Consider the following 57,671-nt stretch of genomic DNA (forward strand, 5'->3'; position numbering starts at 1 on the left):
TTCCCGTCCAGCCGGGTGGCGTCGACAGCCATGTAATTCTCCCATGGTGGAGCCATTGGTTGACCCCGTCGCCGCTGGTCATAAAGTGCGGTGCGATGGTGAGAAGACGGCACTTTTTTGTACCCTTCCAAGGGGCGCCGCCGTTGGCGGCAGCGCGATGACGGCAGAGCCGGCGGACGATCCGCGCGCACGGGCGGCCATCGCGGAACTGGCCGCCGACATGGCCGCGCACGGCACCGCGCGCGATGCGCCGGTGCGTGCGGTGATGGGGCTGCTGGGCGACCGCTGGTCCACGCTGGTGCTGCTGGTGCTCGCCACCGGGGCGTGCCGCCACGCTTCGCTGCGCCGCGTGCTTTCGGAGCTTTCGAGCGAAGGCGACGTATCGCAGCGCGTGCTGACACTGAAGCTGCGGACGCTGGAGCGCGACGGCTTCGTCGAACGGACCGCGAGCGCCGACGTGCCGCCGCGCGTGAGCTATGCGCTTACCGACCTCGGCCGCGACCTGGCTGGCCGGGCCCGGCTGATGATCGACTGGGTGAACGCCCACGAGGCGGCGATCCACGCGGCGCGCATGAACTTCGACGCGGCGGCGGGGGATTAGGGTCGATCATCGTCCTTGCGAGCGCAGCGAAGCAATCCACGGCAGCACTACGTCGCCCTGGATCGCTTCGCTGCACTCGCAAGGACGAAAGTGGTTCTCGGGCCTGTCACCGCGCCTGTTGCGGGTGATGCATGCGGTATTCCACCTCGAGCGCATCGCGGTCGATCTGCTGGCCGGCGAGCGCGATCACGTTGTCCGGCTTGTGGACCTTGCTGGCGGCGATCAGTTGCAGGCGTTCCACCACCCAGCGCAGCGCGCGGTCGTTGGTGTTCGAGATATGCCACTGCAGGGCTTCGCGGATCGGCGGGAAATCGAAGGGAATCTCGCGGATCACCAGCGGCATCGTCGTCACCAGCTGTTCGGCGAGGCGGCGGTGCATGGTCGCGATGCGGTTGGTGTTGATGACGAGGCCCGGCAGCGACAGGAAGGTCGGGGCCACCACCTCGACCCGGCGCTGCTGCTTCTGGCGGCGCACGAACCAGTCGTCGAAGGCCGGCACCCGCGCCTTGCCGAAACGCGCCGTGACGTGCCCGAGTTCGAAATAGATATCGCGGGTCATCGGGCCCTGCATCGCCGGATTGTCCTGCCATCCGACGACGACATAGTCGTCCTCGAACAGGATCAGGCTGGGGTGATCGGCCGATATCGCATAGTCGATGGTCAGCAGCAGGTCGATGTAGCCGCGCTCGATCGCCTCGATCGGGGCTTCGTGCATGGGCTGGATCTCGAAGCGCATGTTGGGGGCATCGCGCTCCAGTTCGGCCAGCGCCTCGGCAAGGAGCACCTGCGTGGAATAGTCCGAGGCCATGAAGCGCACCTGCCGGTCGGCGGTGGCCGGATCGAAGGGCGGGGCGATGGCGATCGTCGTGCGGATCTGCTCCAGCACCGCGCGCACCGGCTCGATCAGTTCCTCGGCCCGGGTGGTGAGGATCATGCTGCGCCCCTTCACCACCAGCAGGTCGTCGCCGAAGTATTCGCGCAGCCGCCCGAGTGCGCTGGACGTCGCCGACTGCGACAGGCACAGCCGGTCGGCAGCGAGCGAGACGCTCTTTTCGGTCAGCAGCGCATCGAGCGCCACGAGCAGGTTGAGATCCAGTCTACCGAAACGCATTGCCATCTCCCGGCCCCGTCTGCTCCGCTTACTGCAAAGTCGCGAGGGCGCTGGCGACGAGGGTAGCAGGATCCCGGTCGTGGGCAAAGCCTGCCCGCTCCGCCGCCGGGGTGGCGAGCGGCGGCTGGGCGGCGAACGCGGCCTCAAGCTCGGCGTCGGGGGCATACGTCACGAGATCGGTCGATACCCCGCACTGGCGCGCGACCTCGGCGGCAAGTACGCCCATCGTCACGCATTGCGCCGGCAGCGTCACCGCGCGGGTCGGCGGCAGCAGCGCGCTATCGAGGCTCAGGGCATGGACGAAGTTGCCGGCGCAGCGGGCGACCGACTGCGCCCAGATCGTCCCCTCGGCGGAGACCGGGCAAGTGAAGCCCTCGCCTGCCTTCAGCGCATGGAACAGGTTGGACATGAACGCGGATTTCATGCCCGACGGTCCTTTGGGCCGCGCCAGGATGCCGGGCAGCCGCACGGTGACGCCATCGATCATGCCGCGGTTGGAGAACATCGCGACCGCATGCTCCATCATCGCCTTGTGCGCGCCGTAGATCATCCGGGGCGAAAGCGGCGTGGCGTCGTCGACGTGGCCGGGCAGCGGATCGCCGAACACGGCGATGGAACTGGCGTAGACCACACGAAGGCCCGGCGAGAGCGCGGCGGCTTCCTGCAGCAGATCGTACATCGCATCGATATTGATCCGGCGCGAGGCGGCCGGGTCGGCCTCTGCCGCGCCGCCGGGAACCGTGGCGAGGTGGACCAGCGCGTCGCAGCCGCGGCCCAGCGCCTCGGCGCGCACGGAAGCCTCGCCGAAGTCCCCCGCCACGATGCGGGCGCCGCCGGGAATCCCGCCGGCATGGCTGTCGATCCCGACGACTTCGTGCCCGGCCTCCAGCAGGCGGCTCACGAGTTCACGGCCGACGAACCCGCCTGCTCCGGTAACGACGACTTTCAAGGCATTCTCCTTCATGGGCGACTTCATGGGCGGCGGGCGCGAACCGTGCGCCCGCCCGTTCGCTATCGGTCTTCAGAAGCTGGCCGAGATGCGCAGCCCATAAGTGCGCGGCGCGGTGTAGCGGGCGATGGCGAAGCCGATCGGCGACGACTGCGGCGTCGCGACGCGGCGCTTGTTCTCGATGTTCTGGACGTAGGCCCCGATCGAGAGGCCGCCGTCCGACTGGCGCAGGGTCAGCCCGGCATCGGACAGCCAGTAGGGGCGGATCTTCTCGAAATCGAGATATTCGAACGCACCGTACTGCGAGGAGCGCCACGAGGTGTTGAAATTGCCCACCAGTTCGAAGCTGTCGCTCACCGGCACGATCTGCTCGATGCCCAGGTTGATCGTCCACTTGGGCGAGAACAGCAGCGGGCGTCCCGAGCAGTCGAACGAGAGGATCGGTGTCGTCCCGTCGCTCAGGTAGTCGCCGGTCTGGCTCGACGAACAGTTGATGTTGTCGCGCGGGCTGGCGGTGATGAGGTTCAGCTTCTTGTATTCGGTGTCGAGGTACTGGACCTTGGCCGACAGCGTCGTGTTGTGCAGCGGCTTGGCCATCAGGTCGATGTCGAAGCCCTTGATGTCCGCCCGCCCGGCGTTGTCGATGGTGTTGATGAGGACGCTGTCGGGCGAGACGGTGAAGTAGTTGATCTGCTGATCCTTGTACTTCCACCAGAAGGCTTCGAGGTTTAGCTGGACCTTGTTGTTGAGGAAGCGGTTCTTCGATCCGACGGTATAGGCGGTGATGAACTCGGGCTTGTAGCTCGGGTTGCCTTCGGAAAGCTGGAAGCCGCCGGCGCGGTAGCCGGTCTCGACCGAGGCGTAGAGCAGCGATTGCGGCGCGAGGTCGAATTCGGCGCCGGCCTTCCAGGTGACGCGGCTGTAGCTGCCCGAATCAACCACCGGATAGTAGGTCTTGAGGATCAGGCCGGTGCCGTTCAGCAGCGGATAGACCTGGTCGCTGGCGGTGTCGGTGCTGCCCGACGCGATGTAGCCCTGGCTTATCAGCCAGTTCACCGTGTCGCCGGTCGAGGTGAAGTTCGGGAAGTTGGGAATGTTGCCCGGCGTCGCGCAGCCGGCCTCGAAGGAATCCGGCGGCGTGATGGCCGGAATGCCGCCGCAGAACGCGATGAAGTTGTTGATGAGGCCGTCGATCGATTTCTTGTCGCGGGTGTAGCGCAGGCCGCCGATCAGGCGGAACCGGTCGCTGAGGTTCGCGGTCAGCTGGCCGAAACCGGCAAGGCTCTTGGTCTGGTGGGTATAGCGCTGGATCGGCAGCACGAATTCCTGGTTGTACACGCCGACGTTGCGGATCTTCTCGTCGAAGAAGAAGCCGCCGACGACGTAGTCAAACATGCCGACGGTGCCGGCAAGGCGGGTTTCCAGGCTGAACTGGCGGTCCTGTTCATTGGTATAGGCGGTATTGAACGCGGGGCCGTAGAACACGCTTTCCGCATCGGACTTGCGATAGGCAGGCAGGACTGTGAGGGTGCCGATGCCGGTTTCCAGCGTGACTTCGGCGTTGACGCCCCAATACGTGTTGTCGCTGTACTGCTGCTCGTTCATCGCCGTCAGGAACCCGAAGCCCGGCGCGCCGAGCTGGGTCTGGCGATAGGCGTTGGCGGCGTCGGTGTTCATGCCCTCCGACGAATCCAGCCCCGAGGCCGCGAACGTGTAGCCGTCCGCCCCCGGCGTGAACGCGCCGATGTAGCTCGCGCCCGTGCCAACCCCGCCGACATGCGTGTAGTCGCCGCCGATGCGGATGCTCAAGGTGTCGGTCGGCTCGAACAGCAGCTGCGCGCGCAGGCCGCTGCGGTCGAGATCGTCGCTGTCGTCACGGTTGTAGCCGTCGTGGTACTGGCGGGTCGCGGCGACGCGCAGGGCGGCGTTGTCGCCGATCGCGAGGTTGGCGAACCCTTCGGCGCTGACCGCGTCGTAATTGCCGATCGAAAGCGTGAAGCCGCCGTGGTTGGCGCCCAGTTCCGGGCGATTGGGCAGGATATTGACGGCGCCGCCGGTGGCGTTGCGACCGTAGAGGATGCCTTGCGGCCCCTTGAGCACCTCGACGCGGGCGAGGTCGTAGAACGCGGCGCCGAATGCACCGGCGGCGCGGCCGAGGACGACGCCGTCGTAGCTTGGGGTCACCGCCGGGTCGTTGTAGCTGGAATTGGTGACGTTGCCGACGCCGCGCAGGAAGATCGAGGTGTTAGAGCCGCCGCCGTTGGTCACGGTGAGGGCCGGAACCGCCCTGTTGAGCGCATCCGCCTGGGTGATGCCCTGGCGGACCAGGCTGTCGCCGCCGACCGCGTCGATGGCGATGCCGGCGTCCTGCAGGCTCTCGGACCGCCGCTGGGCGGTGACGATGATATCGCCGAGGCCGGAATTGTCCGAAGCGTCCTGAGCCCCGGCATCCTGCGCCTGAGCGTCCTGCGCCAGCGCCGGAGCCGCGATACCGGTCATGGCGAGCGTGGCGAAGGCGATCGCGGTCGTGTCGAGAAGTCGAATGTGCATGGCGGCACCTCCCAGATGAGTTTTGTTCTTGGGTTCGAGCTAGCCAAGCAGGGGCGGCCGGTCACACCGATTGTATGGATGAAGATGCATCCACAGTTCGGATTTGTCAGTCCGCGGCGTCTCGCTACTTCATCGTGGCATGACCAGGGAGAGCATCAGCAGCATCGCCACGGCGCTTGTCGTGGGCGGAGGGATCGGCGGCATGGCGACGGCCATCAGCCTTGCGGAACGCGGCGTCAGGGTAAGCCTGATCGACCTCGATCCGGAATGGCGGGTATATGGCGCCGGCATCACCATAACCGGGCCGACCTTGCGCGCCTATCGCCGCCTTGGCCTGCTCGACGAGATCAAGCAGGCGGGGGCGATCACCAACAAGACGCGCCTGTTCCGGTTCGACGGCACTCACCTTCACGACCTTGACGAACCGGTGATCGAGGAGGGACTTCCCGCGACCGGCGGCATCATGCGTCCGGTATTGCACCGTATCATGCAGAGCCGCGTGCGGGCGCTGGACATCCCCGTCGGCCTGGGCGTCACCGTGACCGCGCTCGATGCGGACGGCGATGGCGTGGAGGCGACGCTGTCGGACGGCAGCAAGGGGCGCTATGACCTCGTCGTCGGCGCCGACAGCGTGTTTTCGGGCGTACGCGATCTCGCTTTCCCGCACATGGGGCCCTTGGCGCCGACGGGGCAGGGGTGCTGGCGCATCTCGATCCGCAAGCCGCCGGGGCTGGATGCGGGCGAATTCTTCCTCGGGCACGACAATCCCTGCGGCATCACGCCGTGCAGTCCCGACAACGTCTACATGTGGATGCTGACCCGTCACGTCGAGCGCGAAAGCTTCATGGACGAGGAGGAACTGTTCACCACGCTGCAGGGGCTGCTGGGCGACTTCGGCGGCAACGCCGGATGGATCCACGACAACATGACCCGCGCGGACTGGATCAACTATCGCCCGCTCGCCGCCGCTCTCCAGCCGCGCCCGTGGAGCAACGGGCGCGTGGTGCTGCTCGGCGATGCGGTCCATGCGACCACGCCGCACCTCGCATCGGGCGCGGGCATGGCGGTGGAGAGCGCGATCGTGCTGGCCGAGGAACTGGCCGGGGCGGAAACGGTAGAGGCCGGACTGGCCGCCTACGAGGAACGCCGGTTCGAACGGTGCCGTGATGTCATCGACAGCAGCGTCGGCATCGGCCGCCTGCAGCTGGAGCATCGCCCGCCAGAAGAACACAAGGCCTTGCTCGAAGGCGCGCTGATGCGGTTGAACGAACCCTTCTGAATAGAGGAGAGGACGCAGCCATGAGTTCGGCTGCGCCCTCTTGTCGCTGCGGGGCGCGCCGGATCAGAGGCTGGGCATCACCCGCTCGCGGATAAGGGCGGCTTCGGCTTCGCAGCCGGTGGGCCGTTCGCCGCTGGCACGCAGGACATCAAGTTCGGCGCGCGCAGCCTCGCGGTCGGCCTGGTATTCGGGCTTGGTCTGGACCAGGGCCATCGTCGCCGTCGCCGAAAGCATCCCGGCCTCCACCGCGCTTTCGTTATGCGCGCCGCACACGAAGCGACTGTCGCCATAGGCACGGCCACGTTCGAGGATCGGCTGCGCCCGGTCGGGGGCGATGCTCGACAGCACCAGCGCCCAGGTCCAGCCCCAGGTCGTGTGACCGGAGGGATAGTCGAAGCTCATCCGGTGCTTCTTTTCATCGTAGAGTTCGGATTCGGGCTGGCAGATCTTCCCCTTGTCGATGGTGAAGGGGCGGCTGCGTTCGTAGAAGGCCTTGGCCTTGCCCGACTGCGCGCTGGTATCGGCGCCGGCCCGCTCGATCAGCAGCATCAGCCTGGGCGCGTTCTGCGGCGTCAGCTTGACGCCCACGGCGCAGCTGAAATCATGCGCCAGCGCGGGGACGGTGTAGTCGGCGTCCTGCGTCGCCAGATCCCAGCGCGGGGTGCCGACCAGTTTGCGCGTGGCGCGAAAGATCTTGCGATCCGTCTCGTAGCGCGGATCCCCCCGGCGCGGCGCCGGTTCGAGGACATGCGTGACGTCGAACTCGTCCGGCGCCAGATAGCCCTTGGGCCGCTCGGTCGAGCCGGCCGAGGCGGCGATGAGGACGACGGCGGTTGCCGCGGCGGCGATCGACAGTTTGAGCTTCAAGAACGTTCTCCAATGGCCTGAAACGCTATGCCGGTCGCGGCCGCCGCGTCAATATGCCAGAGCGCCGCATCGGATCATGCCGCGCGCGGTGTCAGCGGGCGGCCCCACTGGCCCAGCCCCCTGATGAACACCAGCGAGGCGAGGACCGCGAAGACACCGGAGATCACGAAGGCGGGCGCGTAAGTGCCGGCCGTTTCGCGGATCACGCCCGCCCCGAACGCGGCCGCCGCCGCGCCGATCTGGTGCGCGACCAGTACCCAGCCGAAAATGATCGGGGCGTCCCGTTCACCGAAAGACTGATTGGCGAGCTTGACCGTCGGCGGCACCGTGGCGATCCAGTCGAGACCGTAGAAGACCGCGAAGATGGTCAGGCTCAGGCCGCCGAAATCGATGAACGGCAGCGCCACCAGCGACAGTCCGCGCAGGCCGTAGTACACCGCGAGCAGCCGCTTCGGGTCGTAGCGGTCGGTCAGCCAGCCCGATGCGGTCGTGCCGATCAGGTCGAAGAAGCCCATCAGCGAAAGCAGCCCGGCCGCCGCCACCGGGGCGATGCCGTGGTCTCCGCAGAAGGCGATCATGTGCGTGCCGACCAGGCCATTGGTCGTGAGGCCACAGACGAAGAAGCTGCCGGCCAGCAGCCAGAACACCCGCTGGCGGGCCGCGCGCCGCAGCGCCTCGATCGCCAGCCACGGGGTCGCGGCCTGTTTCAGCGGTGCGGGCGGGGGCGTGTCCGCCGCTTCGCCGAACCGGCGGACGCCGCGCTGCTCGGGGCGTTCGGGAACAAGGAAGGCGACCAGAGGGATCAGCACCGCGCAGCCCAGGCTCACTGCCAGCGCCACCGGCTTCCACGCGCCGCCCTGGGACAGCCAGGCCAGAACCGGCAGGAACACCAGCGAGCCGGTAGCGGTACTGGCGCTCAGCAGCCCCATGACGAGCCCCTGGCGCGTCGCGAACCAGCGATTCACCACCGCCGCGCCGAGCACCGAAGCGACCGCGCCCGAACCGATCCCCGACAGCACGCCCCAGCTCAGGACATAGTGCCAGGGCGCGGACATCCACTGGCTCGCGAAAGTCGATACCGCCATGAGCGCCAGCCCGGCCAGCATCGTGCGCCTGATGCCGATGCTCATCATCAGCGCCGCCGCGAAGGGCCCGACGAGGCCGTAGAGGAGGATGCCGATCGCCGCGCCGAGCGAGATCGTCGCGCGGTCCCATCCGAAGTGGAGTTCCAGCGGCAGCATCATCACGCCGGGCGCCGAACGCAGCCCGGCCGAAAACAGCAGGGCGAGGAACGTGACGGCGACGACCAGCATCGCCGGGTGATAGCGGCGGATCACGACGCCGCCCTCGTGCGCCGGCAGGGGACGGGCTGGGCGGGGCGGAGAGACATGCGGATCATCGCGCTCCCATAGGGCCATCCGGCAGGGAAGCCGAGCGAGGAAGATTGGCGGAGGTTGTGAATTTTGCTAACATCCTCGCATGTATCGTCCTCCTTCGATCCAGACCTTGCGGGCTTTCGAGGCTGCGGCCCGGCTCAACAGCTTCTCGCGCGCGGCGGAGGAACTGGGGATCACGCATGGCGCCGTCAGCCACCGCATCCGCGAGATCGAGGAGCGACTGGGCACCACGATGTTCGAACGGCGCGGGAACAGCATGGAGCCGACGGTGGCCGCACGCCAGATGCTTCCCGTAGTCCGCCAATCGCTGGAACTGATCGCCAGCGTATTTCCGCCCCCGGCGTCCGGGCGGCAGCAGATCCTGCGGATCGGTGTCCTGCCGTCCTTCGCGGCGAACTGGCTGGTTCCGCGTCTCCAGGGGTTCCACACGGCGCATCCCGGCATTGCGATCGCGCTCGACCCGCGCCTTGAAGCGAGCAGGATCGGACCGCGCGGGGTCGATGCCGCGATCCGCTACGGCAGCGGCCGGTGGCCCGGGCTGGTGGCCGAGCGGTTGATCCAGGACAGGCTCTTTCCCGCCTGTTCGCCCATGTATCGCGAGCGCATGGCGATCACCGGCATCGCTGACCTGGGCCGCTGCCATCTCCTGCGCAACAGCTGGCATCCCTGGACCCCGTGGTTCCAGAAGGCGGGACTGGCAATGGCCGAACCCGCCGACTCCGTGCCGTACGACGATGCCGGCCTGCTGATGGAAGCCGTCCTGGCGGGCCACGGGGTCGGGCTGGTGCGCAAGGTCATCGTCAACGACGCGCTTGCGAGCGGGCAGCTCATCCGTCTCTCGCCGGTCGAGGTACCGTTCGACGGCGCCTACCATTACACGACGACGCTGCACGGGACGGCAAAGGACGACGCGATCAGGCTGTTCGGCGACTGGCTGAAGGACCGGCTGCTCGAGGAGTTTCCGGCCCTCCCGTGAGGAGGGGTGCCGACTCGGGCGATCGATTTTCAGTCGCGCTTATTGCTATCGCTAATCAGTTGCTTTCGATTGGCTCAAAATCGCGGTTTTTGCGGCCATTCGGTGCCTTGCCAGTCGGCCCCACTTGGCGTACCGGGGCCGCATCAGCCACTAGGCCGGTCAACGATACCTGTCATGGTGGCTCCCGCCCACTCCATGACGTAGGGATCACGATGAGCCTATACCTAGATTACCTCGCCGAAATCGAAAGCAGGAAAAATCAGGGTCTCGCGCCCAAGCCGATCGACGACGGCGCGCTCATCGCGGAAATCATCACCCTCATCGAGGATACCGGCAGCGAATATCGCGCCGACGCTCTCAAGTTCTTCATCTACAACACGCTTCCCGGCACCACCAGCGCGGCCGGCGTGAAGGCGGCGTTCCTCAAGAAGATCATCCTCGGCGAAGCGACCGTCGCGGAAATCACCCCGGCCTTCGCGCTCGAACTGCTCTCGCACATGAAGGGCGGTCCTTCGATCTCGGTGCTGCTCGACATCGCGCTCGGCGATGACGCGGCCATCGCCGCCGAGGCGGGCGAAGTGCTCAAGACCCAGGTATTCCTCTACGACGCCGACATGTTCCGCCTGCGCGACGCGCTTCTGGCCGGCAACGCCGTGGCAAAGGGCGTGCTGGAAAGCTACGCCAAGGCCGAATTCTTCACCAAGCTGCCCGACGTCGAGGACGAGATCGAAGTCGTCACCTTCATCGCCGGTGAAGGTGACATCTCGACCGACCTGCTCTCGCCGGGCAACCAGGCGCACTCGCGTTCGGACCGCGAACTGCACGGCCAGTGCATGATCTCGCCCGAAGGCCAGCAGGCGATCGTGGCGCTCAAGGCCGCGCACCCGGGCAAGCGCGTGATGATGATCGCCGAGAAGGGCACGATGGGCGTCGGCTCCTCGCGCATGTCGGGCGTCAACAACGTGGCGCTGTGGACGGGCAAGCAGTCCAGCCCCTACGTTCCCTTCGTCAACTACGCCCCCGTCGTCGCGGGCACCAACGGCATCTCGCCGATCTTCGCGACCACCGTGGACGTGACCGGCGGCATCGGCATCAACCTCAAGAACTGGGTCAAGCAGATCGGCGAGGACGGCAAGCCGATCCTCAACAACGACGGCAACCCGGTGCTTGAAGAGAAGTTCTCGGTCGAGACCGGCACGATCCTCAAGATCGACGTCAAGAACAAGAAGCTGACCGACGAGGCCGGCAACGAACTGGTCGACGTCGCCGCCGCCTTCACCCCGCAGAAGATGGAGTTCATGAAGGCGGGCAGTTCCTACGCCATCGTCTTCGGCAAGAAACTCCAGACCTTCGCGGCTGAAACGCTGGGCGTCGAGGCACCCACCGTGTTCGCGCCGAACAAGGAACTCACCGTCGAGGGCCAGGGCCTGACCGCTGTTGAGAAGATCTTCAACCGCAACGCCGTGGGCGTCACCCCGGGCAAGGTGCTGCACGCCGGTTCGGACGTGCGCGTCAAGGTGAACATCGTCGGTTCGCAGGACACCACCGGCCTGATGACCGCGCAGGAACTGGAAGCGATGGCGGCCACCGTCATCTCGCCGCTGGTCGACGGCGCCTACCAGTCGGGCTGCCACACCGCTTCGGTGTGGGACAAGAAGGCCCAGGTGAACATCCCGAAGCTCATGTCCTTCATGAACAACTTCGGTCTGATCACCGCGCGCGACCCGAAGGGCATTTATCACGCGATGACCGACGTGATCCACAAGGTGCTCAACGACATCACCGTGGACGACTGGGCGATCATCATCGGCGGCGACAGCCACACCCGCATGTCGAAGGGCGTCGCCTTCGGTGCGGACTCGGGCACCGTCGCGCTGGCGCTGGCCACCGGTGAAGCGACCATGCCGATCCCGCAGTCGGTCAAGGTGACCTTCAAGGGCAAGATGCAGCCCCACATGGACTTCCGCGACGTCGTCCATGCTACCCAGCAGCAGATGCTGGCACAGTGCGCGGGCGAGAACGTGTTCCAGGGCCGCATCATCGAAGTCCACATCGGCACGCTGCTGGCCGACCAGGCCTTCACCTTCACCGACTGGACCGCGGAGATGAAGGCCAAGGCCTCGATCTGCATCTCGGACGACGAGACCCTGATCGGCTCGCTGGAAATCGCCAAGTCGCGCATCCAGATCATGATCGACAAGGGCATGGAGAACGCGGCCGGTACGCTGCAGGGCCTGATCGCCAAGGCCGACGCCCGCATCGCGGAGATCCGCTCGGGCGAGAAGCCGGCGCTGTCGCCGGACGCTTCGGCCAAGTACTTCGCCGAGGTGGTCGTGGACCTCGACATCATCGATGAACCGATGATCGCCGACCCGGACGTCAACAACCCCGACGTCTCCAAGCGCTACACCCACGACACGATCCGCCCGGTCTCGTACTACGGCGGCACCAAGAAGGTGGACCTCGGCTTCGTCGGCTCGTGCATGGTGCACAAGGGCGACATGAAGATCATCGCCCAGATGCTCAAGAACATCGAGAAGACCGAGGGCAAGGTCGAATTCAAGGCGCCGCTCGTCGTCGCCCCGCCGACCTACAACATCGTCGACGAACTCAAGGCCGAAGGCGACTGGGAAATCCTCCAGAAGTACTCGGGCTTCGAATTCGACGACATCAACCCGAAGACCGCCAACCGCACCGAGTACGAGAACATCCTCTATCTCGAGCGTCCGGGCTGCAACCTGTGCATGGGCAACCAGGAGAAGGCCGCGAAGGGCGACACCGTCCTCGCCACTTCGACCCGCCTGTTCCAGGGCCGCGTCGTCGAGGACACCGCAGAGAAGAAGGGCGAATCGCTGCTCGCCTCGACCCCGGTGGTCGTGCTCTCGACCATCCTGGGCCGTACGCCGAGCGCGGACGAGTACAAGGCGGCCGTCGAAGGCATCGACCTGACCAAGTTCGCTCCGCAGCAGGCGGCGTGATCCAGGGCGAAATCCGCTTCGGCTAGGATTTCGCCTCTTCATTCGGGACGGCCCGAGGTTTCCATCAGCGAAGCCTCGGGCCGTCTGATTCCGGCTCGATCCTTCTGCCGGGCCGCCGCCACCGCATTGCGCGCTTCCGCCGCATGCCGGGAACCCAGCCGCAGATGCGCATCGGCGGCGTCGCCGCGCAGTCCCGCCTGTCCTGCCAGCTTGCGATGACGGCGGCACTCGACGGGCTGCGCGTGGTCACCGCGCCGGAGGTATAACCAAATGCTATGAATGACGGTTCCGCAGGCTCTTAAAGTCGGTCGGTGCCGGGCGGATATGGGATCTACCATGTCCAGCGGAGCATTCGATGCACAATGCCATTGCCACCGTGTCGCTGCGCGGCACTCTCGAGGAGAAGCTCGTCGCCGCCGCGCAGGCCGGTTTCCGGAGCGTCGAGATATTCGAGAACGACCTGATCGGATCGGCGCTGCGGCCGCCGCAGGTTCGCACGCTGATGGAGGACATCGGGCTGTCCTGCTCGCTCTACCAGCCGTTCCGCGATTTCGAGGGCATGCCGGGCGCGCTGCGCCAGCGCGCGCTCGACCGTGCGGAGCGCAAGTTCGACGTGATGGAAGCGCTGGGCACCGATCGCATCCTGGTGTGCTCGAACTGCTCGCCCGCGTCGCTCGGCGATCGCCCGCGCATCGTCGATGACTTCCGGGAACTGGGTGAACGTGCCGCCGCGCGGGGTATCCGCGTGGGCTACGAGGCGCTTGCCTGGGGTCGGCACGTCAACGATCACCGTGACGTCTGGTCGATCGTCGAGGAGGTGGACCACCCGGCGATCGGCATCATCCTGGACAGCTTCCATTCGCTGTCGCGCGCGATCCCGAGCGACAGCATCCGTCAGATCGCCGGCGACAAGCTCGTCTATGTCCAGCTTGCCGATGCGCCGCTTCTGGACATGGACCTGCTCTACTGGAGCCGCCATTTCCGCAACCTTCCCGGCCAAGGCGGCTTCGATCTGGCCGGCTACGTGGCGGAGATCCTGCGCACGGGCTACGATGGGCCGCTTTCGCTGGAAATCTTCAACGATCGCTTCCGGTCGATCTCCTCGCGGCTGATCGCGCAGGACGGGTACCGCTCGCTCGAATATGTCCGCGACGCGGCCTTGCGGGTGCTGGGCCGGCCGGCCGCGATGCCGGCGCCGCAGCCTCCCCTTCGCGCCGAGTTCGTGGAGTTCACCGCCGGGGCCGAGGACGCGGTGCGGCTTGGCGATACGTTCGCCAGCCTTGGCTTCGCGAAAGTCGGCAACCACCGTACCAAGAAGGTGACGCGCTGGCGGCAGGGCGAGGTCAATCTGGTCGTCAATGCAGAGCCGAAGGGCTTCGCCCAGTCCTACAGGATCGTCCACGGCACCTCGATCTGCGCGATCGGCGTGCGGGTGAGCGATGCGCGGGCGGTGATGGACCGGGCCGCGGCGCTGGGCATTCGCGCCTACAAGCCCGAAGGCCGTCCCGGCCGCATGGCGATGCCGGCCCTGCGCGGCGTCGGCGGCAGCCTGGTCTATCTGGTCGAGGATGCAGGCGCCGAAGCGCTGTGGGCACGGGAGTTCGAGGCGGCCGAGAGCCCCCTCGTCACCGAGGAGAGGCCGGTGCGCGGCATCGATCACCTCGCGGCGGTCGTCCACAATGACGAGTTCCTGTCCTGGCAGCTCTACTGGCGCGCCCTGTTCGGCCTCGAGGGGCGCGATGCGCAGGATGTGATCGATCCGGCCGGTCTCGTGCACAGCCAGGCCCTGCAATCGCCTGACGGGGCATTCCGCCTGACGCTGAACGCCTCGGATGCGCGCGAGACGCTGTCGTCGCGCTTTCTGGCGCAAGGGCTCGGCGGCGGGTTCCAGCATGTCGCGATGGCCAGCGACGACCTGTTCGCGGCGGCGCAGGCGCTCGATGCCGGGGGCGCGGCGATGCTCGACATGCCGGGGAACTACTACGACGACCTCGCCGCCCGCTTCGGGCTGGACGACGACGTCATCGCCGCGATGGCGCGGGCGCGGATGCTCTACGACGAGGACGGGCAGGGCGGATCGTACCGGCAATTGTACACCCGCGCATTCGACAAGCTGTTCTTCTTCGAGTTTGTCGAGCGGGCGCCCGCCTATGCCGGGTACGGAGCGCCGAACGCCGGCGTGCGGCTCGCCGCGCAGAACCGCTATCGCGGTGCGACGGTGGGGGCGGAGTAAGCCGCCCGCACACTTTCGTCAGCAACGAGGAAACCCAGGGCTGTGCCGAGCGGCCCTGGGTTTCCTCGTGGGTTGCAGTGGCTTTTTCTACAGTTGCGCCTTGGGCAGCCGGATCATCGCGACGCACAGGCCCGCCAGCACGATCGGCACCGCGAAGATCGCGAAGATGATCGGCAGGGATACCTTCTCGGCGAGCAGGAACCCGCCCAGCATCGGGCCGATGACGGCGCCGATGCGGCCGACACCCATCGCCCAGCCAAGGCCGGTGCTGCGCGCTTGGGCGGGGTAGAGGCTGGTCGCGAGCGGGTAGCAGCCGTTGAAGCCGCCCTGCACGAACACGCCGATGAGAAACGCCGTCAGCAGCGTTGCCGCCAGCGGCATCGCGGCCGAGCCGAACACCACCAGCGCGCCTGCCGCCAGCACCATGTAGCCGAGGATGAGACGGCGCAGGTCGACCCGCATGGCGACATAGCTCAGCGATGAAATGCCGACGAAGGCACCGATGTTGTAGATCGCGCCCGCATAGATCGCGTCCTTGGCCGGCAGCCCGGCCTCGACGGCGAGCTTGGGAATCCAGCTGATGACGAAATAGAGCGTCATGAAGCTGAGCGTGATCGCCAGCCACAGCAGCAGCGTGTTCGCCGCGCGGCCCTCGCCGAGCAGGCCGCTCAGCCCGATGCGCTTATCCTGGGCTTCGCTGCGGCGGGGCAGGTGCTCCAGAGGCGCGCGGCCGATCGCGACCAGCAGCCGATTGGCGCGCCGCAGCGCGCCGGCGGGCTGGCGGGTGACCAGGAAGTCGATCGATTCCGGCAGGAAGGCAAGGACCAGCGGGATCGAGAGCGTGCACAGCGCGGCGGCGCAGAGCAGCATCGTCTGCCAGCCATGCGCGTCGATATGCTGCGCGACGAGGAAGCCGGTCAGGGTCGCCCCGACGGGGTAGCCGGCCTGCAGGAAGCCGACCGCGAAAGTACGGTGGCGTGCCGGCGCATATTCGGCGGTCAGTGCCGCCATGCTGGCGAGCACGGTGCCGATGCCGATGCCGACGACGAAGCGCGAGGCCAGAAGCTCGGTCACCGATGTCGCGATTCCCGAGCCGAACATCGCCGCCGCCATCATCACGAGCGAGGCGAGGATCAGCTTGCGCCGGCCGAATCGGTCGGCAAGCGGCGCCACCAGCAGGCCGCCGGCTGCCATGCCGGCAAGGCTGGCGCTGAACACCACGCCCAGGTTCTCGGGGCTGATCCGCCAGTCCGCCGAGAGGGCCGGCGCGATGTAGGAAAGGATGAGGACGTCCATGCCGTCCAGCATGTTCAGGAGGAAGCAGATCGCCACCACCAGGACTTGCCGGGTGGACCAGCGGTCTTCGCCCAGTTCCGGGTTCGGCGCCGTCTGCGCGTTCGCCGGCTGTCCGTTCACCGTCACGTAAGGGCGTACGGAAACCGATCCGGCGGCGGAATAACTGGCCATGGTCGCGCCTTCTCCATCCTCTGTGCGGCGCTTGCTGCGCGCCTGTATCTGTCCGGGCCTCGGACGGCGTCAATCCGGCCGGTCCTTAGCGGATCATGACGTAACGGCAACGGCTCACGAGGGGCCAGTGAGCGCAATGATGTTCGCCATGCCCTTATGTTATGGGTTGGGAAAGGGGTGTCGGACGCGGCAGTGCCGTGAGAATGTTGCGCGCGATCTCCTCGAACGTCTCGCCCACCAGGGTTCGGGCGGTATCGAGGTTGCGGCTTATGTAGACCGGAAGCGTGCCCGGGGTCTCGAATTCCAGGAAGCGGACGGTCTCGGCATGGGGCTGCATCGCCGTGAAGCTGTCCACCAGGGCGACACCCATCCCGTTGGCGACGAAGGCCACGGCGGTCTCGGCAAAGCGTACGTAAGTGGCCACCTCCAGATCCTCGCCGACATCTTCGTACATGCGCGCGATGATCTGCCCATGCGGCGTCTCGCGGCGGAAGGACTGGATGCGCTCCCCCTGAATGTCGCCCAGCGTGATGCGCGCGCGATCCGCCAGACGGTGCCCCGCCGGTACGGCGCAGACCATGCGGCCGTTGCCGATGCGGCTGGACAGCACGTTGGGATGATCGACCGGAAACACGGTCAGCGCGTAGTCGCCGCGCTGGAGGGCGAGCCAGTCGACCGCCTGCTCGACGGACAGAATGTCGAACTGGATCGTGACCTCGGGGTAATTGCCCGTCAGGCGCGCGAGCATCTGCGGCACCACCGAGTGTCCGAGCGAGGGCGAGGCACCGACGCGAAAGGTGCGGTCGACGCCCTTGGCCAGTCTCTGCACGACATATTCGAGGTCGCTGAACCCCTTGAAGACGTGCTCGACTTCCCGAAACAGCGCCTGCGCCTCCGGCGTGGGCAGCAATCGGCCCCGCGTGCGGTCGAACAGGCGGAAGCGCAGCTTGTCTTCCATGTGGCCGATCATGCGGCTCAGCCCCGGCTGCGAGGTGCCGAGCACCCGCGCCGCGCCGCTCACCGTCTTGGTGACCATGACGGCGTGAAATATCTCGATCTGGCGGATCGTCAGCATGATCCCGATTACCGGATGCGCGGGGGGCGCGGCAATAGGCATGCGGGCCAGCGAGGCCGAGCGCGGCGCGCGTTGTCATGGCAGGCCAGGTTCACACGCCCCTCTCTCGCGATTTTATCCGCACGGACGAAAAATGCGGCGAGGCCACTTCCCATCCTCATGTGTACCAGTTAGTACATAGCCATGCCGACCACAAGATCGGACGATGACACTTGCGGAGAATGAATATGCCTTTGATGCAGCGACGGCAGGCTCTTGTCCTTGGAGCCGCGGCGGGGATGCTGCCTGCCATGACCGCATCCGCCGTGGGCGCGGTCGCCCCGCCGTCCACCCCTGGCCCCGCCCGTTCGATCCGTATCCGCGACGTCGAGATCGGCGCCGGGCGGACCAGGACGATCGTGTCGCTGATCGAATCGACGCCCGATGCGGTGCTGTCCCGCGCGCGCCTTCTGGGCAGCATGCGCGAAGTGGACGTGGTGGAATATCGCCTCGATTTCCTCGACCGCGCGCTGGACCCGCAGGCGGTCGCCGCGACGATCCGTCCGGTCGCCGAAGCGATCAAGGGCAAGCCGCTGGTCGTCACCTTCCGGACCAAGGCGGAAGGCGGCCAGAAAGCGATCACGCCCGAGGAGTACGCCGCCGTCTATCGCGCGGTGCTGGATGGCGGGGCGGCGGATCTCCTCGACGTCGAAGCGGCGCTGCTGGCCCATCCGGTCGTCGCGCAAGTCAAGGCGGACGCCCAGGCGAAGGGGTGCCGGGTGATCCTGTCGCACCACGATTTCGCGGCCACCCCCTCGGTCGAGATGCTGGTCGGCCTGTTGCGCCGGCAGCAGGCGCTGGGGGCCGACATCTGCAAGGTGGCGGTGATGCCGCATGATGCCGGCGACCTGCTGCGCCTGCTCGAAGCGACCTGGATCATGCGACGCGATCATGCGGATCGGCCGCTGGTGACGATGGCGATGGGCGGGATCGGTGCGGTATCGCGGTTGGCGGGCGAAGCCTTCGGGTCCGCGCTGAGCTTCGGCGCGCTGGGCGATCCTTCCGCGCCGGGGCAGATCGAGGTCGCACGGCTGCACGCCACCCTGGCCATCGTGCATGACGCCATCGCCGGGTGACCCGGATGGCGAACCTTCAGGGATTGCAGATCAGGTAGGCGAAAACCAGCGTCAGCACTTCGAGGCCGACGGAGCAGATCAAGACGGTCCGGGTACGGTTCGATGTGTCCATGGCCTGCTCCGGTCCTCGGGTGGAACGGGCTCTCGCCCGTCCCGCCCATGCATTGCGGTGTCGTTCAGCTCAGCCCCAGCATCCCGCGCAGGCGCGAGAGATCCTCGGCGAGGATGTTGACCTTGCCGGCGAGCAGCTTGCGGTCGCGGTCGGTGAGCCTGAGGTAGGATGCAAAGCCGCCGCCCGGCAGGCGATACTTCGCGAGGGTGTCGAACACGGCCTTGAAGTTGGCCTCCGTCCTGGCGGCGAAGCCGGGATCGCGTTTGGCGACAAGCGGGCGAAGCAGCGTCACGATCTTGTAGGCGCCTTCGAAGTTCGCCTGGAAGTCGTAGAGGTCGGTGCGGCTGTAGCGGTTCTCTTCGCCCGAGATCTTGGTGGCGGCGACTTCCTCCATCAGCACGGCGGCACCCCCCACGACTTTGGCCGGCGGGAAGGTCAGCTTGAGCAGGCGGGCTTGGAGGGCCAGCACGTCGGCCATCAGCTTGTCGGCCACCCGGTTGACACCCTTGGTGCTCTTCTCCACCCACAGCGCGTATTCGATGCGATGGAAGCCGCCGAAGCGGGGATCCTTTTCCGCCTTCTCGTGATCGTCGGCGCGCGAATCGATCGCGGCATCGAGATCGCTGAAAAGCTCCGCGACCGGCTCGATCTTTTCATAGCTGGTGCGGGTGGGGGCATAGAGTTTTTGCGCCAGCGCGATGTTGCCCGCCTTCACCGCCGCCGTGAAGGCGCGGGTGTCGGCCACGAACTTGCGCACGTTCTCGTTCACGTAGAGCTTGTACTGCGCGACCGGGCCGACAAGCTGCAGCGGCGAGGGGCGGGCCTGTGCGAAAGCGGTTTCGGCGACGAGGGGCACCGATGCGAAAGGCGCCGCCGCGATCATGCCCAGCAGGCTGCGGCGCGAGGATTGGAACATGGTCATCTCCCGTGGAATGGATGGAAAGTCAGGTGCGCCGGGCGGCGGCGATCAGTGATCGGCCGATCCAGTCGGCATCGTCCCGGATGCCGGGCAGGGTGAAGAAGAAGCCGCCGCCGATCGGCTTGATGTATTCTTCCAGCGGCTCGCCATCGAGGCGCTTCTGGACGGTGATGAAGCCTGCCTCCAGGTTGGCCTGGTAGCAGATGAACAGCAGGCCCATTTCGAGCTGGCCGGACTTGGTCACGCCGTTGGAATAGTTGAATGGGCGGCGCAGGATGAGATTGGCCTCGCTTGCCGCGTCGCGCGGATTGGCCAGGCGGATGTGCGCGTCCATCGGCGTGCGGGTGCCGGCGGGATCGCGGGTATAGTCGGGGACGTCGTGCTCGGTGCCGGCGCCGTCTAGGGGGGCGCCGGTGGTCTTGAGGCGGCCCATGATCGCTTCCTGTTCGCCCAGCGGGGTACGGTCCCAGCGCTCCACGAAATTGCGGATGATGCGGACGGCCTGATAGGTGCCGCCGGTCGCCCAGTCCGGCTCTCCGGCGCCGGGGTTCACCCATACGATGCGGTCCATGAGCGCGGCGTCGTTGGAATTGGGGTTGGCCGACCCGTCCCGGAAGCCGAGGAAATTGCGGGCGCTTTCCTCCGGCTGGCCCGGCACCGAGGGGATCGGGGGAACGGTGCCTTCCTACTTCCAGTGCAGCACGAGCAGGTCGGAGGTGTTCTTGATGATGTCGCGCAGCGCGTGGATGTTGGTGTCGGGCGTGTTCGCGCAGAACTGGATCGACAGGTCGCCATGGCACAGCGCCGCGTCCAGCGCGTCGTTGGCATGCGCCTGCATCTGCTGGAGATGCACGGGCCTGAGCGCGGACAGCCCCAGTTCGTCGTTGAACAGCGATGCGCCGAGCGAGACCGTCACCGTCAGGGCATCGGGCTGGACCACCGGCCCCAGTATGCCCGATCCGGCCGGCGGCATCAGCGGGTCGTCGTCCCGCTGCAGGCCGCCGAGGGTGAGGAAGCCGATGCGCGCCGTCAGGATGCGGAACAGGCGCTCCAGATCGTCGATTGTCTCGGCGAGAACGTAGAAGCTGGCGATCATCCCCGCGCTCGGCCGGGGCGTGGTGACACCCGCCTGATGGATGCCCCGGGATGCTACGCGATCCTGCGTATGCGTGCTGCGGGGCGCATCCGCGACATTGGCGTCGCCTGCCGCGCCGTCTGCCGCAGCGACGGTGCCTGCGCGGGCCAGCGCCGAGGCAGGCGCGGCCGCCAGCAGACCGAGCCCGCCACCCAGAAGTTCGCGGCGCGACGGCGAGGGCAGTCGCAGTTTCATGCCAGCCCCAGCGCGGCATTCGCCTTCGCGGAGTCCGCGGCGATCCTTGCGAGGAGCCCCGCCACTGCGCGTCGCCGCGCGTCATCGAGCTTCACCGCGCGCATGGTCTCGCCGGAGCGCAGAGGGGCCAGCGCCTTGTCGAAGGCCGCGAGGTCCGCCTTGAACGCCTTGTCCAGCGCGGGGTCCGCCCTGGCCAGCAGCGGGGACAGCAGTTCTGCGGCCTTGCTGCCGCTTTCGTAAAGCGCCTGAAGGTCCGCCGGGCTATCCTCTCCCGAAGCCGGCCGGGCGGCGGCGAGCGATTCCGAAACGCGGCGGAACTGCTTTTCGGCAAAACCCGCGAGATGTTCGGGCTTCAGCTCGATCGTCGCCAGTCGTTCCTTCAGCGTCGCGATGTCGGCAAGCAGCTTGTCGCCGATCGGCCCCAGCGTCCGGGCATCGTCGCCGGCGGCAAGGCCGTACTCGATCCGGCGCAGGCCCTGGAAAGCGGGATCGGCCGCCTTCTTCTCGTAATAGTCGGCGCGGGCGTTGAGCCGTGCCTCAAGGTCGCCGAAGACCTGCGCGGTCGCCTCGATCCGCATGTAGCTCTGGTGGGCCGCGGGATAAAGACGCCGCGCCTCGTCGAGATGCCCGGCCTTGAGCGCGGCGACCAGTGCCCGGGCGGCAGTGTCGAGCGTCTCGGCCTCGGTCAGCAGGTAGACCTGGTATTCGGCCAGCGGCCCCACATAGGCCTCTATCGACGGCCGGGCGGCCTCGGCATCGGATTGTGCCGACGGTGTCACATGGAGCTTGCCGCGCGGGTTGTTGAGCAGGCCGCAAGTGATGTCGTAGTCGCCGGGAAGCAGCTTGACGGTCATCGTCTGGCGCAGACCCGGGGCGATGTTCTCACGCTCGTCGATCACCATGACGCCGTCCAGGATTTCCCATTCCAGCGCGCGGTCCGTCTCGTTGACGATGGTGAAGGTCGTCCTTCCGGCGGGCACGGTGATCTCGGAAGGATCGCAGGCCTTGCCGCGAATGGTCACCGTGACGGCGTTTGCCGCGCCCGGCCGGGGGCCTTTGGCCGCGCGGTTGGACGCGTACCAGAAGGCGATGGCGCCCAGCAGTACGAGCAGTGCCGAGCCGATCAGCGCCGCGCGCATCGGCAGGGAGGAAGCAGGCCTGGTCATCGATTGGCTCCGGCGGGAGAGAGTGAGGGCGCCGCGGCAGGGCGGAAGAACCAGAACAGGCTCACCACCAGGAACACGACATAGACGATGACTTCGCCGACGACGGGCACCGCCTGATAGCCCAGCAGCCCGGCCAGCACGGCGCCGACGGGGCCGTCCATGGGCAACGCCTCGCTCAGGTCGACGACGACGCCCTGCAGGCCGTTCCAGATGCCGGCCTCGTGGAACTTGCGCAGCACGCCGGCCAGCAGGCCCGCCGCGACGAGCAGGATGAACACGCCGGTAAAGCGGAAGAAGCGCCGCAGATCGAGCCGGATGCCGCCCTTGTGAAGGGCGATGCCGACGACGACCGAGACGGCGATTCCGGCCAGCGCCCCTACGGGCGCTTCCCAGCCCTGGCTCTGCTGGAAGATCGCCAGCAGGAAGAACACCGATTCCAGGCCCTCCCGCGCCACGGCGAGGAAGACCATGCCGATCAGTGCCCAGGCGGGACCGCTTTCCCGCGCGAGGGCCCGATCGAGCGAGGCATGAAGCTCGCCTTTGATCGAGCGCGCGGCGCGGCGCATCCAGAAGACCATGGAGGTGAGCATCACGACGGCCACGAGGCCGACGATGCCTTCGAACAGTTCCTGCTGCTTCTGCGGGAACTCCGCGGCGACCATCTGCAAGGCGGCTCCCGCGAACAGGGACAGGGCGCTGGCGAGCAGCACGCCGACCCAGACCGCCGGCATCATGTCCCTGCGCCGGGCGTGGTGGAGGTAGCTGGAGACGATGCCGACGATCAGCGCGGCCTCGATACCTTCGCGGACCATGACCAGGAACGGGACGAGCATTGCATATCCTTGGCGACGAAACTGAGTCCGTGCCGCGATACATGCTAATGAATCGCAAATGCAATTAATTTTCCGGGTTCGGTCGTATTTGGATCGCGTTACCGCAGTTCCCGCCTGTCCGGGGTACGCGGATCGCATCCTGAAGCGTGGCCACTGAACCCTGCCGGCGGTTCGGTCAGGCGGGCACCGGGCAGTGCGCGGTGCCGTGCAACGGCCTCCATCGGGTACGCCAGGCTCTGCGCCCGGCGTACCCGATGGCCCGGGTCAGGGCTTGGCCGCCGCCGTCGGCGCCGGGTCGGGCAGCGCGACGCCCTTCTGCGCCGCGTAGCGATCCCAGTCCGCCACCAGTTCGGCCAGCTTGTCGGCATGGCTGGCCGCCAGGTCGGTGCTCTCGGCCGGGTCGGTCGCCAGGTTGAAGAGCTGCCAGGTGCCTTCGCCGACGCCGTCGCGCGGGCGGAGATCGAGATCCATTCGGCGAGGTAACCCCCGGTGGCGAAGGTCTTGCGGCCGTTGAGGCGCCAGATGCCCTGGTCGTCCAGCGTCAGGCGGGTGCCGCCGCCCTTGCCCTTGCCTTTCCCTTCCGCCAGCGCGTTGCCGAAGCGCTTGCCGCCGAAGATGTCCGCCACCAGCCGGGCGCGGAAGGAATCGTCGGGGCGCGAGAAGACGCCCCGGATCATCACGTTGTGGATCTGCAGGATCTGCCCGACCCCGCCGTCCGCCGCCGAGATGATCCGCACCGTCTCCACCACCGTCTCGATCGAGGCGCCGAGGCCGCCGAACTCGCGGGGCACGTAGATGCTGGTCACGCCCGAGACGGAGAGGATTTCCGCAGCCTCATGCGGCACCCGGTCGTTCAGCGAGGCATCGCGGGCGAGCACGGCGATCTGCGCTGCGGCTGCATGCGCGGCGGCGATGGCTTCGGCCTCGGACGCGAGGCGGGGGGGAGTGATGGTCATCCCTTGTGGCTCCGGTCAGGCGGTCTGGAGGGCGGGAGCGCTGGCCTTCGCAGCCGCTTCCTCGCGGCGGCGCACTTCCTCGCGCACGGCGGGGATGATGTAGCGGCCGTAATCGACGGCGTCGTAAAGCGGCTCGTAGCCGCGATTGAGGAAGGTGGTGACGCCGATGTCGTAGTAGTCGAGCAATGCCTCCACGATCTGGTCGGGGGTGCCGACGAGCGAGGTGGAATCGTGCGTCGCACCGACGGCGGTGGCGGTGCCGAACCACAGGCACTTGTCATGGCGGTCGCCACGTTCGGCAGCGGCGAGGAGGCGCTTGGTGCCGGTGCCCTGGACGCCGTGGAACAGCGGGTTGGGCGCGGCGTTGCGGCGGTTGCTGGCGAGCTTCTCGGCGATTTCGTGCGCCTTTTCCCACGCCTGCGCCTCGGTCTTGCCGATGATGAGGCGGGCCGAGAGGCTGACGCGCGGCGTGGGCTTGCCGATCGCGGCGGCGGCCGCCTTCAGCTTGCCGATCTGTTCCTTCACGTCGGACAGAGGCTCGGCCCAAAGCGCATAGAGATCGCAGTGCCGCGCGGCGACATGATAGGCCGCGTCCGACGATCCACCGAACGAGACCGGCGGATGCGGCTGCTGATACGGCTTGAAGGGCGAATAGACGTTGCGCAGCTGATAGTACTTGCCGTCATGGTCGAACGGCGCGTCCGAGGTCCAGGCCTGGCGCAGCACGTCGAGGTATTCGCTGGTGCGCGCGTAGCGTTCGTCCTTGTCGGTCAGGAAATCGCCGAGGCCCGGTTCGGCGGTGATGCCGGTGATGGCATGGACGCGGATGCGGCCCTTCGTTACGTGATCCAGCGCGGCGAGCGCCTTGGCGCCGTGCAGCGGCGAGAGCGGGCCGGGCCGGAACGGGATCATGAAGCCGAGCCGTTCGGTGACCGAGGCGGCGAACCCGGTGGCGACGATCGATTCGCCGCCAGCCAGCATGAGCACCCGGTCGAAACCGGCATTCTCGTGCACCCGTGCCAGATCACGCAGGAAGTCGAGGCCGCCGCCTGCCGACGTTCAATTTGAATCAGGCCGGGTGCTCAAAACCGAACACGCAGGGGAAGGCCGAGAGGCCGGTTGCCCTCCGATCGAGAAGCGATGAATGGTCGCTTGACAGATATTCTCAATCAAATAACTTGAGAAGCTTGGAGGTCGCCGTCCCTTGCGAACGCGCTCGGTTCGTCGATCGAAAATATGCGAAAGGAAGCTAGGATGAGCCAGTCCCGGAATGATTTCCATGTTTTCCGCCGTGGTCTCGAATGGGCGGTCACGCTGCATGGAGTCGCGGTCGATGTCTTCGCCAGCCAGAAGGCAGCCCTCAATCGTGCGATCGATGCCGCGCACCAGATCGGCATGCAGGGGCGCGATGCCAAGGTTCTGCTGGTCGACGGCGATGCCGCACCTCGGCTGCAGTGGGCCTTCGGACACCACCCCTATCCGCCGACGGCCTGATCGCCGAACCGGCAGGCCCTGCACGTCGGCACCGTCGGAGGCTGACGCGGCCGCATGGCGGTTGCCGTGCGCGGTGGCGGATCGGTCGAATTGGAATGATCCGGATCACTGTCCAGATCCAAATGGCCGGCAAGGCCTTACTATCATCTGCCTCCCTTTTACAGGCAGGAGGTGCGGGCGACCGCCGCGCCAGTTGAATGACCGGCCGGCGACGCGCGTGCGATTGCGATCGGTCCCCTCCAGGATGCCTGGGGCGTTGCGCTATCCCGCGCCCTGGGGCATGCCCTTAGATGTAGATCCGAAAAAGCACATCTAGGCGGCTGCATGTGATACCTTCGAATGCCGTTTCGACTGTTGCCCGGCGTCTCCCGGTGCTGCTTGTCACGGCCGTCACGTATTTTGCCGGCTCGTCGCTGGCGTTGCACCTGACGAGGTTCGACGGGGGTATCGCCATCGTCTGGATCGCCGGAGCCATCCTGTTCTCGGCCCTTTGCGCCAGCCCCAGGCGACGGTGGAGCCAGTTGGTGCTGGCTTGCATTCCGGCGGCGATCATGGCCTCGTTCCTGTTCGGCATGCGCGGACCGGTCTCGCTGGCCCTGCCGCTGATCTGCGTGGGCGAGGCCTATGCTGCGGCATGGTGGCTCAAGCGGGCCTATCCACGCTTCGGTCGCTTCCAGTCGGTTCCCGAGGTCGCATGGTTCATATTCATCGGGGGTGTCGCGGTCCCGATGCTCACGGCCCTGCTCGCGGCCGCTTGCGCTGTCGCCGGCCGGGGAATTCCCTTCTGGGACGGCTGGCGTGACTGGTATGCCGGGCATGCCCTCGGGCTCGTCGCCTTTGCTCCGCCGCTGCTGCTCACCCTGCGCGGCCAGACTTATCGCTGGATCGGAAGCGCCCGCCGATCGAGGCAGTTCGAGGCGATCGGCCTGCTGACGCTGACCGTCATCGGTTCGCTGGCCGCGTTCGGCCAGAACACCGTGCCGCTCGTCGTGCTGCCGCTGCTGCCGATGATCGCCGCGACCCTGCGCTTCGGTCGGTTCGGTGCGGTGGCCTCTATCCTGATTCTGATCGTGGTAGGATTGTCCTGCTCGCTTGCCGGGAGCGGGCCGACGACCCTCCTGAAGGGCAGCATGAGCCTCAAGCTGCAGGTACTGCAAGTCTACTTCGCGTCGGTCGTGCTCGTCCTCCTGCCGCTTGCGGCCGAGTTGCGCGCCCGCAGGAGGCTGGTTGAGAGATTGCGCGCCGCCGAAGCCTTGCACAGGCTCGTCCTCGATCGAACCAGCGACATCATCATGCGGCTCGGCCCGGACGGTACGCTGCGATATGTGTCGCCCTCGATCGAGCATGCCTGGGGGTATCGACCGGAGGAGTTGACGGGCAAGGTCTTGTTCCGTCTCATTTCGCCCGATGATCTTCCTGCGGTGCTCGAAGCGCGTCAAAGCGCCCTGCTCAACCCGGACGCGACGATGATCGCCGAGTACAGGGCGATCCGGAACGATGGCACGACGCTGTGGATGGAAACGCACATGCGGGCGACGATCGACGAAAGCGGCAAGGTCACCGGCACGGTGAGCATCGTCCGCGAAGTGACCGGTCGGCGCCAGTTGATCGAAGACCTTACGCGGCAGTCGCTCACCGACTCGCTCACCGGGCTGCACAACCGAAGATCGTTCGATGCGACGCTGGAGGCGCTGCTGTCCTCTTCCGTCACCGAAGGGCCGCTGGGATGCGTCGCGCTTTTCGACCTCGATCATTTCAAGACGATCAACGATCGTTTCGGCCATGCGGCAGGTGATGAAGTGCTCGTCCATTTCGGAGATCTGCTGCGACAGTCTGTCCGTGAGAGCGATCTTGTCGCCCGCATCGGCGGGGAAGAGTTCGGCGCCGTGCTCGGTGGTATCGAACTGGCGACCGCCCAGCGGATCTGTGAACGGATACGCGTCAGATTGGAGCAATCCAGCGTGGATACATCCGGTGCGCCCATACGGACGACGGTGAGTGTCGGCCTTTGCCTGCTGTCTTCCGGCCAGAGCCGTGCCGATGCCTTGAAGGCCGCGGACGCAGCGCTCTATCAGGCAAAGCGAGACGGCAGAAACCGATCATCGGTCGCCGCCTGACCAGGGCGCCGGTCGATTTCACGAAGGACGCACGGCCGGCAAGGCCGATCGGGCTCGCCTCGGTGAATATTACCGATTCCGGCGGGCAAGAACCGCAGGGTAGCCGCCATCTCCGATCGGGATTTTCCAATGCGGTGCGAATGGCAAAAAATCTAATGTAATCGCATTCTTCAAAAGTAAAAATTCAGATTAAATACTTAGGTTTAGGCCACTATTATTTTTCTTCAAAGAAAAGGCTAGCACTTCTCCAGTTGAACGAATCTGCGGGGATTTGAAGGTGTTCGCGTCTCAAATGACGATGCGTGGACATGACTTTTCGGAACGACCGCCAGTCGTTCCATCTGCAGTCACACAGAGAAGGGGCGAATTGGATGCCAATCCGGAACATGCGCGCGGCCAAGCTCGGTCGAAATCCTCAACGCGACACCGCGCCTATGGCACTTCCCGCCTGTAACTCGCGTCTGACCTTGCGTCGTGCAAGATCGGCGCTGCTGGCCGCCGCAGCCGCCAGCGTCGCGATCAGTGCCTCCATGGCGAGCGCCCATACGGACGCGCTTGGCTATCTCGTCTCCGATGGTTCGGCGGACGGCCTGTTCAATGTCCAGATCGTCTACGGCAGCTGGCACGACGGGATCGTCGCGGCGGAAGGAGCGGTGCAGTTGAACCGCGCCGACAGTTCGGTGGTCGGCACGCAGGTCTTCTCGATCCTGCTGAGCAACGTTCCCGACGGTTCGCTTCCCGCAGGTCTGACGGCGGGCCAGAACTTCTTTTACGTCAGCGCGGACGGCAATTCGCTGGTGGCGACCGACTCCGCGAACAACGGCGTCTACAACTTCCAGGCGGCAACCTTCAGCGACATCACGGCCGGCACTTATACTTTTGCCTACGCCAGCACGAGCGGCCTGAGCCAGGTCTGGACTCCGGCCGGAAATGCGATCTCGTCCGGCACTTTCACGGTGACTTCCAGCGGCGGCGTCACCGTGCCGGGCCAAGCCAACGACATCGACACCGCGAATCCGAACTATGGATCGAGCAACCTCGGTTCTTCGGTGAACCCGACTTTCGCGGGAGGCACGCTGCTGATCGACGAGGCCGGCGAGACGTACTCGAACGACTTCGTGCTCGACGATACGCCCACGAACACGATCGACATGAACGGCAACACGACGGTGCTGTCCGGCACCTTTTCGGACACCGAGGCGGGCGCTGCGGGTGTCATCACTTATGCGGATTCCGGTGAGGGCGGGCAGGTCACGCTCACCGGCGCCAGCACATATACCGGAACCACCACGCTCAATTCCGGCACGCTGGTACTTTCCGGAGACGCGACTCTCGGCGCGGACAGCGCCTCGACCTTGGTGAACGGCGGTACGCTCGACCTTGGCGGGACCGGGCAGGTGCAAGCTTCGGTGATGCAGGCCGGGGGGACAATCGCGAACGGAGACTTCGCGGTGGGGACGTATACTCTGACGGGGGGCACACTGGCCGGTAACGCCGTCATCGATGCCGAGGGCTCGATCGATGTGCAGGCAGGTACGGTCGATGGAGCGCTCACCGGGGCGGCGGGGCTCGCCAAGACCGGCGGGGGCACCGTCACGCTGGCAGGGGCCAACGGCTACACCGGCGGCACCGTCGTCGATGCCGGTACGCTGGCGTTGAGCGGCTCCGGCACCCTGGGATCAAGTGCGGGGACGACGACCGTCAATGGCGGCACGCTCGACCTTGGCGGCACCAGCCAGGCGCAGGCGTCACTGAATCAGACCGGCGGATTCGTCCAGAACGGTACATTCTCGGTGGACACTTACTCCCTGACGGGGGGCACTCTTGCTGCCGATGCGATCATCGATGCCGATGATACGTTCGACGTGCAGGTGGGCCGCGTCAACGGCATACTCACAGGAACGGCCGGGCTCATCAAGACCGGCACCGGCGGTGTCGAACTGAGCGGCGCCAACAGCTACACGGGCAATACCGTCATCGAGGACGGGACGCTGGCGCTGAGCGGTGCCGGCACTCTCGGATCCGCAGAAGGTACGACGACCATCAACCGCGGAACGTTGGACCTCGGCGGCACCAGCCAGACGCAGGCATCGCTTACTCAAGGCATCGCGACCGTTCAGAACGGGACGCTGACCCTCGGTAGCTACACGATGTTCAGCGGCACTCTTTCAAGTACCGTGATCGCCGATGTGAGCGAGACCATCGACGTGCGGGCGGGGATGGTCGATGGCGTGCTCACCGGCACCGCCGGGCTGAGCAAATCCGGAAGCGCACAAGTGACGCTTACCGCCGCCAACAGTTATACCGGTGGCACGGTCGTCAATGAGGGCGTGTTGGCACTGACCGGCAACGGCAGCATCGTCTCGTCCCTGGTGGTCGACGCGCCGGGGACATTCGACTTCAGCGCCGCGAACGGAGATCGTACGCTCACGACCGCCATGGGCGCGGGCGTCATCGAACTGGGAAGCAATACGCTGACGCTTACACAGGCGAGCGGCGCGTTCGCCGGATCGATCAACGGTACGGGAGGGCTGATACTGACCGCATCGCAGGGCTATGCGCTGAATGGTCCCAGCACCTATTCCGGCGGCACCGCGCTGCTTGCCGGCACCCTGTCCCTGGGTGACGACAATGCTCTCGGCACCGGGACGCTGGCGATGAGCGAGTTCACCACGATTGATCTGACCGGGAACGGGATGACGATCGGCAATGCCATCACCGTAAGCGGCGACCCGACGATCAACGTGGCCACCGGCGTCACCGCGACCGTCGCCGGCACGATTTCCGACGGCACCGAGCCGGGCGATATCGTCAAGACCGGCGGCGGCACGCTGATCTTCACCGGAAACAACACGTATTCGGCGGGAACGACTGTCTCGGGCGGCACGCTGCAACTGGGCGACGGCGGGACCAGCGGGGCGATTCTCGGCGACGTCCTCAACAACGCGACCCTGGCCTTCGATCGTTCCGATGCGGTAGTTTTCTCCGGCACGATCTCTGGATCCGGCGTCGTCACGCAGGCCGGAACCGGCACGACGACGCTCTCCGGGGTGAACACGTATTCGGGCGGAACCACGATCTCGGGCGGCCGGCTGGCGGGTTCGGCGACGAGCTTCGGAAGCGGCGCGATCCTCGACAATGCCGCGCTGGTGTTGAACCAGGCGACCGACGCGATCTTCGCGAATGCGATCGATGGTACCGGAACTCTTACCAAGCTGGGCGCGGGCGTTCTTACGCTGACCGGAACGAGCGGCTTGTCGGGCGTGACCGGCGTGGCGCAGGGTGAACTGTCCGTCATCGGATCGCTGGCCTCGTCACGGGTGGTGCTCGCCAGCGGCACGCGGCTTTCCGGCACGGGCACGGTCGGCGGTATCACCGCTGCGGCTGGATCCACCATTGCTCCCGGAGGTGCGGCCGTCGGCACGCTGACCGTCAATGGCGACGTCGCGCAGCAGGCGGATGCGACTTACGCCGTGCAGGTGACCGCCGGAAGCACGCTGTCCGACCGGATCGCGGCTTCGGGCGCCGCGACTATCGACAGCGGCGCCATTCTGGCGGTGACCAAGACCAACACGGGAACACGCTATGGGCTTGGCACGCGCTATACGGTGCTGACGGCGGCAGATGGAGTGACCGGCACTTATACGTTGACCGGCGATACGGCGGTGTCGGCCTTTTACGATCTCGTGATCGATTACGACGCCAGCAAAGTCTATCTCGACGTTGCGCAGACGAGCAGTTTCGTTTCGGCAGCGATCACGCCGAACGAACGCAGCGTTGCCGGTGCGCTGGACGCACTCGATGCGACCGTCGGCTTGCGCGATGCCTTGGGCTATCTCCAGAGCTTCGAGGAGGCACGTATCGCGTTCGGCCAGTTGTCCGGCGAAATCCATTCCTCCGCCAAGAGCGCGTTGGTTCAGGACAGCCAGTATTTGCGCGATGCGGTCTCGTCGCGGCTGCGTTCCGGGGGCGATGGCGAGGCGGCTGGAAAACCGGGCCTGTCCATCTGGGGCAATGGCTATGGCTCGTGGGGCTCCCTGGCCGGAAACGGTAATGCCGGCGTCCTGCATCGGTCGGCGCGAGGCCTTCTGGCCGGTGCTGACGTACCCCTCGGTGCAACCGCCAGGATCGGCGTGCTGGCGGGATACAGCCGTTCGAAGTTCCATACGGCGCAGCACCGCGATTCCGGCGATAGCGATAATTACCATGTCGGCATCTATGCCGGGCACGATGTCGGCCCGCTGATCCTGCAGGTTGGTGCGGCCTATACCTGGCATAAGCTCGGCTTCGACCGTTCGGTCGGGTTCACCGGATTCAGTGATGCGCTGACGTCGAAGTATGACGGCCATACGGCGCAGGCCTTCGGTGAAGTGGGCTATCGCATCGCTGTCAACAGCGGCTACTTCGAGCCGTTCGCGCAAGTCAGCTATGTGCGCCTTCATACCGATGCCTTCGCCGAAAACGGCGGCGATGCAGCACTGGTGGGTCGGTCCAGGAATACCGAGGTGACCTTCTCGACATTGGGTCTGCGCGGCAATCTGGACGTGGCGAAACAAGGCGCACTGCGGCTGTTCTGGTCGACCGGCTGGCGGCATGCCTTCGGCAACCGGACGCCTTTCACGGACTTGCGCTTTGGTGCCGGTACGCAGGTCTTCGGGATCGCGGGCGCGCCGATCGCCGTGAACGCGGCCGCATTGCAGGCCGGGATCGAAGCGACGATGGGTTCCGGTGTCAGCCTCAGCGCATCCTATTCCGGCCAGACGGGGCGAAACGTGCAGGACCACGGCGTGAAAGGCAACCTGACGTGGCGCTTCTGACGATGGCCGAAGGCTTTGCGCATGAAGATTGAAGTCGGGAACATGTTACGCTTGGCCCGCGTCGTCGCGGGCTTGGCTGCCGCGGTTATGGGTACTGTCGCCGCCACCGCAGCCGATGGCCCCTCTCCGGCGCTGCGTGAGCGTTTCGGAGATTGGGGCGTCACCTGCGTAACGGTGGAGAAGGGCACGAAATGTTCGATCCTCCAGCAGCAGGCTGCCAGAGCCGCGCCTGGCCAAGCGCTCCAGCGCACGATCGCGATCGAACTCCTGCCCGTCCCGTATGGGGCGGTCGGCACGCTGTTGACCCCGTTCGGTGTCGACCTGGCGAAGGGTGTGACGCTGCGGCTTGGCAAGGCGGGGCCGCCACTGCCTTTCAAGACGTGCCTGCCTACCGGATGCCTGGTCCCGCTGCAGTTCGGCAAAGACGCGGTCGAAGCGCTGCGGCACCAGCCCGTGCTGCATGTCCTGTTCGAGACCGCCGGGGATGGACAGACAATCGACGTGCCGATCTCGCTTGGCGGGCTGGGGCAAGCGCTGGATCGGGCCAAGGCGATAGAAACTGGGGATGGGGCCGGATCATGAACCCGTTAGGCGCCGGGAAGAGTGCCATGGGCATCCGGCCGAGCGCTTGCTCAGGTCTCGGCGGAAATCGCGTGGATCGGCAGCAGCGCCGCGCCCAGCGTGATCGGGGATCCGCGCAAACTGGAGACGCGAACCGGCGGTCCACGCTCACCCACCGTCGCGACCAGGTCCGCCTCGAGCAGGCGCGTGCAGAGTCCCTGGAGGACGTCGTGCGGCACCGCGCCGGCCAGAACGATCGCACCGGGGTCCAGCCATGTGAACGCGGTGTTGGCCACGACTTCCAACTGGCGGGCGGCGCGGTCCATCCATCGCGCGATGATCGCATCCTGCGCAGGTGACGCGGGATCGATATCGCTGACGGACGAGACTTCGCAACCGCTGCCGCGCAGGGTGGATAGGAGGTCGAGTGGACTCGGGCGGGGGCGGTCGCCGGGAAACAGGCAGCCGACTTCACCGGCGACCCCGAACTGGCCGCGCACGAGCCGGCCATCGACGATGACCCCGGCGCCGATCCCGTAACCCAGCAGGATCACCACCACCGTCGAGAACTCGCGCAGCAGTCCGCCCATGTAGAACTCGGCGATCGCGGCGACGTTGGCGTCGTTCTCGATCCACAGCGGCCAGCCCAGTTCCGCGCTCAGGATTTCGCGCAAGGGCGTGCCGCGCCAGCCGGGCATGTCGTCGACAACGCTCCAACGGTCACCGTCGGGCGAGAGCGCCGGACCGGGCACTGCCACGCCGATGCCGAGCATCCGCTGCCCGAGCAGCCCGTGGCGATCGACGAGGTCATGCGTCAGGCGGCGCACGCGTTGGGCGAATTGCCGGGGATCGACTGGTGCGATCGTTTCGCGGTGGGTGCCGATGACAGCCCCGGCAAAGTCGACCAGGGCGATATCGAGCAGGCCCTTGTGCGCCGTGGCGCCAACGGCATAGCCCCCCTTCGCTGCAAGCCGAAGCGGGATCGCCGGCCGTCCGCGCCCTTGCGCGTTGCTTTCGGTCACTTCCTCGACAACGCCGAGCGAGAGCAGATCGCGCGAGATGCGGGTGAGGGCGGTGTTGCTCATCTCCAGCCGCTCGGCCAGCGCCGAGCGCGAAAGTGCGCCGCCCTTACGCAGTTCGTGCAGGATGCGCCGCTGGTCCTTGTCGAAACCGGGAGTAGCCATGCGCGGTTCGTAGAGTATTTATTTATTTTCACAACAATAATTAAAAACGTCACATTGCATGTCCAGAGCGCCCTCGTCGCCGCCTCCCGGGCGACCCGAATTTCATGAGGGGCCTTCATGCTCAAGACCGTTCTCGCCACCGGCGCGGCTTTCGTCGCGCTCGCCACCGCCTTCACCCCCGCCTATGCCGACGAGGCGCCCGCCGCCGCGAAGGACGCCAGCGGCGACGATATCATCGTCACCGGCTCGACCCGCGCGGAGCGCCGCTTCGACGTGTCCTATGCGGTCAACACGCTGTCGCAGGACGACGTCGAGAAGATCGCGCCGGTCAACCTGTCGGACCTCATCGGCCAGCTTCCCGGTTTCCAGACCGAGATCACCGGGGGCGAAGTGCAGAACATCTACCGCCTGCGCGGCCTGCCCAGCGACGGCAGCTTCGTGTCGTTCCAGCAGGACGGCATGACCCTGTTCCAGGAAAACGAAGGCTACTTCTGGCGCGGCGATTCGCTGATCCGCTATGACCTCATGACCGACCACATGGAGGTCGTGCGCGGCGGTCCGGCACCGATCTACTCCAGCAACTCTGGCGCCATCATCAACCAGATCACCGTTACCGGCAATGACACGCCGCGCGGCAAGGCGCAGGTCACGCTGGGTGACAGCGGACTCTACCGCGCCGATGCCTATCAGGCCGGCCCGATCAATTCGAACACCTACTACGCGATCGGGGGCTTCCTGCGGTACAACGACGGATACCGCGACAACGGCTTCCCGACCGACAAGGGCGGCCAGATCCGCGCCAACATCAAGCACGATCTGGACAACGGTTCGATCAAGTTCAGCGTCAACTACGTCAACGATCACAACGTCTTCTATCTGCCGATCCCGGTTTCCGATCCCACGGACCCCAGCGTCTCGCTGAACAAGTACATCAACTACTTCACCGGCACCCTGAACACGCCCGAACTGCGCAACGTCAACCTGCAGTACCGCGACGGCGCCGGGAACATCGTCTCGCGCAATAGCGACCTGTCGGACGGCCGCCATACCCAGATGCTCAACCTGGGGCTGCGTTATGACGCGAACTTCGGCGACTGGCTGATTTCCGCCAAGGCCGGCTATACACAAGGTAAGCTCGATTTCGCGGCGCTCTATTCCACGACCAATCCTTCCGACGGTGATACTTTCGCATCGAGCTACCTGAGTGCGGCGCAGACCGCCTTTGGCAGCAATGTCGCCTCGCTAGGCTACGTCTACGCCGGGACCAGCACGGCCTATGATCCCTATTCGGCGTCGGGCCTGGTGATGCAGGCGCAGTATCGCGATATCCATTCGAAGTACTATTCCGGCCAGGCCGACCTTTCGGCCGCCCGCACCTTCCACACCGGCCTTGGCGACCACGACCTCAAGCTTGGCCTCTACGGCAGTCTCTACGGCATGAGCCAGGACGTCATCTACCAGAACTACCTGATGGAGGTGTCCAGCAAGCCCAAGCTACTGGACCTGGTCGCCTATTCGGCCACCGGCGAAGTGCTGGGATCGGTCACCGACAACGGCGTGCTGAATTACACGACCACGCTGTCCAAGGGCGATTCCGACGCGAAGATGTGGGGTCTGTACGGCAACGACACCTGGACGGTGACGAGCGGCCTGAAGATCGACGGCGGCATCCGTTACGAGAAGTACTACTACGACGGTTGGGCGGCGCTGACCGAGCAGGTCGATCTGGGCGACGCGACGACGCTGGCCGACAACACCACGCGCGGCTTCACCGGAGCCACCGTGACCCGCCACTATGCGCCGGATTCGCTGAACTGGACGGCAGGGGTGAACTACGACCTCAGCGGCTCCTTCGGCCTCTATGGCCGCGCCTCGCACCTCGAACAGCCCTTCGGCATCAGCGCATCGATGTCGGCCAGCACGCCGACGACCATCACCACCAAGGTCAACCAGTTCGAACTGGGCCTCAAGATGCGTTCGGGCCGCTCGTATCTCTACGTGACCGGGTTCGTCTCGAACTTCGATCCGCTCAACGCCTCGTTCCTCGCCTATGACGAGGAGACCGGCCAGAACGACGTCACCGTGCCCTTCGTCGGCAAGGCGGTCATCAAGGGCATCGAGTTCGACGGGCACCTGGAGGCCGCGTTCCTGCCGGGCTTCACGATCGACGGCGCGTTGACCGTCAGCGATCCCAAGTACAAGGACTTCCAGAACTCCGACGGTGCCGATCCGGCGCTTGCCGAAGGCAACCAGATCGTGCGCGAGCCCAAGATCTACGGCAATATCCGGCCCGGCTATTCCTTTGCGGTCGGTGATAGCGACGTGTCCGTCTATGGTCGCTACACGTACATGGGCAAGCGCTACGTCGACGTCTACAACAACACCGCGCTGCCTGCATACGGCACCGTCGGTGCGGGCGTGACGGTGAAGCACGGCAGCTGGAACCTGCAGGTCGTCGGCGACAACCTGTTCAATGCGCATGGCCTGACCGAAGGCAATACCCGCACCGACTCGCTGGCCGGGCAGGGCAGCGCCGAGGCTATCTACGGGCGTCCGATCTATGGGCGCAACTTCCGCCTCGTCATCGGCAAGTCCTGGTAATGGGCAGGGCTTCGGCACGCATGGCGGTGCTCGCTGCGGCGCTTTCCTTCACGGCGGTCCCGGCTCATGCCGGGGCCGCAAGCCCTGCGATGCTTCCGGCGGCAGGAGACACCCTGGCCGAGAGCCTGTCGCGGCGGTTGTTCCCGCTGCTGGATGCGCTGGGCCGCAATCCCGCGCTGATGAACACGCTGCAGGCCCGCCCCGAAGTCGCCGCCATGCTGCGCGCCCGGTCCGACCGGCGCGTGGCCTGTGGCGGCGACCTGGGCTGCGTGGCGCAGGCGATGCTCTGGAGCGACGGCGAGGCGCAGGCGCTGGCCGCTGCCTTGTCGGCCATCGCGCCGGCTCCTGTGCCGGATGACGGACCCGCCGCACAGGCCGCGCGCGAGATCGCGGGCGTCAACGCCATCGTGCGCACTTACGGCCTCGGGCAGGTGCCCCCTTATCCGCAGATCGACGGCGCAGGCATGATCGATCCGCAGGAGATCCGCTCGCGCCTGCAGGCGGCCACATGGCTTTCGCAGACTTTGCGCGCGCATTCCCTGCAGGCGCTGGACCCCAGCGTGGAGTTCGCGCTGGCGCTGCTCGACGGCAGTGACCGCACGGACGCGGTCGGCTACGAGCCGCTGGCGGGCGGCCTCAACGCGCCCGCGACGAAGCGTGCGAAGGGCCTCGACTGGGCGCGCTACCGATATAGCGCGCTGATCGTCACCGGGGTGGGGCCGGAAGTGGAGGGGATGCCGCTCAGTCCCTTCGGCAAGTACCACCTGCGCCTGGCCGCGCAGCGTTTCGCGGCTGGAGAGGCGCCGTTCATCATCGTTACCGGCGGCCGGGCCCATCCGCGCGCCACGCGTTTCGCAGAGGCCGAGGAAATGCGCCGGGCTCTGATCGACCGCTACGGCATCCCGCCCGAAGCCATCGTTATCGAGCCCTATGCGCGCCACACCACCACCAACTTGCGCAATGCCACGCGCCTTCTCATGGCCATGGGGGCGCCGCTGGACAAGGAGGCGCTCATCGTCTGCAATCCGGGCCAGAGCGCCGCGATCGAGAGCCCGGACTTCGTGGCCCGCAACCAGCGCGAGCTGGGCTACCAGCCGGGCAAGACCGGCAAGCGGATATCACCCACGGAACTCGAATTCCTCCCCTCGCCGCAGTCGGCCAGGGTGGACCCGCGCGATCCCCTCGATCCATAATGCCCTTTCCCCGCCAAGGGGTGGAAAGCTGGAGTTTCCCATGCGCCATATCGTCTTCGCCGCCGTCGCCGCGCTGAGCCTCACCCCTGCCGCCGCGATGGCCTGGGGTGGTACCGCCCACACGGTCATCGACCGCGCCGCGATCGAGGCCATTCCCGCGGACGGCCCGGTCTTCCTGCGCAAGTACGAGGACTATATCGGTGCGTCCTCGCTGCTGCCCGATTCATGGCGGGGCAACTCGGAGAATTTCTCCAAGATCGAGGAAGACCCCAACCACGGCTGGTTCCGCGAACAGTTCGCGTTCCTGAAGCCCATTCCCCGGTCGCGCTACGAGTTCGTCATCGCGCTTTACAAGCGCTACGAGCAGATCAGGGACAGCGATCCCGAAACCGCCGCGCGTACCAACGTGCGCTGGACCGGTACGCTGCCTTATGCCGCGATCGAGGCCTATGACCGCATCGTCGTGTGCATGCGCCGCATCCGCGCGGCGAAGGCGCAAGGGCAGGACGCTTCGGTGGCCGAGCAGAACTGCGCCTTCGATGTCATCCGCCTCGGCCATTATATCGGCGACGGCGCCAACCCGATGCACGATTCGGTCAGCAGCGACGGCTGGCGCGGGCCTAACCCGCACGGCTATACCACCGATCGCACCGTTCATGGCCGCTTCGAGAGCCGCTTCGTCGATGGCATGAAGCTGACCGTCGCCGACATCGCCCCGCGCATCGGCAAGCCCGGCCATACCTCCGGCGACATGTTCGACGCCGTGCTCGCTTACCTCGATGCCTCGGGCGACAAGGTGGGCGAGGTGTTCGAACTGGAGAAGCGCGATGGCTTTTCGAACTTCGCCGACACGAAAGTGCGAGAGATGATCTACGAGCGCACCGCTGCGGGGGCATCGATGCTGCGTGACATGCTCTGCCGTGCCTGGACGGAGAGCGCGGCGCCGCCGGCGGTCGTGGATCCCTCGCCGATCGACTTCGCCAATCCCCGTTTCAACCCGGAGACCGGTTCGGCGCCGGACTGACCGGCTGCCTGCCGGGCCCGGCGATCGAGGGCGGCGCGGACACCGGCGTGGCGGGCGTGCCCGGTGTCGAAACGAGAAAGCAGGACGATGGCGCCGGCGGCTCCGGCGAACGGCAGTCCCAGCCCCAGTGCCAGCATGGCCCATTCGACGCCCGGCGTCTGGGCCTGTCCCGGGACATAGCCCAGCCAGCCCAGGGACCATCCGATCAGCGCCGCCGACCCCGCTCCGCTTGCCTTCACGGCAACGAGGTAGAAGGCGAAAAGCCCGGTCTCGAGCCGACGTCCATGGCGCAGCGCGACGAAATCGACCGCGTTGGCGAGGATGCCCCAGGGTAGCATGAACACCGATGCCAGGCCGAAGCCGATCAGGGCCGCGCAGGCGGTCAGCGCCTCGGGCTGATGGAGGCAGGCTGCGAACAGGGCAAGGCTTGCGGCGCTGACTGCGTAGCCCAGGACCAGGAGGCGGGTCTGGTCGACGCGCCCGGTCAGCGCAGTCCAGAACAGCACGCCTGCGAACTGGCCCAGCGACATCGCCAGCAGGATGGCGCGGACCAGTCCGGGCTGCTCGATCACGTAAGTGCAGATGTACAGGATCATCCGCCCGAACGTCGGCATGGCAAAGCCGGTGACGATGGCCAGCAGCCCCATGCCCAGCACCAAGGGGTCGCGCAGCGGAACGCGGATGCCGTCGCGCGCGGCGTCGTTGTCCGGGCGCGTGCTCGCGTTCGATGTCAGCGTGCAGGTCACCATGGTCACCACGAACAGGGCGGCGGCCACGGCGCCGGTCACTGCCAGCGCATCGAACGAACGGTCGCGTGCGGCCTGTTGCACCAGCGGGGTCAGGATCAGGGCGACGCACAAGGAACTGGCCGTGCTGAACAGCAGGCGATAGCCCGATACGCGGCCGCGCGTCGGGCTATCGCTGGTGATCCGTGCCATCATCGCGTTATGCGGCACGTCGATGACCGCATAGGCGCCGCGAAACGCCAGCATCGCGCCGGCCAGCAGCCAGCCCTGGCGCAAACCCGATGCCGGCATGGCATAGAGTATCGCGAAAGCCATCGCGCACGGTACTGTCCCTGCCGAGACCAGCCATCGATAGCCCTTGCCGCTGCGCCGCAACCGGATCACCAGCGCCGCCGCGACGAGGTCGAACACCAGGTCTCCGGCCAGAGCCACCAGCATCATCAGTCCCGCGGAGGTGGCGGACAGCCCAAGCAGGTCCGTCATCAGGAACAGGATCGTCACATCTGCCCCGGCAAAGACGAGCGCCTTGCCGAAGTTCCCGGAGGCATAGGCGAACAGGCGCGCCTCACGCGCCAGGATTGAGGGCCCGGCGCGGTCGCGAGAATGGCCGGGAAGATGGATGCTCATGCGTTCGCGCATCTAGCGGGCGACGATTGCACTTTTGCGACGCCGAGATATCCGGACGGGCTTGCCGGCGGTTCATCTGCCGATGGCGCTCACCGTGCGCGCCTACTCGCGCGGGCAGGTCTGCATCGTCTTTGCCGAGGCGTGGAAGTGGTTCTCGTTCTATGCGATGCAAGGCCCGCTGGTGCCTCACCGGCTACCTGTTCCAGCCCGTGCATGTCGGCTTGGTCGTCGGCATGGGGCGTATCACGCGGCTATGGAGGGCCGATTGTGCGCGAGGCCTGCATTGAACGCGGCCTGATGATCCGCGCGGCGCGCGAGAGCTTCGTCGTCAGTCCGCCGCTGGTGATGACGCTGGACGAGATTGATCGCATGGCCGCGAGTGAGCTTCGGAGTGGGATTGAGCAAGTCCGTTCTTTGAGCGTTACCTGCCAGTCCCGACATCCAGTGATTGCATCCGAAGCAAGATGGGACAATTTTCGCCGCCTAGCGCGCTGCTGCCCGTGCCTTGCGCACGGCGTCTCCGGACAGCGTCGGTCCGATCGGACGATAGGTAAAGCCCCATAGGTCGTGCATTTCCGGCCCCGGCGTCATGTGCGGGGCGGCGGCGCGGAAGGCGTCGACCGTCTTCGCCAGCGCGGGCGCGGTGATGGCGAACAGCGCCATGCGCTGGCGCGGGGCGGCGTCGGCGATCATCTGCACCGGTGCGGCGACGCCAAGCTGGTAACCGGTGAAGCCGGGCAGGGCGACCATGTCCGGCGCGTGGTGACGGGCATACCAGCGTTCCAGCGCATCCGTCTCGCCCGGCCCGGGGTTGGCCATGACGATGTGCAGCCACGAGTTGCTGCCGCCCGGCGTGGCCCAGTTGCGGCGCTGCGTGGCGCGGTACGTCACGTTCATGCCTCCGGTGCGGGCGATGGTGTCGCTCATCCGGGTGCGGCCGTTTGCTGCCCGGCGGTTCACCTCGGCGTAGACGGCGGCGAGGTCGCGCGTGGCGATCTCGTATACGACGAGGTAGCGCGGGCTGTCCGCCACATCGGGGCGCATCTGCGCGTCGCTGCGCACGTAGCGCTGGGCGTTCACGAAGCCGGGGATGGACACAACGTCGGGTGCGTGCTGCGTGTCGTACCAGCGGTTGAAGTCCTCCTCGCGGCCCGGTGCGGGATCGGTGAAGACGAGCGCGTAGTAGCGTTGCAACGGCGCCGGTCGCGCCTTGGCCGGCGTCGGCGGGAGCAGGCTCGCCGCGACCAGTGCGAGCAGCAGCGGGCGCCGCGCCAGGTTCGAGTGGTTCATGGGAAACTCCATGGCAGGCAGCCGGTGCGCGACCTTCTTTGAGGGCGCGCGCCGGCCGCAGGTTCATTCAGGGGGCTCGCCTCAGAAGCTGGCCGAAACCCGCACGCCGTAAGTGCGCGGCGGTTGCAGCGTAACCATGCGCGCGTCGGCCGGGTTGGTGGAGGGCCGGTAGAACGTGCCCGGACCCACGTTGCCGCTGCCCGTGCCGGTGCCGATGATCGCCTCGTTCGTGATGTTGTTGACGAAGGCGGAGACGCTGTAGCGATCCCCCGGCGCGTTCCACGTCAGCGAGGCGTTGAAGGTGGCGAAGGCATCGCGAAGGTCGCCGGGGCGCGAGTTCACAGGAGCGACCGGGCGCAGGTTGGCCTTCGATTCGAAGTGCATGTCGCCCGCCAGCACGAACTCGCTCGCGCCCACCGGGATGACCTGCTGCGCCTTCACCGTGCCCGACCAGTGCGGCAGGTTGATGCGCGGGTAGTCGGTCAGCCCGCCGAGCGTGCCGGTGGAGGAGACGGCGGTGGGATAGAGGTCGTACTTGCCGCGCGCGTAGAGCACGTCGAAGGTCAGCGTCGTGTTGCTCAGCGGCTGGGCGACGATGTTGGCTTCCGCCCCCTTCAGGTCACCATCGACGTTGACCGGATAGGCCGACTGGCCCGCCGGGTGCAGCGTCTGCAGCACGTTGACCTGCTGGTTCTTGTACTTCCAGTAGAACGCCTCGACGTTGAACTGCAGGCGGTTGTCGAGGAAGCGGTTCTTCGATCCGATCTGGAAGGCGGTCAGCTTCTCGGGCTTGTAGGTGTTGGGCGGCAGGGCCGGGGCGAAGCCGCCCGCCTTGAACCCGGTCGAGACGTTGGCGTAGAGCAGCGAGCGCTCGGCCGCGTCGAACTCCACGCCCGCCTTCCAGCTGACGTTGGTGAAGTGCAGCCGTCCCTCGTTGGGCACCTGGCAATAGCCGTTGGGGTAGTAGTTCCCGTAGGCCGTCGTGGCCCCTGACACGACCACCCCCGGCGAGGGGCAGGTGGTTGTCGTGAAAGTCCCGTCGAGCAGGCTGAAGCCGTCCTGCTTCTTGGTTTCCGAGGTATAGCGCACGCCGCCGGTCAGCCGCAGCCGGTCGAGCACCGAATAGGTCGCCTGCGCGAAGACGCCGACGCTCTCGTCGGTCAGGTTGGGGCTGGTGATGATCTGGAAGCCGTTGGGCTCGAAGGTCTGCTGGTTGGAATTGATGTGTTCGTAGAAGTAGATGCCGCCGACCAGCCACTTGAACGGGCCGTTGCCGTCCGAGGCGAGGCGCGCCTCGACCGAGTTCTGGTAGGTGCGGTTGCGCAGCGTGTAGGTGAGGCCGCCCGAATACGTGCGGGTGTCGGCGGCCGTGGTGACGTTGGCGGGCACCACGGTCAGCGTGCCGATGCCGGTGTGCCAGGTCAGCTCGCCCGCAAGGATGCGCTGGGTCAGGTGGACGAAGCCGTCGTCGCCGACCACCGACTGCGACTTGAAGGCGTCGTTGAAGGTCTGCCCGGCGCTGTCGCCCCAGGTCGGGCACAGCGCGGGGGTGCCGCAGCCGGCGGGGGCGAAGGCGTACCACGGGTTGCCCGGCACCGCCCATTCCTGCCCGGCCGTCTGGTAGCGCAGGACAGTACCGGGGCCGTGCGAGCGGTCGCGGTAGTAGTCGAGCCAGACGAGGGCGGAGAAGTCGCTGCCCGGTTCGAACAGCACGCTGAGGCGGCCGGCCTTGTTGTCGGCATCGTCGTAGCCGTTGCTGAGGTAGCCGTCGTGGAAGTTGGTCTGCCCGGCGGCGCGGACCGCGACGGTGTCTCCCAGCGGCACGTTTATCATCGCGTTGCTGCGGAAGGCATCGTAGTTGCCGACCTCGACCCCGGCCTTGCCCGAGAGGGTGAAGGTGGGCTTGTTGGGAATGAGGTTCACCGCGCCCACGGTCGCATTGCGGCCGTAGAGCGTGCCCTGCGGTCCCTTGAGCACTTCGACGCGGGCCAGGTCGTACATCGCCGAGGCAGCGGAGAAGGTGCGGCTGAGCGGCACTCCGCCGACGTTTAGGCCGACCACCGGGTCCGCGTACTGCGTCGATCCGCCGCCGCCGAGGCCGCGCAGCGAGATGTTGGCGTTGATGTTGGAGCGCGTGATGTCGAGCCCCGGCACGGAATCGAGCAGGGCCGAGGCGTTGGAGACGCCGCCGCGCTCCAGATCGTCGGCGCTGATGACCGAGATCGCGACGGCGCTGCGCTGCACGCTCGCTTCGCGCCGCTCGGCGGTGACGACGATGTCGGCGATGCCTTGGACGGTGTTGTCTTCCGCCTGCGCCTGCGCCGCAGGCGCGGCCAGGCTAGCGATGCATGTCGAGCATGCCAGAATCGTACGGATCATCTTCCCCTCCGGTTTTTATCTATGCCGGTGAGAATAGTGCTCTGTCCAAACCCTGATACGCGGCAGTTCGCATATCAGGCATACGGGTGCGCGGGCGCAGGTGCCCGAGGTGCCGGCCGCCATGCCTGAAATCCGCTGAAATCGGGTGGCAATTCGCGATGCATAGCGCTGCCGGTCATGACAGGAATCGCGTTCGACAGGGATCGATCGGCTCTCGCCCTCCCGCTGCTGGCCTCGGTGTTGCTGCTTCAGGCCTGCGGGCCTCACCAGGGGCTGCTGCATTCGCCGAACTCGCGGGCCGCGCAGGAACGCCGGGAGGAGAGGCAGCGACCGGCCCGGCCGGAGAAGGTGGGCGCGCCCAGGCCGAGCCGTACCGCGCTCGTCGCGGCGCAGGCGCGCAAGCTGTCGCAGGCCGAACCCTCGTCCGCGCTTGCGCGGCGCCTCGCGCAGGCTCCCGTCGTCGGGGTGGCGCCGGACCTGTCGGCGCTCGGCAGCGAGGAGCGCGAAGTGCTGCGGCTGCTGGTCAGGGCGTCGGCGCTGATGAACGAAGTCTACCTGCGACAACGTCATGCGCATAACGCCGACTTGCACAAGGCGCTGGAGGAGGACCGGTCCGCCGGCCATGCCGAACGGATCGCCCTGTTCGAGCGCGAGTTCGGCCCGTGGGACCACTTCGACGCGGACAGGCCGTTCGTCGGCACCGAGGCGATGCCGGCCGGCGCCGGGTTCTATCCCGAGGATCTGACGCGCGGCGAATTCGAGCGCTACCTTACCCTGCATCCACGGCAGAAGGCGGCGCTGCTCAGCCCCTACACGGTAGTGCGCCGGGATGGCGACAGATTGACGGCGGTGTCCTATTCGATCGCCTATCGCAAATGGCTGCGGCCCGCCGCCAAGCTGCTCGAGAAGGCGGCGAAGCACACGCAGGACCAACAACTCAGGCATTACCTGATGCTGCGCGCGGGCGCGCTGATGACGGATATCTACAGCTTCAGCGATGGCGCCTGGAGCAGGGTGCAGCACCCCCGGTTCCTGGTCGACATCGGACCCGCCGGCCGCGGCGACGATCACCTGATGGGGATCAAGGCCTCGCTGGGCGGCTTCGTAGCCGTCGCCGGCGATGACGGCAAGGCGCAGGCCGCCGGCGGCGCATGCGCAGGCGGGCAGGCGATCGCGGGGGAACTCGTCCACGCGGCGGGGGCGGATGCGACCGGCATCCGGGCCGCGCATGCGCTGAACATGGCGGGAGCGAAGCCGGCGGCCTCCACCATCGCGGTGGTGTGCCTGGACAATGTCGCGGCGCTTCGCACGGAACGGCTAATGCGCCCGGTGGCGCAGGCCGTCCTGGTCGCGCGGCAGGCAGGCAGCCTGGCCCCCGGCGTCGTCGAGCAACTGGCCTCCATGCGCGAACTCGAACGGTCGGCGCTGCCGCCGGCGGCAGGGGATGCGGCGCTGCCGGCCGAACTCCGCGCCGATATCGACGCGGCGGCGCGCGTGCTGGAAATGCAGCGGGCTTCCGGCGGCGAGGCGGCCGATGCCACGCCGCTGCTCGCCGCTTATGTGGTGAGCCTGTTCCAGGCGATGCGGGAGGGCGGGCAGGCGCCAGGCGCACGGGCGGCGCTTGTGCAGTACACGTACCTGCGCCAGTCCGGCGGCGGCCTCGGCTACGATGCGGCGAGCGGCAGGTTCGTGATCGATCCCGCCGCGATGGGTGCCGCGCTGGCGCGCGCGCGGGCACGGCTCGCCGAAGGTTCCGCGGGCCTGGGGCAGCCGTCCGATCCCGCGCTCGACGGCGAGGGGGCGCGCGCGTTGTCGGCGATGGCGGACCTGCCGCGCGATCTCGCGTTCCAGTATCCGGCACCGAACTGACCGGCTTGCCGCACAACCGTTGCCGAAGCGAAAGACCCCGGGGCATGCCGGTCCTGCCCTTGGGGAATTGCGTGCCGTTTGCGGCGGTGATTTTCCGGTAATGCATCCCGCCCCGCAAAAGTATGACAATGTATCAGGCCGGGCGTCATTTCGGGGTTGTTGCATTCCTGTCGCGACCCGCGCTGCAGAAGTGTCGTAATATTGACGAAAGACGTCCGGCGTCGCGGTAATATCTCCGCGCGGCCCGATGGCGGCGTGCCGGGTGAAATCTCATCCATAAGGACGCGGCATAACCAGCGGGAATGCCGAACGACCCTATCCCAGCAACAACCGCGCATGGACGCATTCTCGTCGTCGATCACGACGGCGACGCGCGTTCATCCCTGATCGCATTCCTTGCAGGCCATGGCTACGATGCCGTCGGGGTCGACAACCTCGCGGCGATGCATGGCAGGCTCGACCTGACGCGCTTCGACCTCGTCGTCCTCGATATCGCGATGTCGCCGACCGATGGGCTCGAGGCCCTGCGCCGGCTGGTTCCGGTCGGGCCGCCGGTGGTCGTCTACTCCGCGTTCAGCACCAGCATCGACCGCATCATCAGCCTCGAGATCGGCGCCGACGACTGCATCGTCAAGCCGTGCGACATGCGCGAGATGCTGGCACGGCTGCGCATGGTGCTGCGCCGGCGCGCCGCCAGCCCGAGCCTGCGGCGCGCGCCCCTGGCAACCGCCCGCATCGCCGAGGAGACCTCGGGCAACAGCCTGCATTTCGCCGGATGGCGCATGGACCTGGGCTTCGGCCTCCTGTTCGATCCCGCCAACGACCTGGTCGCCCTGTCGCCGGGCGAATACAGCCTCCTGCGCGCCTTCGCGGAGCACCCGCGCGCGGTGCTGTCGCGTGAGCAGCTCATGGAACTGGCGCATGTCGAGGATCCGGCCTCCGACGATCGCACGATCGACGTGCGGCTGTTCCGCCTGCGCCGCAAGCTGCAGCCGAAAGGCTCGGTCGAACTGATCCGCACCGTGAGGAACGAAGGCTACCTGTTCATGCCGAGCGTATGGGCGGAGCAGAGCGAGTGTCCGCCCGCCCCGGTGCAGGCCGACCGCCACAGGCACCCCGGCTGAGCGCTCCGGCGCGCCTCCCTTCACGAACGACCCAACGGGCATCGCGGACCCTGACCCGCCGCGGCGCTTGCCGCGTGCCATCCGAACTTACTGAAACGGGACTCTTGCAAATGCGTACTCTGCACCTTTCCACCAGCATCGGCGCCCTGTCGCTCACCCTTGCCGCCCAGCCCGCCTTCGCGGACACCACCGTGTCCAAGAGCACGACGACGGCGCTGTCCACGGCGGACGCCGGGAACGTCAAGGTGACGACCGACGGCACCATCGCGGTCGACAGCGGCGACGCGATCACGGTCAACAGCGATTCGACTGTGACGATGAACGGCGCGCTGGAGGTCGGCGATGCGGACGGCGCCACCGGCATCTACGTGGCGTCGGGCACGAACTCTACGGTATCGATCGGCGAGGACGCCACGATCGAGGTTCTGGAAGACTACACGATTGACGACGACGACAACATCGTCACGACCGGCATCGCCTCCGCCAGCAACCGCTACGGCGTCTACGTCGCGGGCGATGCCTCGGGAACGATCCTGAACGAAGGCACGATCACCGTCGAGGGACAGGACTCCGGCGGCATCGTCGTGGCCGGCGACTGGACCGGCGACATCACCAATACCGGCACGATCAAAGTCATCGGCGACAATGCGGTGGGCATTTCCACCCAGGGCGTGGATGGCGACCTGACGGTGGAAGGCAGCGTCTCGGTCGTCGGCAACAACTCCACGGCCGTGAGCGTGGCCGGGGACGTGACTGGCGCCGTCACGATCCAGGGTAGCGTCACCAAGGGTTATTCCTATACCGACGACGACGGCAACACCGAGGTGCTGTCGCGTGCCGCGCTGCGTACCGGCACTGCCGCCGTATCGATCACCGGCAACGTCGACGGCGGCATCTATGTCGCCGCGGCGCCTTCCGACGATGACGACAACGATGATGACGAGGACAACGACGGCGTCGACGATTCCGACGAAGGCACCGGCGTCATCACAAACTACGGCAACGGGCCCGCGATCCAGGTCGGCGGGACCGAGGACATCACGATCGGTGCGGTAGCCGCCAACGTCGGCACTTATTCGATCGCCATCGAAGGCTCGGTGACGTCCAACTCCTATTACAGCAACACCAACGCCTACGGCCTGGTCATCGGCGGCGAGGGCGGCAACGTGACGCTGACCGACGGCATCGGCGTTTCCGGTACCCTGAACGCGACGTCCTACGATTCGACCGCCATCGCGCTGCTCATCAACGAGGGCAGCACCGTGACCACGCTCTACAACAGCGGTACGATCAGCGCGGCGCTGAGTTCCGGGGGAGAGGGGACCACGATCGCGATCCAGGATCTCTCGGGCACGCTGACGAACATCGTCAACACCGGCTTCATCACCGCCGGTGGCACGACCACCGACACCCGCGTCGCGCTGGACCTGTCCGCGAACACCACCGGCGTCACCATCACCCAGTACCTCAACGACGACGATGCCGAGACCCGGGCGGACTACGAAGAGGAATACGACGAGGAGGACACCACCGACTACGCGACGATCGTCGGCGACATCCTGCTGGGATCGGGCAACGACACGATCACCTCCTCGACCGGCCTCATCGACGGCGACACCTATTTCGGCGCCGGCGACGACACGCTCGCGCTCTCCGATGATGCCGAATACGATGGCGACATCTACTGGGGCACCGGCACCGCGACCGCGACGCTCTCGGGCGAGTCGCTCTATTCGGGCACCATGGACTTCGCCGGGGAGACCGGCACCGTCACGATCAACGACACCGCGACGTATTCCGGCCAGCTGACGAATGCCGACAACGTGTCGATGGTCATCAACGGCGGCACCTACATTCCGGACGAGGCGACGACGGTGAGCTTCGGCAGCCTCTACGTGGGCTCCAGCGGCACCATCGGCGTCTACGTCGACGGGGACGAAAGCTCGACGATCTCGGTCGCTTCCGCCACGCTCGAGGACGGCGCCAGCGTCAGCGCGACGTTCGACAGCCTCGCCACGGCGGAAGGCTCCTATACGGTGCTGACATCGGACGACCTGACGATCGAAGGATCGCTCAATTCCTCGGCGGCGACCCCGTACATCTATAATGGCGCGGTATCGTCGGACGACAGCAACATCTACCTGACGGTGACCCGCAAGACGACCGACGAACTGGGCCTCACCAAGTCGCAGGCATCCGCCTGGGACGCGATCTACGCCACGGCGCAGAACGACGACGACATCACCGACAGCTTCCTCGACATCGCGGACGGCGCCTCGCTGCGCACGCAGGTCAGCGCCCTGCTGCCCGATCATGCCGGCGGCGTCTTCAAGGCGGTGACCATGGCCGATCGCCTGGCCGCGCGGCACCTGAGCGACGAGACCTCGATGTACGACATCTCCGACATCGACGGATGGCTGGAGCCGGTCTATTTCCGTTCGAGCAAGGAGGCCTCGGGCACCGCAAGCTACAAGGTCAGCGGCTGGGGCCTGTCCGCCGGTGTCGAGCGGCACACCGACCTCGGCTACTTCGGCGTCTCCTATGCCTGGATTCAAAGCTCGGTGAAGGACAACGGCGGCACCGGCAACCTCGATATCGGGCAGCACGACTTCGGCGCCTTCTGGCGGACCACCAAGGGGCCGCTGATGGCCTACGCCCGCCTCGGCGCGTCGCGCATCTCGATCGATTCCACCCGTACCTACACCGGCACGATCGACGATACGGACTTTACCTATGACGCGGACGGCAACTGGAACGGCTGGCTCTTTTCCGGCCTGCTGGGAGCCTCCTACAAGTACGACGTTTCGCGCCGCTTCAGCGTGAAGCCCAAGTTTGAGATCGAGCAGATGTGGCTGAAGGAAAGCGGCTACGAGGAAAGCGCCGACAGCGATGCCATGGCGCTCACGGTCGCCAGCCGCACCAGCAAGCAGCTCAGCGCCACGCCTACGGTGACTGCCGCCTATTCGCTCGGCACCCCTTCGGTGGACTGGAAGCCGCTGACCTTCACGCTCGAGGCCGGGCGCAGGCAGACCCTGAGCGGCAGCCTGGGCAGCACCACCGCCTACTTCAACGGCGGCGACAGCTACGACGCCGGTGACGCCTTCACCATCGCCGGCGAAAGCGTGAAGAGCGCCTGGATCGGCGAAGTCGGCATGCTTGCGGGCGGCTACGACTTCACCTGGAAGATCTCGACCCGGATGGAGCGCACCGCCGACAGCACGGACTTGTCCGCACGCGCCTCGCTGAGCGTCGCGTTCTGATCGCAGCCTTGCGAAGGCCCCCGCCGTCGCTCACGCGCACGGCCCGGATACCGGGAGGCGGCCGCGATCCACGCGGCCGCCTCGCCTGTTTTGCGGGGACATTGACTCTATGCGATCGCACTCCTACCGGCACAAAAGCGAGTGCGTCGCAATAGCGTGAACATCACGCAAAGGTCAGGGTCAAATTCAATGCAACTTCGTCGTTTCCGCCGTGCCCATGCGTGCCTGCAGGGCGTGTCAGCGCTGGCGCTGGCTGTCGGTGCTCCGGGCGCCGCGCTGGCGCAGGCCGCAGACAGCGAACCGGGCAAGGGTGACGACGCCATCATCGTCACCGGCTCGTATACCACCGACGACAAGCTCGGTTCGGCGACCGGCCTGCCGCTGAGCCTGCAGGAAACGCCGCAGTCGGTCACGGTGATGACCGCGCAGCGCCTGGAGGACCAGGGCATCCGTACCCTGTCCGACGTCATCAACAACGCCGCCGGCGTATCCTCGCGCGCGCTCGACAATGCCCGCAATGGCTTCTCCGCGCGCGGCTTCGACATCGACAACTACCTGGTCGACGGCGTGCCCGTGCAGTACGAAACCGCCTATAGCGCGGGCGAGACGCTGCTCGACGTCGCGCTTTACGAACGGGTGGAGATCGTGCGCGGTGCCACCGGCATGATGACCGGCGCGGGCAATCCTGCCGCCTCGATCAACCTCATCCGCAAGCATGCCGACGCGCAGGATCTGACCGGCTCGATCACCGCCACGGCAAGCCGCTGGAACACCTACTCGGTGACGGCCGAAGTCGGCACCCCGGTAACCTCGGACGGCACCATCCGCGTGCGCGGCGTCGCCAAGTACGAGGAGGGCGACAGCTTCACAGACGTGCTGCACAACAAGAAGCTGGTGCTCTACGGCGTCGTCGATGCCGATCTCACGCCCGACACCCATGTCAGCGCGGGGATCAGCTATCAGAACAACGACCCGCGCGGCACCCAGTGGGGCGGCCTGCCGGTATGGTATTCGGACGGCACCCGCACCGACTGGTCGCGTTCGACGACGATCGGCGCGGACTGGACGACGTGGAAGTCCACGAACCAGACGATGTTTGCCCGCCTCCAGCAGGATCTCGGCGCCGACTGGCAGGTGACGGTCTACGGCAACCGCACGCTCAACAAGAGCGACATGAAGCTGCTCTACCTTTCGGGCACGGTGGACAAGGAAACCGGTGAGGGCCTGAACGCCTTCGCCGCCAACTACGAAGGCCGCGCCGCACAGAACGACGTGGGCGTGCGCGTCACCGGCAAGTACCAGCTGTTCGGGCGCGAGCACGACCTGATCGCCGGCGCCAGCTTCGCCTCGCAGGACTTCGCGTTCTACAGCCGCAGCGCGCTCGATACCGAGGCGCCGGGCAATTTCTTCGAGTGGGACGGCTCCTATGCCGAACCGACCTGGGGCACGCGCAGCCAGGTGGTGGATACCCGCACCAAGCAGTGGGGCTACTACGCCGCCACGCGCCTGTCGCTGGCCGATCCCCTCAAGGTCATCGTCGGCGGCCGCCTCGCCTCGTGGGAGCGCAGCGGCACCTCGTACGGCAGCGCGGCCGACTATGGCGACAAGAACCGCTTTCTGCCCTACGCGGGCGTGCTGTTCGACGTGACGCCGAACCACACGATCTATGCCAGCTACACCAAGATCTTCACGCCGCAGAACTATCAAGACGTGGACGGCAACTTCCTTCCCGCCGTCACCGGCTCCAACTACGAGGGCGGCCTCAAGAGCACCTTCTTCGGCGGCAGGCTGAACACGGCGATCTCGGTGTTCCGCATCGAGCAGGACAACCTGGGCCAGTACGCGGGCATTGATGCGGACACGCTGATGACCTACTACCGCGCCGCCAAGGGGGCGCACAGCACCGGCTTCGAAATCGAGGCCAACGGCGAGATCCTGCCCGGCTGGCAGGTCTCCACCAACTATACCGAGTTCAAGGCCAAGGACTCCAGCGGTGCGCGCGTGAACTCGCTCTATCCGCAGAAGCTGCTGCGCCTGTTCACGACTTATGCGCTGACGGGCAACCTCGACGGCCTGACTGTGGGCGGCGGCGTCAACTGGGAGGGGCTGAGCTACACCGACACGACCAATGCGGTCACCGGCGTGGCCGAGCGGCTGAAGGTCAAGCCCTACGCTCTGGTGAACCTGATGACGCGTTACCAGTTGCAGAACGGCCTGTCGGCGCAGGTCAACGTCGAGAACCTGTTCGACAAGAAGTACTATTCGCAGATCGGCTTCTACAACCAGTTGGCCTACGGCGAGCCGCGCAATGTCACGCTGACGCTGCGCTACCAGTTTTGACCTGACCGATCGATGCCCCGGAGACGCTGGCGTGCTCCGGGGCACATCCCATGCCCGCCCGTTCGCGGGCCAACGTCGCTCTCCCTTCCCGACCTTCCCTTGCGGCGCGCCTGCGACGGCGCGAACCCAAATGATGGATGGGCATGATCCCTGGTTTTGGATTCGACACGCGGCGCGGCCGGATGCGAAGACGCGACAAAGCGTAAAACCATAGAGAGAGGCGAGAACCTGATGGCCGTGCATTCGTGGACGAAGTGGGAGCGGTCGCGGGGGCGCTGCGGGCAAGGATGGACCGGCCTGTGACACCGCGCGGTTCCATTTCGGCGATGACCGGCATTTCGCTGCTCCTGCCGATCACCCTGACCACCATGGCCATCGTCCTGCTGACGCCGATCGTCCCGGACATGATGGTGCAGTTCTCGGGCGTTCCCGATCACGAGTACTGGGTGCCGATGATCCTGACGCTGCCGTCGCTCTGCGTGGCGCTGCTCTGTCCGGTCGCGGGGATGCTGGGCGACTACTTCGGACGGCGGCGGCTGCTGCTGTTCTCGTTCCTGCTCTACGCGGTCGTCGGCGTCGCTCCGCTGTTCCTCAGCGATCTCACGCACATCCTGATCTCGCGCATCGGCGTCGGCATTGCCGAAGCGCTGATCTACGTCCTTTCGACGACGATGATCGGCGACTACTACCGCGGTGCCGCGCGCGACCGATGGCTGGCGGCGCAGACCGCCTTCGCCTCGATGTCGGCGCTGCTGTTCTTCAACCTGGGCGGCGTGCTGGGCGAGGGCGGCTGGCGGACGCCGTTCTGGGCCTATGCCTCGGCGCTGGTGATGTTTGCGCTCGTGTGGAAGTTCACCTGGGAGCCTTCGCGGCGCGCGCCCGAGGAGGAGGCCGTTTCCGCGCCGCATGCGCTGTCCTGGGCGGGCTTCCCCTGGGCGAAGATCGCAATGATCGTGGTCGTCACCCTTTACGGTTCGATCTTCTTCTATACCGTGCAGATCCAGGCGCCCAGCGGGCTTGCCGAACTGGGCCTGACCAGCCCGGCGGAGCGCGGCTTCCTGACATCCATCGCCTCGATCGGCGTGCCCCTGGGCACGTTCCTCTATTCGCGGTTGGGATCGCGGTGGCCGGTCGGGCGGTTGCTGCTGCTGGAGTTCGCGCTACTTTCGCTCGGCTTCATGCTGATGGCGCGGGCGGGCAGCGTTCCTGGGTTCCTGGCCGGCTGCTTCGTCAACCAGCTCGGTGCCGGGCTGCTGCTGCCGACGCTGCTGGTCTGGTCGATGTCGATCCTGTCGTTTGAGAACCGGGGACGCGGCACCGGCTTCTGGCAGTCGGCCTTCGCGCTGGGGCAGTTCCTGTCTCCGGTGGTGGTGACGTACGCCAGCCAGCGCAGCGGCGGCTTGCTGGGGGCGTTCATGATGCTTTCGATCGGCGCGGCGGGGGGCGTGATCCTGGCCCTGGTCGCCGCGCTGGCGGTGCGCGGCCGCAAGCTGGAGGCCGCCAGTGCCTGATCGGCTCAAGGGCCGCATCGCGGTCGTCACCGGCGCGGCCAACGGCATCGGCGAGGGCTGCGCGGCGATGTTCCGCGAGCAGGGCGCGCATGTCATCGGCGTCGACCTCGCCGGTACGGACGAGAGCTGCGACCTTACGGACGAGGCAGCGACGCAGGCGCTCTTCGCCGCGATCGGCGCCCGGCATGGCCGGATCGACGTGCTGGTCAATGCCGCCGCCTTCGCCGTCTTCGCGTGGCTCGAGGAGATGTCCTATGCCGACTGGAAGCGCACGCTGACGGGGGAACTGGACATCGTCTATCTCGCCACGCGGGCGGCCTGGCCCTGGCTCAGGGCGAGCGGATCGGCGAGCATCGTGAACTTTGCCTCGGCCAATGCCCGGCACGCGCTGGAGGGATCGCCGGCGCTGGCGCATTGCGCGGGCAAAGGCGGGGTCCAGGCGATGACCCGGCAACTGGCGATGGAGGGCGCGCCGCACGGGATCCGCGCCAACACGATCGCGCCGGGCTTCATCCGCACCGCCGCCACCGCGCGCCATCTGGCGGACGATCCAGCTTTCGAGGCGCAGGTTCTGGCGAAGAACATGCTCAAGCGCCTGGGCGAGCCCGAGGACATCGCCTGGTGCGCGACCTGGCTGGCGAGCCATGAGGCCCGCTACGTCACCGGCGCCGACATCCCGATCGACGCGGGCGCGACGGCATGGTGAGAGCGGCCTGATGAGATGAGACCGGCGCGGTGAGATGAGACCGGCAGGACCATCGACCGACGATGTCGGTCGCTGCCCTGCCGGTCCCGGCTCGGTCAGTTGTCGTCGTAGGAGGAATCGACCTGCTCGGGCTTGCGCTCGTCGAGCGGTGCGCCGTCGTGGAGATAGGCGGGCGCCTCGATCAGGATGAAGGCGATGCGGCAGGGCTCGTCGGTGATGTTGCGCCACAGATGGTTGGTGCCGCGCTGGACGATGATGCCGCCTTCGCGCACCGTCAGCTTGTGGCCGTCCTCCAGTTCCAGCTCGATCTCGCCTTTCAGGACGATGCCGTAGTCGATCGAGTTGGTGCGGTGCATCGGGCTTTGCGCGCGGGGAAGCATGTCGACGATGCGGATCACCGAGCCGCCGTTGAGGGTGGTGCCGGTGGGCCGTTCGCGGCCTTCGGTCTCGTCGTTGTTGTCGGCGGGGACGGTGGCGGTGGTCCAGATCGTCAGCATCGCCGCATCGCCCGAAGGTATCAGTCGCGGTGCGCTCACGTCTTCGGAGCGGAACACCGCCCGGCCGTTTCCGTCATGACCGGTGACGACGCGCTGGATACCGGGCAGGCCGGAATCGGAAACGACTGCATTCATGCTTTCACCACCTTCTGCTCGATGACGCCGAACGGCGCGCTGCCGTCGGCCAGGGTGCCCTGCATGCGCACGGTATCGCCGAAGCGCATGAATTCGGTCCGGGGTTCGCCGAGATCGACCAGTTCGATGCCGCGCCGTTCGGCGATGCAGGAGGAGCCGATCTCGCGGTAGTTGGCGTTGGAGACGGTGCCCGATCCGATCACCGTGCCCGCCACCAGATCGCGCGTGGCGCAGGCGTGGGCGACGAGTTCATGGAAGCCGTGGCCCATCGGCTCGCCGTTGGCGGCGCCGAAGCGCCTGCCGTTCCAGTCGACCAGCAGGTCCGCGCAGACCCGGCCTTCGCGCCACTGGTTGCCGATCTCGTCCGGCGTCACCGCGAAGGGGGCCATCGAGCAGGGCGGCTTGGCCTGGACCCAGCCGAAGCCGGTCTTCATCTCCGGCCCGGCCAGCTTGCGCAGCGACCAGTCGTTGATCTGCACGATCAGGCGGATATGCCCAAGGCAGTCCTGCGCGGACGTGCCCATCGGCACCGCATCGACGATCACGCCGAACTCGCCCTCGAAGTCGATGCCGAAGTCTTCGGCGGGGAAGCGGACATCCTCGGCGGGGCCGTAGAACCTGTCGGAAGTTCCCTGGTACATCAGCGGCTTGCCGGTCTTCACCGGAACCACGCCGAGGGCCTTGTCCATCAGTTCGCCATGGCAGGCGAAGGCCGAACCGTCGAGCCACTGCCAAGCGCGGGGCAGGGGGGCACGCAGGGTGGGGGGATCCAGCGGCTCGGCGAACGAGGATATCGCCCGCAATTGCGGCTGCGCGATCTCCCAGTCCTCGAGCGCTTCCTGCAGGGTGCGGAAAGGTGCGGCGGCGTAATGGCCGCCATCGGCCGATACGACGACGAGGCGTCCGTCGCGCGTTCCGTCGTCGAGGGTTGCGAGGCGCATGGTCGGCTATTCTCCCGGATAAGCTGGTAGTTTGTCCGAGGGGCTAGCGAAGCGCGGCGGCGCCAGCAAAGGCATAGGATCGATACCGTGGCATCGATCCTATGCGATGGTCAGCCCGCGCGCCCGCGCGGTAGGTCCGGTGACGATTTCAGCACAGGAAGATCCATGTTCGAACCGTTTCCCGGAAACTACGTGTGGAACCTCGCGACCAACCTCGCGCTGGTATGCGGAGGCAACCACGGCGAGATCGACGAGGCCAACCGGCCGATCCAGGAAGCCTCGCGCGCGGGGGCGGACGCGGGCTCGGCACAGATGTTCGACAGCTGGATCCGCGTCGCCGACCAGGTCGCCGCCAATGCCGCGGCCGACGAGGCGGAAGGCTTCCGGCTCTCGGCGGGGACCAAGTACTTGCGCGCCTCGGGCTACTACCTTGCCGCCGAGCGCATGCAGAGCCGCGACTACGCGCCGCGCTGGGCGGCCTATGACAAGGGCCTGGAACTGTTCCACATGGGGGCGGCCCTGCGCGGCATCCATGTCGACAAGGTGGAGATACCCTACGAAGGCGGCAGCTATACCGCGATCTTCCACCACGACGGTTCGGGCACGCCGCGCCCGACGCTGGTTTCGGTGAACGGCCTCGATTCCATGAAGGAGCAGGTTTTCATGGCCGGCCACGGCCAGTCGAACCTGGAGCGCGGCATGAACACCCTGTTCGTGGACCAGCCCGGCACCGGCGAGGCGATCCGCAAGCGCGGCCTGCCCGCCGTGTTCGACGGGGAGCGCTGGGGCACGCCGGCGCTGGAATACCTGCTGACCCGCAGCGACGTCGACCCCGCGCGGATCGGCATCTTCGGCCTCTCGTTCGGCGGCTACCACGCCCCGCGCATCGCCGCCAACGAGCCGCGCTACGCACTCTGCGCGGTGATGGGCGCCAACCACGTCTGGGGCCGGCGCCAGCGCGAGCGCGTGGCCAACGAGGGCGAGAATCCGGTGCCGCACTACTGGGACCACGTGAAGTGGGTGTTCGGCTTCGACGATCGCGATGCGCTGCTCGCTTACACCGACCAGGTCGATCTGACGGGACAGGTCGAGAAGATCCGCGCGCCGTTCCTCGTCACTCACGGCGAGAACGATCGCCAGATCCCCGCCTACAATGCCCCGCTGAGCTACGACCAGGCGGTGAACAGCACCAAGCGTACGCTGCGCATGTTCACGAAGGCGGACTTCGAGGTCGAGCATTGCGGCGCCGACAACGGCACCGGCATGCGCGACTACATCGCCGACTGGTGCGCGCAGACCTTCGCGGAAATCGGCGCGAAAATCGGCACGGAGGCGCGCTGA

Annotated in this window: 40 protein-coding genes and 2 pseudogenes (1 of these 42 running past the window's edge); 22 read left to right on the plus strand and 20 right to left on the minus strand. The window is 66.6% G+C overall.

Features of this window, described 5'->3' with window-relative positions; genetic code table 11:
• Positions 1–157 precede the first annotated feature (157 nt).
• On the plus strand, positions 158–601 hold the full coding sequence (locus V2S85_RS14960; protein ID WP_330703643.1) for a helix-turn-helix domain-containing protein: 444 nt from the start codon (positions 158–160) through the stop codon (positions 599–601).
• Between the two features lie 106 nt (positions 602–707).
• Here V2S85_RS14960 and V2S85_RS14965 read toward each other — a convergent pair whose 3' ends face one another.
• The 3 genes from V2S85_RS14965 to V2S85_RS14975 form a co-directional block, all read right to left on the minus strand.
• Positions 708–1,712 carry a LysR family transcriptional regulator gene (locus V2S85_RS14965; RefSeq protein ID WP_330703644.1) on the minus strand — a complete coding sequence of 335 codons (1,005 nt, stop codon included), beginning with the start codon at positions 1,710–1,712 and terminating at the stop codon, positions 708–710.
• A 28-nt stretch (positions 1,713–1,740) separates the two neighbouring features.
• A complete protein-coding gene (locus V2S85_RS14970; RefSeq protein WP_330703645.1) occupies positions 1,741–2,661 on the minus strand; it encodes an NAD-dependent epimerase/dehydratase family protein in 921 nt (306 codons plus the stop codon).
• A gap of 72 nt (positions 2,662–2,733) precedes the next feature.
• Entirely contained in the window at positions 2,734–5,211 is a 2,478-nt protein-coding gene (locus tag V2S85_RS14975; protein WP_330703646.1) for a TonB-dependent receptor, read from the minus strand.
• A gap of 139 nt (positions 5,212–5,350) precedes the next feature.
• Here V2S85_RS14975 and V2S85_RS14980 point away from each other — a divergent pair, with 139 nt between their 5' ends.
• Positions 5,351–6,490, plus strand: coding sequence for an FAD-dependent monooxygenase (locus V2S85_RS14980; RefSeq protein WP_330703647.1), 1,140 nt, complete (start codon positions 5,351–5,353; stop codon positions 6,488–6,490).
• 63 nt (positions 6,491–6,553) lie between these two features.
• Here V2S85_RS14980 and V2S85_RS14985 read toward each other — a convergent pair whose 3' ends face one another.
• Together V2S85_RS14985 and V2S85_RS14990 are read right to left on the minus strand one after the other, a co-directional pair.
• Complete coding sequence (locus V2S85_RS14985) at positions 6,554–7,357, minus strand: phosphatase PAP2 family protein (protein WP_330703648.1); 804 nt, start codon at positions 7,355–7,357, stop codon at positions 6,554–6,556.
• A 74-nt stretch (positions 7,358–7,431) separates the two neighbouring features.
• The gene (locus V2S85_RS14990) at positions 7,432–8,670 is read right to left on the minus strand and encodes an MFS transporter (protein WP_330703739.1); all 1,239 of its coding nucleotides are present in this window, start codon (positions 8,668–8,670) and stop codon (positions 7,432–7,434) included.
• A 166-nt stretch (positions 8,671–8,836) separates the two neighbouring features.
• Between V2S85_RS14990 and V2S85_RS14995 the strand changes: the two genes are divergently transcribed.
• The 4 genes from V2S85_RS14995 (at position 8,837) to V2S85_RS15010 (ending at position 14,941) form a co-directional block, all read left to right on the plus strand.
• A complete protein-coding gene (locus V2S85_RS14995) occupies positions 8,837–9,730 on the plus strand; it encodes a LysR substrate-binding domain-containing protein (RefSeq protein ID WP_330703649.1) in 894 nt (297 codons plus the stop codon).
• 212 nt (positions 9,731–9,942) lie between these two features.
• On the plus strand, positions 9,943–12,708 hold the full coding sequence (locus V2S85_RS15000; RefSeq protein ID WP_330703650.1) for a bifunctional aconitate hydratase 2/2-methylisocitrate dehydratase: 2,766 nt from the start codon (positions 9,943–9,945) through the stop codon (positions 12,706–12,708).
• A 143-nt stretch (positions 12,709–12,851) separates the two neighbouring features.
• Positions 12,852–12,974: a hypothetical protein gene (locus tag V2S85_RS15005; RefSeq protein WP_330703651.1), complete on the plus strand. Its 123-nt coding sequence runs from the start codon at positions 12,852–12,854 to the stop codon at positions 12,972–12,974.
• Between the two features lie 89 nt (positions 12,975–13,063).
• Complete coding sequence (locus V2S85_RS15010; protein ID WP_330703652.1) at positions 13,064–14,941, plus strand: bifunctional sugar phosphate isomerase/epimerase/4-hydroxyphenylpyruvate dioxygenase family protein; 1,878 nt, start codon at positions 13,064–13,066, stop codon at positions 14,939–14,941.
• An 87-nt stretch (positions 14,942–15,028) separates the two neighbouring features.
• Here V2S85_RS15010 and V2S85_RS15015 read toward each other — a convergent pair whose 3' ends face one another.
• Both V2S85_RS15015 and V2S85_RS15020 read right to left on the minus strand, forming a co-directional pair.
• The gene (locus V2S85_RS15015) at positions 15,029–16,408 is read right to left on the minus strand and encodes an MFS transporter (protein WP_330703653.1); all 1,380 of its coding nucleotides are present in this window, start codon (positions 16,406–16,408) and stop codon (positions 15,029–15,031) included.
• Between the two features lie 154 nt (positions 16,409–16,562).
• Positions 16,563–17,525: a LysR family transcriptional regulator gene (locus tag V2S85_RS15020; RefSeq protein ID WP_330703654.1), complete on the minus strand. Its 963-nt coding sequence runs from the start codon at positions 17,523–17,525 to the stop codon at positions 16,563–16,565.
• A gap of 248 nt (positions 17,526–17,773) precedes the next feature.
• On the opposite strand from V2S85_RS15020, the gene aroD reads away from it, so the two are divergent.
• Positions 17,774–18,598, plus strand: a complete 825-nt coding sequence (aroD, locus tag V2S85_RS15025; RefSeq protein ID WP_330703655.1) for a type I 3-dehydroquinate dehydratase — start codon at positions 17,774–17,776, stop codon at positions 18,596–18,598.
• Between the two features lie 176 nt (positions 18,599–18,774).
• On the opposite strand, the gene efeO (V2S85_RS15030) is transcribed toward aroD, so the two are convergent.
• From efeO (V2S85_RS15030) to V2S85_RS15060, 7 genes and pseudogenes are all read right to left on the minus strand, one after another.
• On the minus strand, positions 18,775–19,626 hold the full coding sequence (gene efeO / locus V2S85_RS15030) for an iron uptake system protein EfeO (protein ID WP_330703656.1): 852 nt from the start codon (positions 19,624–19,626) through the stop codon (positions 18,775–18,777).
• Positions 19,627–19,654: 28 nt separating this feature from the next.
• Positions 19,655–20,287, minus strand: a complete 633-nt coding sequence (locus V2S85_RS15035; RefSeq protein WP_330703657.1) for a Dyp-type peroxidase — start codon at positions 20,285–20,287, stop codon at positions 19,655–19,657.
• 27 nt (positions 20,288–20,314) lie between these two features.
• Positions 20,315–20,959: a Dyp-type peroxidase domain-containing protein gene (locus V2S85_RS15040; RefSeq protein ID WP_330703658.1), complete on the minus strand. Its 645-nt coding sequence runs from the start codon at positions 20,957–20,959 to the stop codon at positions 20,315–20,317.
• On the minus strand, positions 20,956–22,125 hold the full coding sequence (gene efeO, locus V2S85_RS15045) for an iron uptake system protein EfeO (protein WP_330703659.1): 1,170 nt from the start codon (positions 22,123–22,125) through the stop codon (positions 20,956–20,958). The genes V2S85_RS15040 and efeO (V2S85_RS15045) overlap by 4 nt, the downstream gene beginning before the upstream one ends.
• Entirely contained in the window at positions 22,122–22,958 is an 837-nt protein-coding gene (gene efeU, locus V2S85_RS15050; RefSeq protein WP_330703660.1) for an iron uptake transporter permease EfeU, read from the minus strand. Before efeU ends, efeO (V2S85_RS15045) begins: the two co-directional genes overlap by 4 nt.
• Positions 22,959–23,056: 98 nt before the next feature.
• Complete coding sequence (locus V2S85_RS15055; protein WP_330703661.1) at positions 23,057–23,914, minus strand: acyl-CoA dehydrogenase family protein; 858 nt, start codon at positions 23,912–23,914, stop codon at positions 23,057–23,059.
• Positions 23,915–23,929: 15 nt separating this feature from the next.
• Positions 23,930–24,952, minus strand: a pseudogene (locus V2S85_RS15060) (LLM class flavin-dependent oxidoreductase); the annotation flags it as partial.
• A gap of 216 nt (positions 24,953–25,168) precedes the next feature.
• On the opposite strand from V2S85_RS15060, the gene V2S85_RS15065 reads away from it, so the two are divergent.
• From V2S85_RS15065 to V2S85_RS15080, 4 genes are all read left to right on the plus strand, one after another.
• Positions 25,169–25,408: a hypothetical protein gene (locus V2S85_RS15065; protein WP_330703662.1), complete on the plus strand. Its 240-nt coding sequence runs from the start codon at positions 25,169–25,171 to the stop codon at positions 25,406–25,408.
• Between the two features lie 371 nt (positions 25,409–25,779).
• Entirely contained in the window at positions 25,780–27,525 is a 1,746-nt protein-coding gene (locus tag V2S85_RS15070) for a diguanylate cyclase (RefSeq protein ID WP_330703663.1), read from the plus strand.
• A gap of 467 nt (positions 27,526–27,992) precedes the next feature.
• Positions 27,993–32,342: an autotransporter domain-containing protein gene (locus V2S85_RS15075; RefSeq protein WP_330703664.1), complete on the plus strand. Its 4,350-nt coding sequence runs from the start codon at positions 27,993–27,995 to the stop codon at positions 32,340–32,342.
• Positions 32,343–32,363: 21 nt separating this feature from the next.
• Positions 32,364–32,924 carry an invasion associated locus B family protein gene (locus tag V2S85_RS15080; RefSeq protein WP_330703665.1) on the plus strand — a complete coding sequence of 187 codons (561 nt, stop codon included), beginning with the start codon at positions 32,364–32,366 and terminating at the stop codon, positions 32,922–32,924.
• Positions 32,925–32,974: 50 nt separating this feature from the next.
• On the opposite strand, the gene V2S85_RS15085 is transcribed toward V2S85_RS15080, so the two are convergent.
• Positions 32,975–34,087, minus strand: a complete 1,113-nt coding sequence (locus V2S85_RS15085; RefSeq protein ID WP_330703666.1) for an ROK family transcriptional regulator — start codon at positions 34,085–34,087, stop codon at positions 32,975–32,977.
• A gap of 117 nt (positions 34,088–34,204) precedes the next feature.
• Here V2S85_RS15085 and V2S85_RS15090 point away from each other — a divergent pair, with 117 nt between their 5' ends.
• Genes V2S85_RS15090 through V2S85_RS15100 form a run of 3 tightly spaced genes read left to right on the plus strand, consistent with a single transcriptional unit; the run spans position 34,205 to position 38,905 of the window.
• Positions 34,205–36,688: a TonB-dependent receptor gene (locus V2S85_RS15090; protein WP_330703667.1), complete on the plus strand. Its 2,484-nt coding sequence runs from the start codon at positions 34,205–34,207 to the stop codon at positions 36,686–36,688.
• A gap of 20 nt (positions 36,689–36,708) precedes the next feature.
• Positions 36,709–37,881 (plus strand): YdcF family protein, encoded by a 1,173-nt coding sequence (locus V2S85_RS15095; RefSeq protein WP_330703668.1) that lies wholly within the window; start codon positions 36,709–36,711, stop codon positions 37,879–37,881.
• Positions 37,882–37,921: 40 nt separating this feature from the next.
• Positions 37,922–38,905 (plus strand): nuclease, encoded by a 984-nt coding sequence (locus tag V2S85_RS15100; protein ID WP_330703669.1) that lies wholly within the window; start codon positions 37,922–37,924, stop codon positions 38,903–38,905.
• Positions 38,906–38,982: 77 nt separating this feature from the next.
• Here V2S85_RS15100 and V2S85_RS15105 read toward each other — a convergent pair.
• The 3 genes and pseudogenes from V2S85_RS15105 to V2S85_RS15115 form a co-directional block, all read right to left on the minus strand.
• A pseudogene (locus V2S85_RS15105) lies at positions 38,983–40,290 on the minus strand (MFS transporter); the annotation flags it as partial.
• Between the two features lie 471 nt (positions 40,291–40,761).
• Positions 40,762–41,568 carry a hypothetical protein gene (locus V2S85_RS15110; protein WP_330703670.1) on the minus strand — a complete coding sequence of 269 codons (807 nt, stop codon included), beginning with the start codon at positions 41,566–41,568 and terminating at the stop codon, positions 40,762–40,764.
• A gap of 81 nt (positions 41,569–41,649) precedes the next feature.
• On the minus strand, positions 41,650–43,947 hold the full coding sequence (locus tag V2S85_RS15115) for a TonB-dependent receptor (RefSeq protein WP_330703671.1): 2,298 nt from the start codon (positions 43,945–43,947) through the stop codon (positions 41,650–41,652).
• Positions 43,948–44,124: 177 nt separating this feature from the next.
• Between V2S85_RS15115 and V2S85_RS15120 the strand changes: the two genes are divergently transcribed.
• The 6 genes from V2S85_RS15120 (at position 44,125) to V2S85_RS15145 (ending at position 54,757) form a co-directional block, all read left to right on the plus strand.
• Positions 44,125–45,816 carry a hypothetical protein gene (locus tag V2S85_RS15120; protein WP_330703672.1) on the plus strand — a complete coding sequence of 564 codons (1,692 nt, stop codon included), beginning with the start codon at positions 44,125–44,127 and terminating at the stop codon, positions 45,814–45,816.
• A 302-nt stretch (positions 45,817–46,118) separates the two neighbouring features.
• Positions 46,119–46,940 (plus strand): response regulator transcription factor, encoded by an 822-nt coding sequence (locus V2S85_RS15125; protein WP_330703673.1) that lies wholly within the window; start codon positions 46,119–46,121, stop codon positions 46,938–46,940.
• Positions 46,941–47,050: 110 nt separating this feature from the next.
• Complete coding sequence (locus tag V2S85_RS15130; protein WP_330703674.1) at positions 47,051–50,200, plus strand: autotransporter outer membrane beta-barrel domain-containing protein; 3,150 nt, start codon at positions 47,051–47,053, stop codon at positions 50,198–50,200.
• 189 nt (positions 50,201–50,389) lie between these two features.
• The gene (locus V2S85_RS15135; protein WP_330703675.1) at positions 50,390–52,540 is read left to right on the plus strand and encodes a TonB-dependent siderophore receptor; all 2,151 of its coding nucleotides are present in this window, start codon (positions 50,390–50,392) and stop codon (positions 52,538–52,540) included.
• 245 nt (positions 52,541–52,785) lie between these two features.
• The gene (locus tag V2S85_RS15140) at positions 52,786–54,051 is read left to right on the plus strand and encodes an MFS transporter (RefSeq protein ID WP_330703676.1); all 1,266 of its coding nucleotides are present in this window, start codon (positions 52,786–52,788) and stop codon (positions 54,049–54,051) included.
• A complete protein-coding gene (locus V2S85_RS15145; RefSeq protein ID WP_330703677.1) occupies positions 54,044–54,757 on the plus strand; it encodes an SDR family NAD(P)-dependent oxidoreductase in 714 nt (237 codons plus the stop codon). The genes V2S85_RS15140 and V2S85_RS15145 overlap by 8 nt, the downstream gene beginning before the upstream one ends.
• 95 nt (positions 54,758–54,852) lie before the next feature.
• On the opposite strand, the gene V2S85_RS15150 is transcribed toward V2S85_RS15145, so the two are convergent.
• Together V2S85_RS15150 and V2S85_RS15155 are read right to left on the minus strand one after the other, a co-directional pair.
• A complete protein-coding gene (locus tag V2S85_RS15150) occupies positions 54,853–55,389 on the minus strand; it encodes a cupin domain-containing protein (RefSeq protein WP_330703678.1) in 537 nt (178 codons plus the stop codon).
• Positions 55,386–56,330, minus strand: a complete 945-nt coding sequence (locus V2S85_RS15155; RefSeq protein ID WP_330703679.1) for a fumarylacetoacetate hydrolase family protein — start codon at positions 56,328–56,330, stop codon at positions 55,386–55,388. Before V2S85_RS15155 ends, V2S85_RS15150 begins: the two co-directional genes overlap by 4 nt.
• A gap of 165 nt (positions 56,331–56,495) precedes the next feature.
• Between V2S85_RS15155 and V2S85_RS15160 the strand changes: the two genes are divergently transcribed.
• Positions 56,496–57,671 (plus strand): alpha/beta hydrolase, encoded by a 1,176-nt coding sequence (locus V2S85_RS15160; protein ID WP_330703680.1) that lies wholly within the window; start codon positions 56,496–56,498, stop codon positions 57,669–57,671.
• Position 57,671 carries a 1-nt sliver of a VOC family protein gene (locus V2S85_RS15165; protein ID WP_330703681.1) on the plus strand. It continues 407 nt past the right edge of the window, so just 1 of its 408 coding nucleotides falls inside the window; its start codon straddles the right edge of the window (only 1 of its three bases is visible, at position 57,671); the stop codon falls past the right edge of the window. Before V2S85_RS15160 ends, V2S85_RS15165 begins: the two co-directional genes overlap by 1 nt.

This window comes from Novosphingobium resinovorum (assembly GCF_036352595.1).
GTDB classification, from domain to species: Bacteria; Pseudomonadota; Alphaproteobacteria; order Sphingomonadales; family Sphingomonadaceae; genus Novosphingobium; species Novosphingobium resinovorum_B.

Bases quoted from the DNA above. Each gene is read 5' to 3' on its own strand.
- V2S85_RS15110 (WP_330703670.1), bottom strand. From the start codon at position 41,568: ATGAACCACTCGAACCTGGCGCGGCGCCCGCTGCTGCTCGCACTGGTC.
- V2S85_RS14965 (WP_330703644.1), bottom strand. From the start codon at position 1,712: ATGCGTTTCGGTAGACTGGATCTCAACCTGCTCGTGGCGCTCGATGCG.
- V2S85_RS15000 (WP_330703650.1), top strand. From the start codon at position 9,943: ATGAGCCTATACCTAGATTACCTCGCCGAAATCGAAAGCAGGAAAAAT.
- V2S85_RS15100 (WP_330703669.1), top strand. From the start codon at position 37,922: ATGCGCCATATCGTCTTCGCCGCCGTCGCCGCGCTGAGCCTCACCCCT.
- V2S85_RS15055 (WP_330703661.1), bottom strand. From the start codon at position 23,914: ATGACCATCACTCCCCCCCGCCTCGCGTCCGAGGCCGAAGCCATCGCC.
- V2S85_RS15095 (WP_330703668.1), top strand. From the start codon at position 36,709: ATGGCGGTGCTCGCTGCGGCGCTTTCCTTCACGGCGGTCCCGGCTCAT.
- V2S85_RS15135 (WP_330703675.1), top strand. From the start codon at position 50,390: ATGCAACTTCGTCGTTTCCGCCGTGCCCATGCGTGCCTGCAGGGCGTG.
- aroD (WP_330703655.1), top strand. From the start codon at position 17,774: ATGACCGCATCCGCCGTGGGCGCGGTCGCCCCGCCGTCCACCCCTGGC.
- efeO (WP_330703659.1), bottom strand. From the start codon at position 22,125: ATGACCAGGCCTGCTTCCTCCCTGCCGATGCGCGCGGCGCTGATCGGC.
- V2S85_RS14995 (WP_330703649.1), top strand. From the start codon at position 8,837: ATGTATCGTCCTCCTTCGATCCAGACCTTGCGGGCTTTCGAGGCTGCG.
- efeO (WP_330703656.1), bottom strand. From the start codon at position 19,626: ATGTTCCAATCCTCGCGCCGCAGCCTGCTGGGCATGATCGCGGCGGCG.
- V2S85_RS14990 (WP_330703739.1), bottom strand. From the start codon at position 8,670: ATGCTGGTCGTCGCCGTCACGTTCCTCGCCCTGCTGTTTTCGGCCGGG.
- efeU (WP_330703660.1), bottom strand. From the start codon at position 22,958: ATGCTCGTCCCGTTCCTGGTCATGGTCCGCGAAGGTATCGAGGCCGCG.
- V2S85_RS15040 (WP_330703658.1), bottom strand. From the start codon at position 20,959: ATGAAACTGCGACTGCCCTCGCCGTCGCGCCGCGAACTTCTGGGTGGC.
- V2S85_RS15155 (WP_330703679.1), bottom strand. From the start codon at position 56,330: ATGCGCCTCGCAACCCTCGACGACGGAACGCGCGACGGACGCCTCGTC.
- V2S85_RS15015 (WP_330703653.1), bottom strand. From the start codon at position 16,408: ATGGCCAGTTATTCCGCCGCCGGATCGGTTTCCGTACGCCCTTACGTG.
- V2S85_RS14980 (WP_330703647.1), top strand. From the start codon at position 5,351: ATGACCAGGGAGAGCATCAGCAGCATCGCCACGGCGCTTGTCGTGGGC.
- V2S85_RS15125 (WP_330703673.1), top strand. From the start codon at position 46,119: ATGCCGAACGACCCTATCCCAGCAACAACCGCGCATGGACGCATTCTC.
- V2S85_RS14975 (WP_330703646.1), bottom strand. From the start codon at position 5,211: ATGCACATTCGACTTCTCGACACGACCGCGATCGCCTTCGCCACGCTC.
- V2S85_RS15115 (WP_330703671.1), bottom strand. From the start codon at position 43,947: ATGATCCGTACGATTCTGGCATGCTCGACATGCATCGCTAGCCTGGCC.
- V2S85_RS14960 (WP_330703643.1), top strand. From the start codon at position 158: ATGACGGCAGAGCCGGCGGACGATCCGCGCGCACGGGCGGCCATCGCG.
- V2S85_RS15080 (WP_330703665.1), top strand. From the start codon at position 32,364: ATGAAGATTGAAGTCGGGAACATGTTACGCTTGGCCCGCGTCGTCGCG.
- V2S85_RS15150 (WP_330703678.1), bottom strand. From the start codon at position 55,389: ATGAATGCAGTCGTTTCCGATTCCGGCCTGCCCGGTATCCAGCGCGTC.
- V2S85_RS15010 (WP_330703652.1), top strand. From the start codon at position 13,064: ATGCACAATGCCATTGCCACCGTGTCGCTGCGCGGCACTCTCGAGGAG.
- V2S85_RS15085 (WP_330703666.1), bottom strand. From the start codon at position 34,087: ATGGCTACTCCCGGTTTCGACAAGGACCAGCGGCGCATCCTGCACGAA.
- V2S85_RS15065 (WP_330703662.1), top strand. From the start codon at position 25,169: ATGAGCCAGTCCCGGAATGATTTCCATGTTTTCCGCCGTGGTCTCGAA.
- V2S85_RS15160 (WP_330703680.1), top strand. From the start codon at position 56,496: ATGTTCGAACCGTTTCCCGGAAACTACGTGTGGAACCTCGCGACCAAC.
- V2S85_RS15020 (WP_330703654.1), bottom strand. From the start codon at position 17,525: ATGCCTATTGCCGCGCCCCCCGCGCATCCGGTAATCGGGATCATGCTG.
- V2S85_RS15130 (WP_330703674.1), top strand. From the start codon at position 47,051: ATGCGTACTCTGCACCTTTCCACCAGCATCGGCGCCCTGTCGCTCACC.
- V2S85_RS15005 (WP_330703651.1), top strand. From the start codon at position 12,852: ATGCCGGGAACCCAGCCGCAGATGCGCATCGGCGGCGTCGCCGCGCAG.
- V2S85_RS15120 (WP_330703672.1), top strand. From the start codon at position 44,125: ATGACAGGAATCGCGTTCGACAGGGATCGATCGGCTCTCGCCCTCCCG.
- V2S85_RS15090 (WP_330703667.1), top strand. From the start codon at position 34,205: ATGCTCAAGACCGTTCTCGCCACCGGCGCGGCTTTCGTCGCGCTCGCC.